The organism is Haliea sp. E17 (assembly GCF_048323675.1).
Taxonomy (GTDB): Bacteria; Pseudomonadota; Gammaproteobacteria; order Pseudomonadales; family Halieaceae; genus Mangrovimicrobium.
Map to the genome: position 1 here is coordinate 57,023 of NZ_JBLWFK010000002.1, position 55,252 is coordinate 112,274.

A 55,252-nucleotide genomic window follows, 5' to 3' on the forward strand; every position below is an offset into this window, starting at 1 on the left:
AGATTCCCGATGACCTGATGTGGTAGGAGGCGGGCTCAGCCGGCCTGGTTGCGCTGCATCTCGCGGAAACTGCCGACGAAACCGCCGTCAACCTTGAGGTCGATGCCGGAAACGTAGGACGCCGCCGGCGACACCAGGAACAGTGCCGCGCTGGCGATCTCCTCCGGCTCGCCGTGGCGTCCCATGGCGATCAGGGTCTCCATCCAGGTGTACATGTCCTTGCCCGCAGCTTCTTCCTGCTTGCCCATGCCGGTGTCGATCAGGCCGGGGGAGATGGTCGCCAGGCGCTTGCCTTCCCTGCCCCACTCGCCGGCGCGGGCTTCCACGTAATTGATCAGGGCCTTCTTGCTGTAGGGGTAGGCGGCCGAGGCATTGTCCAGCGGCGTCCCGGGCAGCGCGGCCAGTTTCTCCAGCAGGTCCGGCGCCTGTGAGTCGGCGAGCAGCGCCTCGATTTCCGCATTCGGCGGCACCATGTGGGCGCTCATCGAGGAGATGCAGACAGCGCAGCCGCCGGCATTCAGGCTGGGGCGCAGGGCCTCGAGGGTGGCGATGAATCCGATCAGGTCGACTTCCACGATACGCTTCCCGGCGGCCATGGTCGGCGACAGGCCGACAGTGTGGACGATTCCGTCGATGCCGCCTTCCGCGGCGGCGCTGGCCAGCGCACTCACGCTTGCCGCGTCGGTGACATCGAGCACGCACCAGTCGGCGTTCGCCCCGGCAGCGCTACATTCCGCGGCCAGTGCGGCGAGCTTGTCCCCGTCGAGGTCGGCCAGCAGCAGGTCGTAGCCTTTGGCGATGGCGGCCAGTGAGGTTGCCCTGCCCATGCCGCCGGTAGCCCCGGTGACAAGCAGGCGCGGACGTTTTGAGTCTGTCATGGTCTGGAAATCCTTTTGTTATCAGTTAGCGGGTCAGCCGCTTATGGTGCGAGTGCGCCAGCGGCCTGTCAATGCGCGGCGGCCCTGCGCTGGCGGAATGGCCGGCCTTCGACATCAATGCACCGCCGGCGGCACGCGTTGCACTTTCGAAGGGCGCGGTTACACTCATCGGTTTTCGCCGGAATGCCCCGCATGCCTGACACCGACAGCCTGATACTGCCCCTCGCAGAGGTGCCCGCGACCGCGGACTGGCTGCTGCAGCAGCCGATGCCGGTCATCGCGGTGGGCGCGGGCGCCGTCGCCAATGCCGATGTGGTGGTGGATTCGGCGCGCGCGGCACAGGCGCTGGCCGCGAACATCGCGCGCCAGCCTGCCGCTGCCCTCGCGCTGGTGCAGGTATTGCGCGCGGTTGAACGCTTGCCGCTGGAACTGGCCCTCAATGTCGAGTCCCTCGCCTACGCCACCCTGCAGGGCGGGGCGGGGCACCGGGCGTGGCTGCAGGCGCGGCAAGCGCCACCGGCGCCGGTGGCGGGCGGCGACGGCGCCGCCGTGCAGCTCTCCCGCGAGGGCGACGTTATCTACGCCCGCCTCAACCGGCCGCGGGAACGCAACTCGATGACCGTGGAAATGCGCGACGCCCTGGTGGAACTGCTCGAACTGGTGATTCTCGACACCAGCATCACCCGGGTGGAACTGTCCGCGGCGGGCGCCTGTTTCAGCGTGGGCGGGGAACTGCGCGAGTTCGGGCTTGCCACCGATACCGCCGAAGCGCACCGGATTCGCAGCCTCTGCCTGCCAGGGCGCCTGCTGGCGCGCTGCGCGGACCGGGTGCACTGTTTCGTCCACAGCGCCTGTCTCGGTTCGGGCGCGGAGTTCCCGGCCTTCGCCGGCAGGGTCACCGCCCATCCGAAAAGCTTTTTCCAGCTGCCGGAACTGGAACTCGGCCTGATTCCCGGCGCCGGCGGCTGCGTGTCGATCAGCCGCCGCATCGGCCGTCAGCGCACGGCGTGGATGGTGCTTTCGGGCAAGCGCGTAACCGCTGCCACAGCACTCGGGTGGGGGCTGGTGGATGCAGTGGCCGAGTCAGTCGACCTGCCCGTTTAAGGCATTTTGGCCGTGGATCAATTGCCCGGCCCGCCAGACCGCGCGCACCAGCGTGTGCCGCAGGGTTTCGCGGGCCAGCCCCCAGTTGCGATCGAGCAGGCAGAGGTCCGCCAGCGCGCCGGCCTCCACTTTGCGTACCGAGACGCCCGGAGCGTCCGCGGGGGACAGGAACAGGGCCAGTGCCTGCTCCGGGCTGAGCGCCTCGGTCGCACCGAGCACCCTGCCCGAGGGCGTCCTGCGCTCTACCGCGGCGCGCATGGCAGCCCAAGGGTCGGCCTGGCCGAAGGCGGCGTCAGAGCCCGCCGCCAGGGGAATTCCGGCATTGCGAAAACCCGCACAGCGGTAGAGCCAGGGCTGGTCCCGCGGGTCGACCTCCGCGAGGTACTGGTCGCCGCGCTCGGCGATAAAGTGCGGTTGGGTCACCACCCGCAGGCCCAGCGCGCGAATCTGCGCCAGCTGTTCGTCGGGGGTGACCGAGGCGTGCTCGATGCGGTCGCCGGCGATGCTGCCCACGCTCTCGAAAGCGCCCAGGGTGAAGACCAGTTCAGCCAGGGTGACGCAGTGCACGGCGACGCCGCGGCCGCTGCGGTGGGCGGCCTCGATGGCCCGGCACAGCTCCCCGAACTCCGGTAACTGCGATTCCAGCAGGTGGATTTTCAGTTCCCCGCGCTGTAGCGCGTCCGTTTCCTCGCATCCGGCGATGTCTGTGGTACCCATCATGCGGACCCCTTGCAGCAGCGAGCCGTTGTTTTGCTGTGCGCCGAAGAAGCGCCATTCCTCGACCCCGTTGTGCGGGGTGGTATCGGTCAGGCCGGTGATGCCGTAGGAGGCCAGCAGGTGGCTGGCGACACCGATGTCCGGGATGCGGCTGCGCAGTTGCCGGCGCAGCCAGAGGTCTTCCTCGTAGAGTCGCCCGGTAGCTTCGCCGTCGCGTAGTTCCAGCCCCGGCGGTCGCGCGCCGGTGGCCAGCAGGCCGAGTTCCGCAAGGGCGCGGCTGTTCAACACCCACAGGCGCCCGCCACGGTGCTGGATGCGGCAGGGGCGGTCGGGGATGTGCCGGTCCAGCCAGTGGCGGTCGATGTCACCGGCCACCGCGGGGTGGTAGCCGATGCCGCGCAGCCAGTCGCCGGCCTCCTGGTTGGCCGCGCGCAGGGCGGCGGCCAGCTGTTGGGCGTTGGCCACAGTGGGCGGGCCGCAGGACAGGGATTGCAGGGCCGCAGCCAGGGACACCAGGTGGATGTGGTGGTCGTGCAGGCCGGGCAACAGGGCGGCACCCCTGGCGTCGACAACGCTATCGCCGGGTCCTGCAGGCAGCGCGCTGCCGATACGGTCGATAACCCCGCCCGCGAGGCGCACATCGGCCAGCGTGCCGCTGCCGTAGAGCTCCGCGTTGCGAATCAGTGTTGCCTCAGTCATCGCCGCTATCCGTTTCCATCTGCGCCAGCCAATGCCGGCAGCGGGTGGCATAGTCGCCATCTTCTGGCGCGGTGGCGGTGATGCAGTGGCGTACGACCCCGGCCAGCGCCACGTCCACCAGTTGACCGCCGCCACTGCGCCACGCCTCCCAGCCAGCGAGGGCAGCGTGCAGGCCGGTGAGCGGGTCGGCGATGGCGTCGCCGACCACCAGCCACTGGCCGTTGGCGGCATGCATGACCGCGGAGAGTCCCGCGGCGATCGCCGCGTCGTCGCCGTAGGCGATCCAGTTGGCCTGGGGTTCTGCGCGCCCATAGCCGGTGATGCTGAGCCAGCTGAGGCCCGGTTGTTCGGCGAGGATGTCCTCCGCTACCAGCCCCATCTGGCGCAGGGCCCGGGGCCGCGAGGCCTCCAGCACGATGTCCGCGCTGCGCACCAGTTCGCGCAACTGCGCCTGTCCCGCAGGGGTGTGCAGGGCGAGGTTGAGTTCCTGTTTGGCGCTGTTCATCCGCGCGAAAAACTCCGCGGGCCCGCTGCGCGCGCCGTCGGGCCGCTGCAGGCTCTCCACCTTGATGACCTCCGCGCCCGCAGCCTGCCACAGGCGGCTGCACAGGGGGCCTGCCCACAGGCTCGAGAGGTCGATGACCCGCGGCGGACGCTGAGCATTGGGGGAGGCGTCACGGAAGCGGGTAACGCGGCACCAGGGTTGCTGTTCGCGGGGTATCCGGGTCGCCTCCACCACTGCCAGTCCCAGCAGGCGCGCGCGCTCCAGCAGTAATGCGGCGGGCCGGTGCGCCAGCTGTTCCGCCAGGGCCTCCCAGCCGGCGATGGGGGCCGTTTCCAGCCACGCGGGGAGCAACTCCCAGTCGCTGTCCCGCGGCAGGTTGACGCCCAGCACGGCATCGCTGCAGGCCAGCAGGCGGCAGTCCCCGGACAGCGAGGCGCCGCCGTTGCGCCGGTGCCCGGTAATCCGCGCGCGCTCGACCAGCAGGTCGGCGCCGCGCAGGCCCGGCAATACATTCTTGCCAGTGATGGCGCGAAACGCCGCCAGAGCGCCATCCGCACAGTCGGGCAGCGGTACCGGGCAAAACCCGGGCGGCCCGTCGGGCCTGCCGCACAGGGCTGACAGGCCGCTGCGCTGCCAGGACACGACCGGGTGCATGCCCTCCCCGAAACCGGGCGCGGACTGCTCCAGCGCCGGCGCGAGGAGGCGCGCGTAGGCGTGGGCAATCGGTGACAGGGGGGCGCGCGGGTCAGTGGCGGGCATCGAAATTCACGGTTCCGGTTCTGGCGCCACAGTGTACCGGAGAGAGCGCGCCGGGACACGGCGCGACGGGCCCGGGACGTGGCGGCAAAGACGGAGGACTGCTGCTGCTTCCCAGGTGGACGGCATGGGAGCAGGGCACTGCCTGGAAACCGTCGGCGCTTGCCTCAGCCGGCCTGGTTCCCGGGCATGGCGGGAGAACCCGGGACCGCGGGCACCTGTTCCAGCGCGCTGTCCCAGCCGGCGCGGCTTGCGGTGAAGATGTGCGCGCTGGGGCGCAGGGTCAGGGGGGTGTCCAGGCAGCCCGCGGGCACCATGACCAGCCCCTCTGCCAGCGCCTCGTTGGGCAGCGCGGAGCCGCAGTGGCGGCAGAAGGCGCGCACATGCCGGGTTCCGGGCAGCTGGAAATTGGCGACGCTGTCCGCGCCGCGCAGCCAGCGCAACCGCGCATTGGGCGCGAACAGGTTGGCCGCGTGGGCCGATCCGCTGCCCTTGCGGCAGTGGCTGCAGTGACAGAGAAAGAAATCCTTGAATTCACCTTCGATGGCGAAGGCCACTGCGCCGCACAGGCAGCTGCCGCTTGGTTGGGTCACGCTGTTGTCTCCATTAATGTTCACTGTCCCGCGGTATGTCCGGGGTACTTTCCAGCGCCTGCAGGAAGGCCAGCAGGGCGTCGATTTCCGCCGCCCCGAGGTCCGCTGTGGTCAGCGCCGGTGAGAGGCTCGGGCGTGCAGGGAAAGGGCCGTTGAAGTGCTCCAGCACTGCGCGCAGGGTCGCGATGGAACCATCGTGCATGTAGGGCGCGCGCAGGGTGATATTGCGCAGGCCCGGTGTTTTAAAGGCGTATTTGTCGGCCGCGTCGCGGGAGAAACGGAAACGGCCGAGGTCAGCGCCCGCGGGCAGGCCGATATCGTGAAAGGCGCCGTCGGTGAAGTTCCAGCCGCTGTGGCAGGCCGTGCAGTTCGCCCTGCCGGTAAACAGGGCGAAGCCGCGCCGGGCGTCTTCCGGAACTGCGCCCGGGTCGCCGGCGACCCAGCGGTCGAAGGGGGTGTCGCCGGACAGGTTTTCGCGCTGGTATGTCGCCAGAGCCGCGGACAGGGTTATCAGGCTGATACCGCGATCCGGGAATACTGCCGCGAATGCCGCGGCGTAGTCGGGTATCGCCGCCAGTTCAGCGGTCAGGCGGCCGACATCCTGGGCCATCTCGTCGTGCGCGGTGAGGGCGAACCACACCTGTGATTCCAGGGTCGGCGTGCGTCCGTCCCAGAGCAGCGCGCGGCTCCACGCCAGGTTCTGCACGCTCGGCGTGTGGCGTTCGTTGCGCAATCCGTCGGCGCCGATGGCGGTGGGCCGGCCGTCCTCCCAGCCCCGGGCGGGATCGTGGCAGGTGGCGCAACTGATGTCGTTGTCGCGGGACAGGCGCGGGTCGAAGAACAGTTTCTCGCCCAGCGCGGCTTTCGCCGCGGAGTAGGGGTTGCCCGCCGGGTGGGGGACCGTGTCGGGGCGCTTGAACGCGGCCAGTGCGGCCGGCGAAACGTCGCTACCACTCGCCTGCCCGCTGGCCGCAGCCAGCAGGAAGGTCAGGGCGAGTGTCGCCTGGGTGAAGGTTTTCCACATATCAGGTTAAAGGGGCAACTTCCCGGTGCCTGCATTTTGCCAGTTTTGCCTGGCTTGCTCGACTCCGGCCTGGAGACCGCGGCCTGCCGTCGGGACCAGCCCGTTATCCACACTCCACCACGCTGGCGATCCGGAAGGAACCGCGATCAAACAGGTTTTTTTCATCCTCGATCACTTCATCGGGCATGATGCTGGTCGACAGGTAGGCGAGGGTTCCCCGGAAGGTGGCCTCATCGTCAAACCAAAGTTCGGTAATGACATCGAAGGGAAAGTCATTGCCGGGGCCGGTTTCCGGGTGGGGCTGGGGATCGATGTAGCGGCGCACGTAGCGGGTGATGCCCTGGGCATATTGCATGCACAGGGGCGCGTGGTGGTTTTCGTAGTAATCGCGAAATTCTTCGGTGGAGATATCGCTGCGGCGTTTCATGAACAGCAGAATCTTGAAGGTTTTCTCGCTCATCTTCCTGTCCTTGTCTGGCATTCCCGCGCGGCCTGGATATCCGGGACCCTCAGGCCGCAGTTGTGCAGTGAATTGCGTTCAACCCTTTGCCCACTCGGTGGGGGCTGCCGGCCACCGGAACACCGACCTGGCCGATGCGCCCAATATCCAGCGCTTTTCCTCCGCCGACAATTCCGGGTCGTCGCGCAGGTAATACAGCAGGTCGGCCCAGCTGTGGCCTGGTATCACCGTGTTGTCACTGGCCCAGAGCAGGCGGTTTGCGCCAAACGCGTCAATCGCCCGGCGCAGGACCGGGCGCAGCGGTTCGTAGGGATAGTTCCCCGCGCCAAAGGGATGGTGAATGTGGCTCAGTTTGAGGGCGACATTGGGGAACTCCGCCAGGCGCAGCACCTCGTCGAAATAGGCGGGGCTGTTGGCTGCGGCGGCCTCCGCCGCGGGCCGCCCGGCAGGGATGTTGCTGAAGCCCATGCCGCCGTGGTCCACCACGAACTGCAACCCGGGAAACTGCGCCAGGTAGGGGCGGAGCAGTTCGACGTAGCCTGGAATGAAAAAGCACACGGGCAGGCCGATATCCCGGGCGATCTCCAGGACCGGCGTATAGCCGCCCGCGGCAAATACCCCGACCTCGTCCAGCGTCCACACCGGTTGCAGGCGGAACGCCCGGGCGTGGGGCGAGGAACCCACGGTGCGCATGACGCTCTCCAGTTGCGGGTCATTGCGATCGACGCGCACCAGGTAGGAAAACCGCTCGGGATGCAGCAGGCTGGCTTCCTCGGCGGTGGGCCAGGCCGCGCGCCAGGCGCCGTTTTCCAGCTGGTAACCCGGGTCGATGTGGGTGGGGTGGCTGGGATGCATGCTGCCCCAGAATTCATCGATGACGACGGACTGGATCCCCAGGGCATCCATCGCCGCCAGGGTTGTGGCGATTTTTCCGCGTCCCACGTGCACCTGCGCGTCTACGATATCCATGCTGTCCTCTTGTTATTGGTTTGCGTCGGGAAACTACCCTGTGCGGGCCGCCATAGCCTACACCAGTTTGCGCCAATGTTCGGCACAGGGGCGAGCCCGCGGCTCGCTGTCGGGTGCAACGTGCGCCGGCGGTTGCCGGTTATCCCGTCAGCCGCGGGTTTATTCGAAGGGGAATTCGAACTGCTGCTCGCTGTCCGCCCGTTTTGCCGCCGCGCCGGCCGTGGCAATGCGGCGACGATTGAAGGCTTCGACGCGCAGGGTGGCCCGGATGCCCGCACTGACTTCCCCGGGCACGCCGGCCCGCGCGGCATAGTCGGGCCAGCGTGCCACCGCCTCGCAGACTTCCGCGAGAATGGCCTCTGCCCGGCCGCGTTTCATCGAGGCGGCCCTGGCGCAGGCGCGGAAGTCCTCGAGGGTAAAATCCTCGCGTTTGCCGTTCATCGACATCTGGTGGGTCGCGGTCCAGGTGCCCGCGGGATTGTAGCTGTAGGTCATGTCGAAGGCGGGGGAGAGCGACCACTGCCCGGTCCTGTCCATCAGGAAGGCGATGTTCTTCACGTGGTCGTCCTGGTTGCGGGCGACGATATTGAACGCCATGCGCCGGAACTGCTGCTCGATGGCGGCCATCGGCAACTCCAGTTGGCGCATCACCAGCAGGGCCTGCTCGTAGCTGTAGGCGCCGGCCATGTTGAAGTCGTAGTGGGCCAGCGCGCACAACGACTGCATGTGCAGTTTCTCACCGCCCGGGCGGCGGTCGAAGCGCCGGGTCATGAAGTGCTGGCGGCCGTTTTCCTCGAACAGCCGGCACTCCTCGATGTCGATACCGCAGTCCCGTGCCATCAGGAAGTAGGCGTATTCGATGAGGCCATAGCCCCTGGGATCCTCCAGTTCCTTGTCGCGGTTACCGCTGACGCCGTCGAACTTCAGCAGCCAGTATTCGAAGCCTTCGCCGGCCTCCACCTGGCCCGAGCGCACCTCGTTGGTCTCGGGGTGCCAGGCGATCACCGCCTTGGCCCGCGCGCCGCCGGCGGACGTGCCCACGCGCAGGATGTCGTGCAGGGCATTGGTTTTGTCCGCGTCGGCGAAGGAGGCCTGCAGGGTATTGCGATGGGTGAGGATGTCCGAGGCCAACGCTACCAGCCGGTCGACCTCGATCGCGGTGGCCTGGCCTGGCTGCGGGCCGGTAGCCGGGGCGAATTCCAGCGCGCCCATGCCGCGGGCGCCGGTGTAGCACAGGCGCTCGACGGCATTGAAGGAGTCCGGGCCGCGCCCCTGGGCGGCCAGCCAGGCGTTGATCAGTGCGTTGCCGAACTTGTCCGGCAGGGAATCCGCCAGCAGGCCGGGGAGACCGCGGAATGTCTGGCGGGCCAGTTCCGGGAAGCGGTACACGCGGCGCGACAGGGGCATGGCGACGGGGGATACCTGGATGCCGCTGCGGGAGAATTCCGCCGCGTACTCGAAGGCTGCGACCTCCTCGCCCGCCGCCAGCGAGACCGCGCCGATGGTTCGTCCCCAGAGGCGCACCTCGGCGACCGTGGTCATGTCTCGTCACCCCAGTTCCAGGCCGGTGCCGGCGTTTTTCCCGCGCGCTTGCCGGAGGCGCGCTGGCGCCGCTTTCCCTTGCGCTGCAGGAGATCCATCGGGCGGGGCCCGGCTTCCGGCACCAGGGTTTCCAGTCCCGCCATGGCGTCGAGCACGCGCAGTACACGCACCAGGCTGGACAGTTGGGAGGAGTGGCCGGCCTCGATACGTTCGAGTGTACGCTTGGCTATGCCCGCCTGTTCGGCCACAGCGGCCTGGGTGAGTTGCAGGTCGATTCTGCGGGCGGCGAGGCGCTCGCCGATCTCGCCGAGGATGACATCGTCAGTAAGCAAGGTACTTATCTTCATAATCGTCATTTATTACGAATAATAGTTAAATTCTGAGATAATTCGAAAAATATAGCGAATAAATATTCGAGATGGAAATAACTATAAATCGTAATAAAGTACGATATAAGGTAAAAATGACATAAGTCGTTAAAAAGCACGATTAGTGTATCGTAAAGACCTTCCTGCTAAAGGCGAATCACACGGGCTTCGTTGCCTGGACTGTCACGCTGTTGCGCGGGTTTGCGTGTCGTCTGTGCCGTTCGATGACTGCACTGGCGCCGGGTTGGGTCTGGCGGCACGCTGCAGGAGGCTGGCAGGAGACCACCTGTACCGCAGGGCCTGGCGTTGGTCGAGGAGGGGGGCATTTGCCAGCAAGGTGTCTAACTGTCGTGTTCTTTAATTCGTAAAAAAATACGATAAAATTAATATTATGGACGTATATCGACATTAAAGACGAATAAAAACAGGTCGACTCGGGCTGTTACAGGGCCTTCACCGGCTTACTCAGGGAAGACCGGCGGCCGGCCGGGCGCGGGCGGCAGCTCGGTGAATGGTACTGGCAGCAGGGCCTGTGTCGCGACAATACTTTGCCTGCAAAACATCCGCAGCTTCTCCTTATCGGGTACTGCCAGTGCCTGCGCCGGGCGAACTCGATGAAGTCCCGCAGCCAATAACCTGCAGAACAGGCAAATCTCGCGGAGAATCCGCGTAACGCGCCGCTGTTTTGGCGGTCATATTTCCCGGTGTGGGCTGACACAGGAGAAACCAGCAATGCAAAACAGGAAACTTGGCAGCCAGGGCCTGAGCGTATCGGCCATCGGGCTCGGCTGCATGGGCATGTCGGATTTCTATGGCAGCAGCGAGGAGAAAACCAACCTCGCGGTGCTGGCCGCCGCGCTGGAGCAGGGGGTCACTTTCTGGGATACCGCGGACATGTACGGCCCCTGGACCAACGAGGAACTGCTGGGCCGCTTCTTCCGGCAGCATCCGGGGGCGCGGGACAAGGTCAAGCTGGCCACCAAGTTCGCCAATATGCGCAACGCGGGGGGGGAGTTCCTCGGCGTCAACGGCCGGCCCGACTACGTCAAATCCGCCTGTGACGCCAGCCTGCGGCGCCTGGGTGTGGAGCATATCGACCTGTACTACCAGCACCGGGTTGATCCGCAGGTGCCAATCGAGGAAACCGTCGGCGCCATGGCGGAGCTGGTCGCGGCGGGCAAGGTGCGCTACCTCGGCCTGTCCGAGGCGAGCGCCCGCACCCTGCGGCGGGCCAGTTCGGTGCACCCGATTACCGCGCTGCAGAGCGAGTATTCCCTGTGGTCGCGCAGTGTCGAGGCGGAAATACTGCCCACCTGCCGGGAACTGGGCATCGGCTTCGTGGCCTACAGCCCGCTCGGCAGGGGCTTCCTGACCGGCGCCATTCGCAGCCGGGCGGACCTCGAAGCCAGTGACTGGCGCCTCAACAACCCGCGCTTCGCCGAGGAGAACTTCCAGCTCAACCTGCAACTGGTGGCTCTGGTGGAGCAACTGGCGGCGGCAAGAGGCTGTACGCCGGCCCAGTACGCGCTGGCCTGGCTGCTCTCGCAGGACCAGCGCATAGTGGCTATTCCCGGCACCCGCAGCGAACAGCGCATCGCCGAAAATGCCGGCGCCGCCGCGCTGGTACTGGATGGCGCCGAACTCGAGCGGCTGGACAGCGCCCTCGCCGGGATCGAGGTGCACGGTTCCCGCTACCCGAAGGCCGCCGTTTCGCTGCTGGAGGGGGATACGCCGGAACTGGGGTAGGGGTAACGGCTTAGCGGGGTCTGCGTAATGGCGGCGTAATGGGGTCAGAGCCCTTTTTCTGAATTTTTCAGAAAAAGGGCTCTGACCCCTGTCAGGCTAACCCGACAACAACAACTCCAACTCCATCACATGCTCATCTTCATCTCCCAATTCGCGCAGCGCCGCCGCGAGTTGCAGGAGGTAGTCACGATTGCTGCCGCTGGGACCATGCGATGCGGCGATGTGGCTGGCGATTTCCCCGATGGGAGCGTCGCCGAGAAACGCGGGGTTGTCCGGGGCGGCGATGTAGAACACGCCTTCCACCCGCTCGCCGGGATTGCCGCAGAGCATGTGCGTTGCAATCCGTTGGTAGCCGTTCTTTTCCCGGTGATCCAGGTGGGCAAACACGCGGGGGTCCACCAGGTAGGCGACTCCCCGGCATATCCGCCCAGGCGCGGGGATCAGCGTCACCACTCGTCCCGGTCGTTCCGGGGTGCCGCGGTGATCGTGGGAACCCTGCCAGAAACGCCGCTGCCAGCCGCTGATGCTGGCCACCTCCCGGCGCAGGAAAGGGAAATCGACCTTATAGATCAGCGAGCCGTAACCGAAGACCCAGGTGGGGCCGGCTGCTACTCCTCGCATGGCATTTCCACCCGCAGAGAGTCGCCCACGGCAATGCGCCCACCGGCGAGGATGCGGGCGCACAAACCGCCGTGCCCGAGCATGGCCGCCGCGCCGCCCCTGCCCAGCGCCTCTTCCATGCGCGCGCAGGGGTGGCACAGGGCGGTCGCCTCGAACAGTGCGTCGCCAATCCTGAAATGCTGGTAGCGCAGTGCGCTGAGATTGATGCCACGCACGACCAGGTTGCGGCGCAGCAGCCCGGGCGGGATGGTGTCCCGGCCGGTGAAGTGGGCAATCTGGCCGATATATTCCTCGGAAATCAAAGTCACCTGGCGTGCCGAACCGGGGGTCTTGGTGCAGCGATGGTCCCCTTCGAGCCCGAGACCCTCCAGGGCGAGAGCCGAGGTGACCGCGACCATCGGCTCCCGGCGGGCGGGGCGCAGGCCAATCCACGACAGTGTGCCGGGAGGCAGGTCTGCGGCGTAACGACCAATAAGATTTTGCCTGGCGCTCATGGTTTCCCCTGGAAAAAGTCTGGGGACAGTTTACTTAATTCCCGCGCTGGTAGGGCAGGCGCTCACCTGTCCACCTGAATAAAAACCGGACCGACTCCGGGAGTCTGGCGAACTGCCCCCCCTTACTGAAAGAGTGCACAATGTCGCATTGCGGCTACACTACACCTCTGTATAATTGCCGCCCGCCCAACCCGGCACCACCCACCTGCAGGCCTCCGCCATGTCCCCCGAATCCCATGCGACCAGTTTCGCAGACCTCGCGCTACCCGAAACCCTGCAGCAGGCATTGCGGGACGTCGGCTACGAGACCCCGTCCGCCATCCAGGCGCGCACTATCCCCGTTCTGCTGAGCGGCCAGGACCTGGTCGGCCAGGCCCAGACCGGCACCGGCAAGACTGCGGCCTTCGCGCTGCCGGCGCTGGCGAAACTGGACCTGGAACAGGGCGAACCCCAGGTACTGGTGCTGGCGCCGACCCGTGAGCTGGCCATCCAGGTGGCCGAGGCCTTCCAGAAGTACGCCCGCTACATGCCCGGCTTCCGCATCCTGCCGCTGTACGGCGGCTCCGATTACCGCGGCCAGCTGCGCCAGTTGGAGCGCGGCGTGCAGGTGATCGTCGGTACCCCGGGGCGGGTGATGGACCACATGCGCCGGGGTTCCCTGAAGCTGGACAACCTCAAGCTGCTGGTGCTCGACGAAGCCGACGAGATGCTGCGCATGGGCTTTATCGACGACGTCGAATGGGTGCTCACCCAGACACCGCCGGAGCGCCAGATCGCGCTGTTCTCGGCCACCATGCCGGACGCCATCCGGCGCATCGCGCGCTCGCACCTGAGCGAGCCCGCCGAGGTGACCATCGAGACCAAGACCGTCACCAACGAATCCATCCGCCAGCGGGTGTGGATGATGGCCGGCGTGCACAAGCTGGACGCGCTGACCCGCATCCTCGAGACCGAGGATACCGACGGCGTGATCATCTTCGTGCGCACCCGCCTGGCCACCTCCGAGCTGGCGGACAAGCTGGCGGCTCGCGGCTACGTGGCCGCGGCCCTTAATGGCGACGTGGCGCAGAAACAGCGCGAGAAGACTGTCGACCAGTTGAAGAACGGGCAGCTGGATATTCTCGTCGCCACCGATGTCGCCGCCCGCGGCCTCGACGTGGAGCGCATCAGCCACGTCATCAACTACGACATTCCCTACGACGTGGAAGCCTACGTCCACCGCATCGGCCGCACCGGCCGGGCCGGGCGCAAGGGCGAGGCGATCCTGTTCGCCGCCAACCGCGAGCGCCGCCTGCTGCGCGCCATCGAGAAGGCCACCGGCAAGACCATCGAACCGATGGAACTGCCGACTGCCGCCGAGGTGGCGGACAAGCGCGCCGAGCGTTTCCGCGCGCGGATTACCGAGGTGCTCGCCACCCGCGACATCGACGCCATGCGCGAGCTGATCACCGGCTACCAGCAGGAACACGGCGTGCCGGTGCTGGACGTCGCCGCTGCGCTGGCCCTGTTGGTACAGGGTGAAAAGGCGGTGCCCGGCAAGGCGGACAGGGGCGAGCGCGCCGAACCCGCCCGGGAGAAATTCGAGCGCCCATCCTCCCGCGAGCAGCGTGAACCGCGCGAGTTCCGCGAACGCGAGCCGCGCGATTTTGCGCCGCGGGAAAAACGCAAACTCCGCGAAGACAAGGGGCCGCCGCCGGTCGGCATGGAGCGCTTCCGCATCGAGGTCGGCCACAACCACGGCGTCAAGCCCGGCAACATTGTCGGCGCCATCGCCAACGAGGCGGATATCGACAGCCAGTACATCGGCCAGATCGATATCTTCGACGACTACAGCACCGTAGACCTGCCCGACGGCATGCCCAAGGAATTGTTCCAGCACCTGAAAGGCGTGTGGGTCAGCGGCCAGCGGCTGCAGATCAGCCGCCTGGGCGGCAAGCGCGAGGGCAGCAAGGGCAAGCCCGGTGGGAAGCCCAAAGGCAAGGGCGGGCAAGGACCCGTTCAGAAGAGCAAGAAACGCCTGGCGAACAAGAACAGTCCCCGCTCTTGATCGGGGGTGGGCAAAATGCCCGTTGCGGATAACGCGGAGCGCAGGTAATGGTGCAATTCACCCCCGAGCAGTCCCGCTCAGCGGTCGAAATTACCCAACTGGTCAATCTCTGGGCCAATGAACTCGACCTCAACGATGGTCTCTCCATAGCGCCGCTGATTGCACAAGACTGCGTGTATGTGGTGCGCGCCGAGCCCCGTCGCGGCAGGGATGCAGTCGTGCAGTTCTACCAGCAGCGAATGGCGGAACTGCAGGCGAGTCCCTCCGGCCCGCCTTTCCAGCGCCATATCATCTCCAACCTCGTGTTTCAGTTCGGCGATGCCGGTGTCGTCGGCGCAACCTTCCTGCTGACCTACTACGCCGCATTCCAGGCGCCGCCGGTAGCGGGTTTCGCGGGCCCGGTGGCTGTGGCCGACTGCCGAATGCAGTTTTGTCTGGAAGAGGGCGGCTGGAAAATCGCTGAATTCTCCAGCGTACAGAATTTTCACCGCCCCATCAGCTGAAGTACGCCGCTCAGGCAGAATCAGCTTCCACTAACGCGGCAACTTGCAGCAACAGCCGCGCCGTCTCCATGGGCTCCGTCAGCATCAGGTCATGGCCGGTATCCACCTCCCACACGCGTTCGCCCTCGAGGGCGCGCCGACGGGATTCCGCCGGTCTGACCTTCATGCCCCAGGAGGCGTTGATATTGGTAAACGGGATGGCTGTCACGGTAGCCTCGTTTTCCAGCACAAGCGCCTGCTCGTTGCATTTCCATGGGTGGGGCGTCAGGCGCTCCAGTACCCATTGTTGGTCTGCCGGGTCGGTAATCCCCATCAGCTTGACGATTTCCATGCCGGGCCACATGGCGAGTTCCACACCGTCGACGATCCGCGAGGTCTTGCGGGCGTAGTCCATCAGGTCGGGGGAGATATCGCAAAGGGATTCGCCGCCCTTGGGGTGGGCCGCGTCGAGAAAAACCAGGTGCGCGACGCGGTTGGCGGCCCGGTCGGCGACACCGGTAATCACCATGCCGCCATAACTGTGGCCGACGACAATGGCGTCATGAATGTCTTCGTAGTGCAACAGCTGGATGATATCGGTGATGTGGGTGTCCAGATCGGTATCCGGTCCCACCAGGTGGGCTCGTTCACCCAGGCCGGTCAGGGTTGGCGTATAGACCTCGTGGCCCGCGCCGCGCAGCAGGCGCGCGACGCGCTGGTAGCACCAGCCGCCGTGGCCGCCGCCGTGAATCAGTATGTAGGTCGCCATGTTATTTTTCTTATCCGTGTATTGTGTGCCAGCAACGCAGTGTATGTTTGTAACTGGTAGCACTGCAACATCACCGGCAGTGCAATAACCGTGACCGAATGCGCGTCGCGCGAAGAGTGGCTGTACCCTTGAGCGCTTTGCTGATCGCTGTGTCAGCCACTGTCCGAAGCGGTGCGTGTTGCTCAGCCCTCGATAAAGATCTTGCCCAGTATCCCCAGCAGGAAGCCCGCCACCGCTCCCAGCGGCGGCGCCCAGTGCTTTTTCAGGGTGGATTGCGGCGCGATGTCCTGGAACACCACGTAGAGAATTCCCCCGGCGGCGAATAGCGATATCCCCGAGACCAGTTGGGGAAACCCGGAGAGCAAGAAATACCCGGTCAGACCCGCCGCCGGACCGAGCAGGGTCATCAGGGTAAAAGCGCCGACCACGTGCGACGTGCGGTAGTGGGTCGAGGCGGTCAGTTCGCGGCAGGCGTTGAAACCCTCCGGCAGGTTCTGCAGGGCGATGATGCAGGCGAGCAGGATACCGGCGTCGCGGAAGACGACAAAAGTGGCGCCCAGCGCCAGCGCCTCGGGAATGTAGTCCGATAACATCGCCATCAACTGGCTCGCCGGGGTGCCGCGCGCCGCCAGGTGTGCATCCAGCAGCATGAAACAGACGCCGCCACCCATAAAGCACAGGACAATCCACAGCGGCGGCAGGTTGCGGATACCCTCGGGCACCAGCACCAGGGCGATCGCGGCGAGCAGTGCGCCGCCGCCGAAGGCGATGACGCTGTGCCGCACCTCGTTCTCCAGCCAGCGCGGGCGGATGTGCTCTGCGCCGGCGATGGCCGCGCCAATGGGCATGGCGATACCCGCGAACAGGGTGAGGAGGGTGATTTGTATCCAGTCGCTCAAGGTGTGTCGGCTTCCCCGGTGAGGCGGTGGGTTGGCGTGGCCGCGCTATCAGGGTTAGTCGGTTTTCTCCAGGCCGCGCTGCTTGCGCGCATCATCGATGCCGCCGGCGTTGACGACATTGGTGTAGCCGGCCTCATCCAGTTGCGCCTTGGCGATGCCCGCCCGGCGCCCGCTGCCGCAGTAGAGGTGGATCTCGGTGGACTTGTCCGGGAAGGCCTCGGTGACCGCGGGCAGGATATCTTCGTAGGGAACCAGCTTGTCCCCCGCGATATGGTCCTCGGCAAACTCCTCGGGGGTACGGACATCGATCCATACGGCATCGGCGAGGGCCGGTGCGGCGAGCAGAATCGACAGCAACAGAACAGAAATCTTGCGCATGCTAAACGTTCCTCCGGTCATTGGTTAGTGAGCCCTGCGGTTAAGATTGCGGCAATTTCCCCGCAGTGGGCAAGGGCATGATGCCAGAGGCAGCTCCCGGTTGGTGAGCAAAAATTCGGATGTCAGTGCGCCGAAGATCACGAGCCTTCACTGAAGGTAACCTTGTCGTGGCTCAAGTCTCGCACGACCACTGTGCCGGCAATCATGTCGTGAAAGCCGCGTTTGCGGGTGTCTATCCCCACCCAGAGGAAACCCAGGCACAGCGGGATGGTGGAGACAAAGTAGCCGAGGTAGCGCAGGACGGACTGTTGCACCGAGGGCGGCCGGCCGGTTTTCGCGTCGAGGATCTTCAGCCGCAAGGCCATTTTTCCCGGCGTACCGGCGAAGCGGTGCCAGAACCAGATAGTGGCGATGATCGGCAGGAAGTAATTAAGGAGTATATCCCAGGTGCCGTGGACCATCTGTTCCCCCAGCCAGTAGCTTTTTCCATAAATCAGGGTGAGGGGAATACTGAGCACCAGCAGCAGGACAAGCGTGTCGATCAGGACGGCAACCAGGCGAATCCAGAAACCCGCATACGTATAGTCTTCCATGTCTCCTCCGTCTGGATATCCTGCGATGTGTCATTATGCTGCGGCATTGCTCGAAGATGCCAGCTTGAGAGCCAGCGCCGCGAACACCGTGCCGGCAACCCGGTTCAGGTAGACGGATACCGGCTTGCGCATGTAGTGTAGCCGGGATTGACGCCCGGCAGCGTACTGCCAGACACTTTGTACGAGCACGGACAGGAAGGATAAGCAAGCATGTCACTTCTGATGGACGAGCGGCGCAAGGCAACCCCCTGGCACCTCTGGCTGGTGGGCGTGCTGGCGCTGCTCTGGAACGCGGTGGGCGCGATAGATTACGTGATGACCCAGACCCGCAACGAACAGTACATGAGTGCGTTCAGCGAGGAGCAGCTGGCCTTTTTCTACGGCCTGCCCGCCTGGGTGGTGGCCTGCTGGGCGACAGCGGTGTGGGGCGGGGTTGTCGGGTCGCTGTTATTGCTGGCCCGGCGCCGGTTGGCCGTGCCGGTGTTCCTGCTTTCACTGCTGACCATGGTGGCGACATCGGTGCACAACTACCTCCTGTCGAATGGCCTGGAAGTCATGAACGATCCCTTTGCGCTGTGGTTCTCCGGCGCGATATTCGTGATCGCCGTACTCCTGTTCGCCTATGCCGCCTGGCTCAGTCGCCGCAACGTTTTGCGTTGAGGGCCGGCCTCCCGGCTTGTTACGATCTGAGGCGGGTTTTCCGATTTCGCCAGCGACAACAGGTGACACCATCCGCCAACACAATCTGCTACTGATCCACGGCGCCTGGGCCGGCGCCTGGGTCTGGGAGACGATCACACCCCTGCTGTACGAGCAGGGTTTCGAGGTAAAGACCATCGACCTGCCGGGAAACGGCTGTGACGATACGCCGGCGGAGGCAGTCGATATCGGCTGCTACCTGTGCTTCCTGCTCGCAACCATCGCAACGATTGACGGCCCGCTGACGGTGGTGGCCCATTCCGGTGCCGGCGTGCTGGCCACCGCACTCGCGGAAGCCCTGCCGGAGAGGCTCGATGGCGTCGTTATCATTGCCGGTATGCTGTTGCCCTCCGGGGTGGGCTTTGGCGAACTGGTCGACGGCATGATCGATGCCCATCCGGAAGCTGCCGGTATCAATCCCTACCTGAACTGGGATGCGCGGAATGTCAGCACGGTGCCCGCCGATGCCGCCAGGGAAATATTCTTCCAGGACCTCGACCCGGAGACTGCAGCGCAGGCGGCGCAGCGCTTGTGCCCGCAACCGCTGGGCGGCCTGGCGCTGGTGGCGCAGTGGACCGCGGAGCGTGCCGGCAGCGTCCCGCGACTGTATATTGAAGCTACCGAGGATCGCTCGGTGACCCTGGCCGTCCAGCGCCGGATGCAGGCCCTGGTGCCCGGTTCCACGGTCGTGTCCCTGCGGGCCGGCCACGCGCCCCAGGTCAGTCAGCCGGAGGCCGTGGCCGCGGCGATCGGCAGGTTTGTGGGTAAACTGGCCTGACGAAAAATTTTCCAGTCAGGATTTGCGCAGCAGCCGGGAAATTGGTGAACTGTTCCCGTAATTCAATAAGGAGCCACGCCATGACGACAACCTGGCCCCGCTACGGCGCTATCGACGGACCCCTCGTGATGATCGGGTTCGGCTCGATCGGCCGCGGCACCCTGCCGCTGATCGAGCGTCACTTCGATTTCGACAGCAGTCGCTTTGTCGTCATTTCGCCCGATGATGCCGACCGCGGCCTGCTCGACGAGCGCGGAATCCACTACCTGCAACTCGGCCTGACCCCGGACAACTACCGGGAACTGCTCACACCGCTACTGACCGCCGGCGAGGGGCGGGGCTTTTGTATCAACCTGTCCGTCGACGTCGGTTCGCTGGACATGATGAAACTGTGCCGGGAGCTCGGTGTGCTCTACATCGACACCGTGGTCGAACCCTGGGCCGGTTTCTACTTCGATGCGGGCGCCGATCCCTCCGCGCGTACCAACTATGCCCTGCGCGAGACCGTGCGGCAGGAGAAAGCGCGCAATCCCGGCGGGACGACGGCGGTGTCCTGCTGCGGGGCCAACCCGGGGATGGTCTCCTGGTTCGTCAAGGCGGCGCTGCTGGACATCGCGGCCGACTCCGGCCTGGATACCCCCGTGCCGGCGACCCGCGAAGCCTGGGGCCAGTTGATGCGGGACCTCGGCGTCAAGGGCCTGCACATTGCCGAGCGCGATACCCAGCGCAGCCGCGAACCGCGGCCGCTGAACGAGTTCTGGAATACCTGGTCGGTGGAGGGTTTCATTGCCGAGGGCCTGCAGCCGGCGGAACTCGGTTGGGGTACCCACGAAACCTGGATGCCGGAAAACGCCCGCGGTTTCGATACGGGACCGCAGGCGGCGATCTACCTGCTGCAGCCCGGCGCCAACACCCGGGTGCGCAGCTGGACGCCGACGGCCGGGCCGCAGTACGGCTTCCTGGTGACCCACAACGAGTCGGTCTCAATCGCCGACTACTTCACCCTGCGCGCGGCGGATGGCGCGGTGAGCTACCGCCCCACCTGCCACTATGCCTACCACCCCGCCGACGTGGCGGTGCTGAGCCTGGACGAGATGTTCGGGCGCGGCGGCAAGGCACAGGCGACCTTTCATATCCTCGACGAGCACGAGATCGTCGACGGTATCGATGAACTGGGCGTGCTGCTCTACGGCCACGGCAAAAACGCCTACTGGTACGGGTCGCAGCTCTCCATCGAGGAGACCCGTAAACTCGCCCCCTACCAGAACGCCACCGGCCTGCAGGTCACCTCAGCGGTGCTCGCCGGCATGGTCTGGGCGCTGGAAAACCCCGAGGCCGGTATTGTCGAGACGGACGAGATGGACCACCAGCGCTGCCTGGAAGTGCAGCGTCCCTACCTGGGGCCGGTGGTGGGTGTCTATACGGACTGGACGCCGCTCAGCGACCGCGACAGCTTCTTTCCCGAGGATGTCGATACCGCCGATCCCTGGCAGTTTCGCAACGTGCTGGTGCGCTGAGCGACAACCTCAGTCGTCGATGACACAGTCGATGTAGTACTCGGTCTTGCCGTCGACTTCCTCGACGGTCAGGCCGTGGATGTCCGCGTCGAAGCCGGGGAAGCGGCCGTGCAGGTCGCGGGCGAAACGCAGGTAGCGCACGATGGCGCTGTTGAAGCGCTCGCCGGGAATCAGCAGCGGAATGCCGGGCGGGTAGGGCGTCAGCAGGATGGCAGTGATGCGGCCCTCCAACTCGTCGATGGGCACGCGCTCCACCTTGCCGTGCACCAGTGCGGTGTAGGCGTCGATCGGGCGCATCGCCGGGGCCAGGTCGGAGAGGTACATCTCGGTGGTTACCCGGGCGATGTCGTTGGCCTTGTAGATCTCGTGCAGGCCCTGGCAGAGGTCGCGCAGGCCCACGTTCTCGTACCCCGGGTATTCCTCCACCAGGTCGGGCATGATCTTCCACAGCAGATGGTTCTGGTCGTAGGCATCCTTGAACTGCTGCAGTTCGGTGACCAGTGAGTTCCAGCGGCCCTTGGTAATGCCGATGGTGAACATGATGAAGAATGAGTACAGGCCGGTCTTCTCCACGTAGATGCCGTGCTCGCCGAGGTAGTTGGTGACCACCGCGGCGGGGATGCCCACGTCGTCGAAATTGCCGTCGACGTCGAGGCCCGGATTGAGGATGGTCGCCTTGATCGGGTCGAGCATGTTGAAGCCCTCGGCGACATCGCCGAAGCCGTGCCAGCGCTCGTTGGCCTTCAGCGCCCAGTCGGCAGCTTCGCCGATGCCTTCCTCCGCCAGGTAGTCCGGCCCCCAGATCCTGAACCACCAGGCATCGCTGCCGAATTCCTCACCGGCGCGACGCATGGCGCGGCGGAAGTCCATGGACTCGAGGATGGACTCCTCGACCAGCGCGGTGCCGCCGGGGGGCTCCATCATGGCCGCGCTGACGTCGCAACTGGCGATGATGGAGTACTGCGGCGAGGTCGAGGTGTGCATCAGGTAGGCCTCGTCGAAGCGGCCCACGTCCAGCGTCCGGGTTTCGGAGTTCTGCACCAGAATCTGCGAGGCCTGCGACAGTCCCGCCAGCAGCTTGTGGGTCGACTGGGTGGAGAACACCAGCGCGTCGCGGGAGCGCGCCCGGTCCTGGCCGATGGCGTGCATGCCGTGGTAGATGGGGTGGAAGTTGGCGTGCGGCAGCCAGGCCTCGTCGAAGTGCAGGGCGTCTATCTCGGTGTCGAGGGCGTCCTTGATCATGTCGCAGTTATAGACGATGCCGTCATAGGTGGACTGGGTCAGCGCCAGGATGCGCGGCCTGGCCGACTTGTCGTCGATAAAGGGGTTGGCGGCGATCTTGCGGCGGATGGTCTCGATGGAGAATTCCCTGCGCGGGATGGGCCCGATGATGCCGTAGTGGTTGCGGGTTGGCATGAGGAAGACCGGGATCGCCCCGGTCAGGGTGATCGAGTGCAGCACCGACTTGTGGCAGTTGCGGTCGACCACCACCACGTCACCCGGGGCGACGATGGAGTTCCAGACGATCTTGTTCGAGGTCGAGGTGCCGTTGGTGACGAAGAACAGGTGGTCGGTGTTGAAGATACGCGCCGCGTTGCGCTCGCTGGCGGCCACCGGGCCGGTGTGGTCGAGCAGGGAGCCAATCTCGTCCACCGAGTTGCAGATGTCCGCGCGCAGCATGTTCTCGCCGAAGAACTGGTGGAACATCTGCCCGGCGGGAGACTTCAGGAAGGCGACCCCGCCGGAGTGCCCCGGGCAGTGCCAGGAGTAGGAACCGTCCTGGGCGTATTTCACCAGTTCGCGGAAGAACGGCGGCGCCACGCCTTTCAGGTAGTCCTTGGCCTCGCGGATGATGTAGCGGGCGACAAACTCCGGGGTGTCCTCGGACATGTGGATGAAGCCGTGCAGCTCGCGCAGGATGTCGTTGGTGACGTGGCGGGAGGTACGCGTCTCGCTGTAGAGGAAGAGCGGCACGTCGGCGTTCTTGAAGCGGACTTCCTGGACGAAGGTGCGCAGGCGGAGCAGGGCGGCCTCTTCATCCTCGGGGGTGGAGAATTCTTCGTCGTCGATCGACAGGATGAAGGCGGAGGCGCGGGCGCTCTGCTGGGCCAGGCTCGCGGTGTCTGCGGGGTTAGTGACCCCGAGCACTTCCATGCCGGCGTTCTCGATGGCCTCGGCCAGGGCGCGAACCCCCAGGCCGCTGGAATTCTCCGAGCGAAAATCTTCATCGATGATGACAATGGGGAAGCGAAACTTCATCTGCGGGCGTCCTCTGTGTGATCGTGGCCAGTTTGCTGGAGGCCGCCCCGGGCAGTCTGGGACGACAGTCTTTGCACCCCATTATAGTTGGCTGTTGGGCCAGTTTTCTCAACACCCATTCCGGTATTAATCGCGAAATTTGGCCCCGGTGTCTTCCCGCTCCGGTTTCATTGTCAGCCTTCATGCTGCCGGGGCGCCGAAATATCGCGACCGGCGGCCAGGAAGGTGGGTGGTGCCCACCAGTGCCTGACTATACGGGCAGGGTTGTGGTCTTCTTCCGGGATTGTAAAATGCACTTTCATGACATGCACAGGAGCATTCAGGGATGAGGCTTACTTCCGGGTTTATCGTTTTATCGGCCATGGCCGGCCCCGCGCTGGCGCAAACCGCCACCGGCTCACTGAGCTATGTGCCAAGCCTCGCGGACGCCGCCGCGGCAGCGCCGGTGCCGATACCCGCGCTGCTTTTGCTACCGCTTGCCGTTGGCCTGGCCCTTCTGGGAATTCGAACCCTGCGCAATCAATCCGGCGGGCGCCTGCTTGGCGCGCTGCTGGTGGTTTCCGGGCTCGGTGCAGGTATTGCTGCCGGCCTGCAAATTCCCTCTGTCACCGCAGCGGACACCGAGTGGATCAACCTCGACAAGCCGACCGGCGGCACCGTCGATATTCCCCAGATCGATGCGATTTACACCAATACTTCCGGTGTCCCCCTGACCATCGGTACAGTGGTGGCGCCGCCATACTGCACCAGCTCGTCGCCTGCGGACGAGTGTGTGGCGGGTCTGGTGCTCGCCATTGGCGCCAGTTGTTCGACAGCGTACAGCTGCGCAGTGTTTGGTGTTGGTGGAGTTGGGGGTGCTGGCGGTGATGCTGGTGCTGGTGGCGTTGGTGGTGCCGGTGGTGATGGCGGTGCTGGTGGTGCTGGTGGTGATGGCGGTGCTGGTGGAGTTGGCGGCACTGGCGGGGCCGGCGCCACTGGTGGCACTGGTGGCGCTGGTGGCACTGGTGGCACTGGTGGCATTGGCGGGACTGGCGGGACTGGCGGTGCCGCCGGGTAAATTAGCAATGACGGCGCTGGCGGGGCTGGTTGAGCTTCGGGGAATGTTCGCCTGAACGCCGACTGGATTGGCCCGCCCGCCGCTCCCGCTACCGGAGTCGGCTAAACTGTCCCCGAAACCAAGCTGATAGACGTCCATGCACCACGATTTGCGCCAGTGCTACTGGTTCGACAGCCTCACCAACGGTGCAGGCGCAAGGCCTTCCCTGCAGCAGGACATCGACGTTGACATCGCCATCGTCGGCGCAGGCTATACCGGGCTCTGGACGGCCTACCACCTGAAGCAACTCAAGCCCGAATTATCCATCGTGATACTGGAAGCGGAGCACGTGGGTTTCGGCGCATCCGGCCGCAACGGCGGCTGGCTGATGGGCGAGATCGCGGGGCTGGACAGCTATCTTGCGGCCCGTAATGAAGACCTGCGCACGCTCGCTTACCGCGAAGTTCACAGCATTCCCGCGCGGGCTGGCGAAGTATTGCAGCGCGAGGGGATCGATTGCGATTTTGCCCATGGCGGCGCGATCTATGCCGCGGCCCGCTACCCCGGGCAACTGGCCATGGCCCGCGCGCACCTCGCTGCGCTGCGCGCCGCGGGGCATAGCGAGGCGGATTACCGCTGGCTGGACGCGGATGAACTTCGCCAGCTTGCGCGCGTTGCCGGTGGCCGCGGGGCGATCTTCACTCCACATGTCGCCGCCGTGCAGCCCGCGAAACTGGTGACGGGACTGGCTAGTGTGGTGGAGCGCCATGGCGTGCGCATCCACGAGGGCAGCAGGGTGATCGCATCGTCTGCCGGCGAATTGCACACCGCGACCAGTCGCGTGCGCGCCCCCGTCGTGATCTCGGCTCTGGAGGGTTACGGGGCCGGCGCCGATAGCGCCACGAAATCCGGGCGGCCATTTATCCTGCCATTCCAGAGCGGCATGGTGATAAGCGAACCGCTGTCCGCTGCCATCTGGGACGAGATCGGCCTCGCCGGCCGGCAGGTGCTGTCCGATTACAGCAGGCTGGCCACTTACGTGCAGCGAACGCAGGATGACCGGCTGGTGTTCGGTGCCCGGGGCGGCTATCGCTTTGGGGGCAAGCCGATCAGTTCGTTCTCCGGGGACGATCCCGCCTTCGAGACCCGCCGCCGACTCGCCCGCAGCTTTTTCCCGGTGCTGGAACAGGCAGCGTTTACCCATGCCTGGGGCGGAACGCTCGGTATTGCCCGCCGGTTTGCACCGCATGTGGTCTACGACAGGGCCCGTGGGGAGGGCACGGCGGGCGGCTATACGGGGGAGGGTGTGGGCGCGTCCTTCCTGTTCGGGCTGACCCTTGCCGAGCTTGTCCTTGACCAGGACAGCGTGCGCACCTGCCTGCCCTGGGTATTCCGGGGTAATAGCGCGGATGTACTGCGGCGCTGGGAGCCGGAACCGCTGCGCTGGTTGGGGTTCAAGGCAGCATGGGGTGTGTACGGGTGGGAGGAATCGGTACTCAGCAGGGGCAGTGCGGGGCGCTGGCACAAGCGCCTGGCCGGCATGGCCGGGGCAGCGGTCGCCCGGCTGTTGTCACCGTGAAAAGTTTTAGGGGTCAGAGCCCTTTTTGGCCGATTTTGATGGGGTCCCGGGCTGGCAGTGGGCGCGAGGGTCATTGCCTCAGCCGGCCATGACCGCCCGCAACTGCTCCCGCAGCCAATGGTGGGCCGGGTCTCTGTGGTAGCGCCGCGCCCATACCAGGTAAACGGCCAGGGGAGGTGCGGGGATCGGCAGTTCATGCACAACCAACGATTCGCGCGCCGCGAAGAAGCTGGCGAGGGCATGGGGCATGATGCACAGTTGATCGGTATGCAGGATGACCGGGATCATGGCGCTGAACTGGGTTACCCGGGCTCCCGGCCTGCGTTCTACTCGGTTGTTGCCCATGAAACTCTCGAAATGCCCCGTGCCGCTGGGTGTGGGCAGCAGGGTAACGTGCTGTTCTGCGCAAAATGTTGCAGTTGTAAGGCGGGTTGCCGCGCGTGGATGATCGCTGCGACAGACCACGGCCAGCCGGTCTTCCAGTACCCGTGTCGATTCCAGCCCGCGGTCCGCCGGTATGGCGTAGTGCACGGCGACGTCGATTTCTCCGTTCAGTAAGGGGCGGGCGTAATCGCCTGGCATCAGCGGGGTAATCTCGGTGGTAATGCCCGGCGCCTCCCTGGCCAGCAGGGCAACCAGCGGGCCGTGGTGCAACAGTTCCACGTAATCGCCGCCCATGATGGTGAAATGCCGCGCGCAGTTGGCTGGTTCGAAGGCTCGGGATTGCTCAAATTCGCTGCGCAGCATTTCCAGCGCCTGCGAGGTGGTGGCGTAGATTTCACTCGCCCGGGGCGTCGGCGACATGCCGTAGCGGGTACGCACAAACAGCTCGTCGCCCAGTGTGTCGCGCAGGCGCTGCAGTGCCGCGCTTACCGCGGGCTGGCTCATACCCAGTTTTTCACCGGCCTGTGACAGTTGGCCGGTTTCCATGATCGCATCGAACACGGGCAGTAGATTCAGGTCTACCGACCTCAGGTTCATTTTCATTGGCGCGAGCCCGCTCCCTGCGCTCCAGATCAAACCTCAGTGTAAGCGAAGATTCGATTTGTTCAATTGCGCCGCGAGGCAGAGTGGCGGGCCGCGCCGGTATTACGGGACTCTTGTCAGGCTTTCGGTGGACTTCCGGTTGAGGGATGTCAGGGATTCATAGGATTTCTTGATCTGTTTTACCACGGCCTTCTGCCTGGTCTCCAGTGAGAGAATCAGTTCCTTGCTGGCACCGATTTTCGCATCTTTCAGCTGGCTTTCGAACGTCGACGCACGCCTCCACGTTTCACCCAGGTCGGTCTCCGCCTCGCTGAGAGCCTTGTCGATATTTGGCGAGTCTTCGGGAGATCGGGTCCTGGCATTGACGCTGAACTTCGTCGCTTCCTCTAGTTCGGCTTGCAGGATCGCGATGTCCTGCTTGTTGAGTTTGTTGTCGACATCATAGGATTTCAGCACTGCTGTCTTGACCTCGGGGTCATCCAGGTAGCCTTTCTTGTCCAGTTTCCCGGTTTTCACGTCCAGGGGCCTGCCCTTGTCGTCGTCCTTGATGGTCTTGCTGAGATCCTTCACGCGCACTTCGGCAGCTTTCGCGTCCTTCTCTTCCTCGTAGCCGTTCTTCTCGGCCTCTTTCTTGTTTTCGTCAAATTGCGCATCGTACCCTTCATAGGTTGCTTTCTTCTCGTTCAGCTCTTCGTTCCTGCGATCATCCAGTTCTCCAAGGTCCTCTTCAAAATCGTCGTTGGGGCCGTAGGGTTCAAGGGCTTTCCTCAGTTCGTCCTGGGCCTCGCTTTCCCTGTCGATCTCATCCTCGATAACGGCAACCGGCGAGGCGTTGACCAGCATTACCCGGCGACCGGTTTCCAGCGCGAGGTTCAGTTGCGGCGAACTGCCGGGCCCTTTGGCGCTCCAGCTGTCGAGCAGGAAGGGCGGGTCGTAGACGAATTCCTCATCCTGGCCGACTGAAATCACCGTCGGGTTGTCCAGTTCGTCGAACTCTATGGTGAGAGCGCCACCCGGCCCCCTCAAAACTTCCGCGACATTGAGCGCGGCACCGTCCGAGAATCCGGGAAACCACCGGTTGCGCATCGTCGATTGCCCGGATAGCACCGTATACTGGTCCGCGGGTCCGGCGGTTTCGATGAGGGTGAACGGCATTTCCTCATCGGGTTCCAGCTCGTCGGCGGGGTTGGGATCGGCGATGCTGAAGGTCACCCTGGCCCACTCGGCCCCGGCGCCGTCAGTGGCTTCATTCGCATCGTGGATGATAAACAGGGCAAGGGCGAGGTCGCTCGCCTCTACCAGGAAGAATCGGGAACCGGAGGCCACGTCGCTGGGGAAGGGTGGATTCAGCAAGTCGCCGTTATAGGAGCCGTCAATGAAGTTATAGACATCCGCGGCTTCGCGGTTGTGGGCGTCGAATGCGGTCAGTTTGCCCACGTAGTTGAAAATAAAGTCGTTAGCGCCCGCTGCACTCTCCTGGTACACGCGAACGCTGTACCTGCCAAGGTTGCCTTCCCCCTGGGCGGCGGCACCTGATGCGCCGACCAGGCCTGCCAGTACTGCCACGGTCAATCGTTTCATTTCCCGCTCCTCCCACTTCCATTGTTGAAGTTACAACCACAGCGGATGCTGTGGCTGGTGTCACGCGGATCGGGAATCAGCATGGTCCAGCGTGCTGGCCAGGACCAAGCAATAATTGATATGTGAGAAATTTACAGGGCTGATATCAGGGGGAGGGCGGGAAATAAGGGCCTTTTATGGTGCATTTTTAGCCTGGCGGTGCAGAAGGGCCAGGCGTTATCCGGGGAGCGCGCAGGATTCAGAGCCAGTAACCGGCAACGCACTTGCCATCGCGGGGCAGGTCTTCGAAGTTAACAAGCCCCTCGAAGTGCCATTTCACCTTGCTGCAGCGGCAGGAACCTTCCAGCGTCTCGATATTGCTCCACTGTTTTTCCCGTGCAGCTTTTCACCAGCGCTGGAGTGGCCTATAACTACTTCCGACATTTACAACAATAGTGGATGGAGCCATGGATAACGAGAATAACCGTCCAACCCTGGAGGCGGTTGCCGTGGGCGTGAAGGCCGGTGTCGCCGGCAAGCTCGGCAACGTCTGGTGGTTTCTGGTGCTGCGTGGAGTGCTGGCGGTGCTGCTGGGCGTTTTCGCGCTTTTCTGGCCGGACCAGAACCTGCGATTGCTCCTGCTGGCGGTAGGTGTCTACTGTCTTGCCGACGGCGCGACCACGCTGGTTGGCGCACTGCGGCATTCGACGCTGCACGAACAATTCGCCCAGGCCATCCTGGTGCTTGCGATCGGCGTGGTTCTGGTCTTCTGGCCGGGTGCCACCTTGCGCACACTGCTGATCACTCTCGGCGCCGCGGTCTTTTTTGTCGGCTTCGGCCAGATCACCACCGCGCGGCAACTGCCCGTGGACGACCCGACCAGGGAAACCACCCGGCGAATCGGGCTCGGCATGGCGGCTGTGGGGTTCGTGCTTGCATTCTGGCCGGGCTCCGGTGTCGCCGTCATCTCCTGGGTCATCGGGATTGCCGCGCTCCTCATTGGCGCGTTGCTGCTCTTCCTCGGTACGCGCTTCAAACGGCTGCAGCACCGGGTTGACGCCGCCCGGATACAGTGAGCGGAGAATAGCAATAGAGCGGCCAGGGCCCTTCTGGTAGTTGACCTGAACAGGGCCAATGAAAAAGGGCGTTGTCCCTGAATAGGAAGAAAGAGATGTATACGATCCTTGAAAGTAGCAAGTCGTTTGAGGACACATCCCGTGACCTGGACGCCGCCGTGAAGCGCAACGGGTTTGGCGTCCTGCATGTTCACGACCTGGGCAATACGCTCAGGAGCAAGGGGATCGATTACGCCGAAGAATGCAGGGTTTTCGAGGTCTGCAATCCGCTGCAGGCTTCGAAAGTCCTGGCAATCGATGTGCGATTGAATATGGCCCTGCCCTGTAGAATCTCTGTGTACACAGAACAGGGGCAGGTGAAAATCGGCTATATCCAGCCGGCGGACATGTTAAGTGGCTTATCCAGCAATCCGGCACTTGCTGAAATTGCCGGCGAGGTTGAAACCTCCATGGCCAGCATTGTGAATGAAGCCATACAGTAGGGAACCAGGGGCGGTTACCTGCTCGCCCGTGATAGAGTTGTAATCGCATCAACGTGACTGGAGTAGCCTGGTGTCCACAGGGAAAATTTGGTTCAAGGGAATCCACAAACGCCTGTGGATTCCCGTCTCGCTCGAGGGCTGGGCAGTCACACTGCTGTTTTTTGTCGGCGTCGGGGTGATCCACAGCATCAACGATGTACCTGCGGGTGCCAATTTGACGTTGGGACAGGTCGGGATAGTGGCGCTCGAGTTTCTGGTCCTGATCGGTGTGCTCTATGGGTTGACGAGGGGGCGAGTGGACAAGCATTACTGAAGCATGCTGCTTTCCAGTGCCTGTAACCAGCCCCGGAGTTTAACGCCTGTTTCTTCGGCTTCCTGATATACCAGAACCCACTGGCCAACAGGCCGAGAACCGCTAAGGGTAGCCCCAACAGGTTGACCGGTACCGGAGGGAACGGTTCGCCTGGCGTCTTAACGTCCAGGTCGGCCAATTGCAGGAGAGCGCAATCCCGGATTGCAGGAGGCTGTCAGCCAAACTGGCGCCTGTATTGGAAAAGTTTCTCGCCGCTTGCCGGAACTTGGCTAAACTGACCGGGTAGTTCATCTCGATAGCCAGGAGAAATGGACTCGACTGCTTGCCACATTCAGGCCACAGCAAACAATAACGAGGCAACCCGGATGGCAGACCTGCAAAAATACGGCCCATGGGCACTGGTGATAGGCGGCTCGGAGGGTGTGGGTGCAGCCTTCGCCCGCCTGCTGGCGGCGGATGGATTCAAGCTGGTGCTGGTGGCGCGCAAGCCTGAGCCACTGGAAACGCTGGCCGCTGAATTGCGTGAACTGGGCGCCGAGGTGCGGGTCCTGTCGGCAGATTTGAGCCAGCCCGCTGTGCTCTCGCAGGTGCGTGCGGTGACCGATGATATCGAGGTCGGCCTGCTGGTCTATAACGCCGGTGCGAATAACACCCGCGGGCTGTTCGTCGAGCTGCCGGAAGAGGTGACGCAATCGGTGATTGCAATCAATGTGCTCGGCCAGGCGAATTTCGCACGGCACTACGGGGCGCTGATGGCCGCTCGGGGACGCGGCGGGATAATCCTCGGCGGCTCCCTCAGCAGTTACCTCGGTTCCCCCACTCTTGCCGCCTATACCGGTTCCAAGGCTTTCAGCCGCATCTTTTCCGAATCCCTGTGGGCTGAAATGGCGCCGCTCGGCGTCGATGTCCTGCATCTTAATATCGGTTTTACCGCCACCCCGGCCATGGCCCGGCTCGGTATGCCCGTGGAACTGGCCGAACCGCCGGAGACCGTGGCGCGCGAAGGCCTGGAGAATATCGCCAACGGTCCGGTCTGGATCGTGAGTACGCCGGGCAATATCGAGCGTGCCCGGCTGATCAGCACCGTCGACAACCGCGCCCAGACCGTGCGCACCCATGCTATCGCGCCGCGCGATAAAACCGCAGAAGCGGCGCGGGCGCAGCAGAAGCTGGCGGGAGAATCCTCGAAGTAAAGGGGCAGGGGGGATGCGCCCCGCGTCGACCGGGCGTGTGATGGTTACGCCGCAGGCGTGCAAACATGTCCTGGCTCCTTGTAGGGTGTAGCGGGGGAGTTAAGGTAAACTGTACCCATAACCAGATAACGATGGAGGAAGCAGCAATGCGCGTGGACCTTCCAGAAGAGTATCGCGAAAACCCGACAGCCAATCTCGGCCGTCGCTATCCCTCGGAAATTCTCGCGGCGGCGCAGAACTACGGCGCCCAGCCCTACCAGCACAGCACGCTGTCGCTGCGCGAGTTGGAAGGCGCGCGCTATCGCACCGCGCTGATCAACGGCTGCAATGTCTGCAAGAACTTCCGCGGTGCGCGCGATTTCCCGGGGCTCTTCGAAGTCTTTGACGGCGACCTGGAGAATTCCGTCTACACACACGGCCCGGCGCCCGACGAGGCCTACTACCAGAATGTCCTCAACTGGCGCGACTACCCCGGCTACAGTACCCGCGAGCGCGTGGCCATCGCCTACGCCGAGGGCATGGGAGAAGCGCCGCAGGCAATTTCCGCAGACGAGGAATTCTGGGCGCTGGCCAAGTCGGTCTTCAGCGACGAGGAAATCGTCGAGATGACCTATTCGATCGCCGCCTGGATGGGCCTGGGCCGCGCGATGCATGTGTTGGGCATGGACACCGTGTGCTCGTTTGCGCCGCTCGAGGCTGAAGTTTAGGGACGGTCTGCCCGGCTATTGCAAGATGGCAGCGGGGAGCCGGGTATATTTACTGCGCACTCGAACGCGGCAACCGGGTGACCTGTCCTCCCTGCTGGCCTAACCCGCTACGGTCCTGGCTATACGCACCCGGGTAAGGTGCGTGGCAGCGATCTTCCAGGCACCATCAACTTTCCGATAGGTTTCATGGTAGTGGCCGAAGCCGTGGGTGATGTCACCATCGCCCGAGTCGATGATATCTTCCATCGCCCAAATGCCCCGCGCTTCACTGTCGCTGACGAGGTCAATTTCCGGCATGTGGCCATGGTGCATGGTTTGCGCCGTCGCAAATACATCCGCCACATAGTCTACGATCGCCTCACGGCCTTCCAGCCTGGGTGCCGGGTTTCCATCCTGGCCGCCGGTAGACACGGCGAGATCAAAGAGCAGGGTGGCGTCTTCTGTGAACACGTCGCGCCAGCCATTCCAGTCCTTGGTGTCCATGCAGCGGAAATAGCGCGCTTTCAGTTTCTTGATATTTTCGATTTCAACGAGTTCCACGATTCAATCCTCGGCGGGGAGAGGGCAATGGCCCCTTATTCGCTGGATGGCATCGAGGCCCTGGCCGCCTGTACTTCCTTTTCAGTGACTACCAGAACCTCGCCGCCCCAACTGTTGGTGATGTAGGCAATGATCGCCACGATTTCGGTATCGGTGAGGAAATTGAGCGGGGGCATCAGGGTTGTATCCTTGTCCGCAGCGCCTTCCAGGTGCCCTTTACGGCCGTTGAGGATGGTCTGGATGAGCAGCGACCGGTCGTGCAACAGGGCGGGATTGTGGAGTGAGGGATAGAGGGCTCCCTCGCCCTCGCCGTTGTCCTGGTGGCACTTCGCGCAGATCTCCGCAAAGACCTGTGAGCCGAGCGCAATATCGTCGCGAATTTCCTGTTCCGAAGCGGGCGCCGCCAGTGAGAGGAGCAACAGGCTAGAGGCTAATGCTGGGGCTATGCGGAAGCTGGGCAAGGATGAATCCTCTGAATGCGGTCACTGTATGCATCGAGTATAGAATAAAATCGCCCGCCGCCGCCCCCCTTTATAGGCGTCGTCTTGCCTGATCCGCGCGGGATACCTCGCGCAAAAATAACGCTGGCCTGGCTTGCCCCGGCGGCCATCAGATGTGTCCGAAAAGGGCTCTGACCCCTTTTTTGTTGTCCTATACTCTAGCTGCCACATCGAATTCGGTGACTACAGGAGTCGCTAGTATGCTCTCGTCCACACCCCTTGCCTGGCACCCCGTCAACCGCTGGTTACACTGGATCATCGCCCTGCTCATTGCTGCACAGGCAGTACTCGGGTGGGTAGGGCACGAGATGGCGCGCTCGCCCGCCAAGGTCGACATGATGGTGGCGCACAAATCGCTCGGCGTGACCCTGGTGTTGTTGGTAGTGCTGCGCCTGGTCTGGCGCGTGACTCACCCCGTGCCACCACCGCCTGCGGGCAGCAAGGGTTGGGAGATACGGCTGGCACAACTTACCCATATCGCCCTCTATCTCGCGATCATCGGCCTGCCGTTGTCTGGCTGGATGGTGGCTGATACCTCGGCGGCGCCGTGGAAACTCTGGTGGGTGATTCCGCTGCCTTCGTTCATCGAGCCCGACCGGCAACTACACAGAATCGGCGAGGAACTGCACGAGTTACTGGTGACGGTGTTGATCGTTCTCCTTGTCGTCCACACCGCAGCGGCGCTCTACCACCATTTCGTCAAGCGCGATGATGTGCTGTTGCGCATGTTGGGGCGCGATTGATGCGTGCTGTTCACTGCATTCTCGCGGTCTGCCTGGCAGCCCTGTCGCGCGAAGCGACCGCGGCCTGCCGCTGGCAGGCTGTGCAGGATGGCAGTGAGCTCAGCTTTACCGCGACCTATGCGGGGCAGGCTATGACCGGGCGTTTCTCCTCGTTCGATGTCGCTATCGATTGCGATCCCGGTGGTCGTCCCACCGCCCTGTTGGTAAGTGTGGACACCGGATCAGCGGACATGCAGGACGACGAGGCCAACGCGGAGTTGCAGCAGCCGGACTGGTTCGACGTGAGCAAATTTCCACGGGCCAGTTACCGCAGCGAGCATATCGCACCTGCAGGCGCCGCGTACCTCGCTACCGGCCATCTCACCCTGAAGGGCTTGCAGGTTGAACTCCAGTTGCCCTTCGACTGGCAGGTGGACGGCGATGCCGCGGTTCTGGAAGGCGAAGTGGAGCTCTCGCGAACCCGCTGGCATGTCGGCAGTGGTGAGTGGGCCACGGACACGGACCTCGCGGATGCCGTCGCAGTGCGCTACCGCGTGCAGCTGGTGCGTGGCGAATAGCCCGGTGGCTGGCGGACTTTCCCGGGCGCTTTCGCTGATCGGCCTGGTGTTGTTCCTCCCTGCCTGCCAGCCAGTCCGTGAGCCCCAAACCACCAGCACCGCCCCGGCTGCTGGATGGCCGGCATTTGACTATGCGGCTGTCGAGGGGCCCGAGTCTGCTGTCTATACACTCGATGCGTCGCGCTCGCGCGTCGAAGTGGTGGTACACCCGGATGGGCCGTTGGCGAAGTTCGGGCACGATCATGTCGTGGTGCTGAGCGCACCGCGTGGCTTTCTCTGGCACCCCGCGGACCTGTCACAGGCGCGCGCTGACCTGCGCTTTGCGGTTGCCGGGATGCAGGTAGACCCGCCCGATGCGCGCGCCCGCCATGCACTGGATACCCCGCTCGATGCAGCGACGGTAGCAGGCACCCGCGACAACCTCATGTTGCACGTCCTCGATCCGCAGCAGTGGCCGTGGATCGACGTCAGTCTCACCCATTTCCGCAGGGAGGGAGAGCAACTGAGTGCGCTCGTGGCTATCAGCGTCAACGGACAGCACTCGCAGCAGCGTCACAGTTTCGCGCTGGAGGAACGCGATGGCGCAGTCAAGGTGACGGGCAATCTCGTGTTGCAACAAGCGGAGTTGGGCCTGCAGCCATTCTCAGTGCTGGGTGGCGGCTTGCGTGTGGCGCAGGACATGGAGGTTTATTTTGATTTAAGGGGTCAGAGCCCATTTTGAACGGCTTTGATGGGGTGCCGGCGGTACGGAATCAGGCTGGTTTATCGAGCGGTGCACTGCAGATTTGCCGGTGCGGACGGTAAATTGTGCTCAAATCAAAGTGACCAAAAAGGGCTCTGCTTGGATTCAAGTTGCAGGTGCAACAGCGTAAGGCAGCATGAATCTAAGCTGATCCCTTCAAGGGAAAAAATTCTCCAGGGCGGCGGTGACCAGTGCAGGTTGCTCGATGGATGCCGAATGTCCGGCGCCAGGGATGACAGCAAGTGTCGATCCCGCGATGGCGGCATGAATCCGCTCTGCCTTCGCCGGCACCGTGGCTACGTCCTCATCGCCCACCATGACCAGTGTCCGCAGGGTAATACTGCCCAACTGCGAGTAGACGCCGTCGCGGTCGATGACGCCGTGCGCGGCCCTGGCCGTGCCCCTGCGATTGAGATTGAGCAGGTGCTTCTTCCAGAATTGGCGGGTTTCCTCCTGCTCCGGATCATTGAGAAAACTATGGCCGAAGAGGATTCCCATGAGCGGGGTGACTACCGCGCGGAAACCGAACCAGCGGCCGATGAACGCCAGCCTCCGGTAGGGTTTTACGTTCACCTCCGGGTCCGCGGAGGTTTCCATCAACACCAGGGAGCGCAGTAACTGCGGATGGCGAAAGGCCAGACGCATACCGACGAAGCCGCCCATGGACAGGCCGACAAAGTGACAGGGCGCGGCGTCCAGCGCCTTGATCAGCGCGACGGCGTCGTCGGTCAGTGTGTCCATATCGTAGCCGGATTTTGCGACCGCGCTGCGCGCCTGGCCGCGGTGATCGTAACAGATACAGCGGTAGCGTTGGCTGAGAGCCTCGACCTGGGCGTCGAACATCCGCCCGCTCATCAACAAGCCGTGGGAGAATACGATGGTTTCCGGACCGGAGCCGCGTTCCTCGTAGTACAACTCTGTGCCGTTGACGATTTTGGTGGGCATTATGACGCCTCCAACACGGGCGAAAAGGGTCCTGGCCCCTTTATCGCCGACGGGCGCGCACGGCGCCGCAGATTGCCGATATCGCGACCAGCCAGCCCAGTGCCCACAGTGGCAGGGTGGGTACAGCCCTCGCTCCCAGGGGCGCCGCGGCTCCCACCGGGTCGACGATGGTGCCGTTGACCATGCCGTCTGCGTCATTGGGGCCACCGTCCGTCACGCTGTAGGTGATGGTGCTGCCCGAGACCCTTGCCCCTGCTATTCGCCGCCACGGGTCGGATTTCCAGACGGTGCTTCCCGGCGCCAGTGTAATCCCGTAGTCCAGCGTGACCTGGATTTCAGCGCCCTCGGCGCAGTTATCGACGGTAAATGAGGCTACGCCATGGGGGAGTGAATAACCCTCGGGCGCTGAATCCGGTGTCAGGAACACGGGTACGCCATTTAAACCGCAATCGGGGTCCGAGGTGTCGAAGCGGACTGTCCCCGTGCCGCCACCCGGCAGCGGGGCACTCAGTGACCTGACGAGGCGCAGCACCAGGTGCAGGGTCGATTCCTTCTGGACATTGTAGTCCTGCAGGGATCTGCCTTCCTCGAGTTGTTTGCCCGCAAAGATCAGCCGCTGTTGGGCCGGGGGAATACCCTCCTTGTCCTGGATTTTCTGTTTGACGTTGTCGATGGTGTCGTTTGGTTCCACCTCCAGCACGATGTTTTTGCCGGTCATGGTCCTGACGAAGATCTGCATGGCCGCAGCCTGGCTGGAAATCATTCCCAGCAGGATGCAGATGAAAGGGCGGTACAAGACGGCCGTTTTCAGCTTTTTCATTGAGTTCTTTCCCTGTCCCCGGAGAGCGCCCGTCGTGTCTTGTCTGGTAATGAGCCCCGGTTGAATATGAGCGCGACGAGCGGGGTTCATCGTAGGCCAGTGGCGATGGAAACGGAATAGGGGGGAAAAGGGGTCCGAGCCCTTTTTGATTGGATTTGATTGAGCAGTACGATCGGGGGCCAGGCACTGAAAAGAGTCCTGCCCCCTTTAGTCGGTAATCTGAAATGGCCAAAAAGGGCTCTGACCCCTTTTTTTCTTACGCGGCCTTCGATTCAGCCCTGGCCTTGTGTTCGAGGTACTCGTCGTAGGTGCCCTGGAAATCCACCAGGGCCTGGTCCTTGATCTCCACCACCCGGGTGGCCAGTGAGGAGACGAACTGGCGGTCGTGGCTGACGAAAATCAGTGTGCCGTCGTAGTTGGCCAGCGCCTTGTTCAGGGCCTCGATGGATTCCATATCCATGTGGTTGGTGGGCTCGTCCATGATCAGGACATTGGTGTCCATCATCATCAGCTTGCCAAACAACAGGCGGTTCTTTTCCCCGCCGGAACAGACGCTGGCCTTCTTGTTGGCATCGTCCGCGGTGAACAGCAGGCGGCCGAGCATGCCGCGCACAGCAAGGTCGTCGTGCTTCGGGGTGCGCCACTGGCTCATCCACTCGAAGATGGTGAGGTCGCCGCTGAAGTCCGCGCTGCTGTCCTGGGGGCAGTAACCGATGGCAGCGTTCTCCGACCACTTGATCACACCGCCGTCCGCCTGGAGCTCATCGACGAGGCAGCGCAGGAAGGTGGTCTTGCCGGCGCCGTTTTCACCGATCACCGCCAGGCGGGTGCCGGCTTCCACCAGCATTTCTCCGCCCTTGAACAGTTGTACCCCGTCGAAGCCGTGGGCGAGACCTTCCAGGGTCAGCGCCTGGCGGTGCAGCTTTTTACACTGGTTGAACGTAATGTAGGGGGAAACCCGGCTGGACGGCTTGATCTCATCCAGTTTGATTTTCTCCATTTTCTTCGCCCGTGAGCTGGCCTGCTTGGCCTTGGAGGCATTGGCGGAGAAGCGGTTGACGAAGCTCTGCAGTTCCTCGAGTTCCGCGGCCTTCTTGGCGTTGCCCGCGTGCAGCTGTTCCTGGATCAGGGTGGACGCCGCGACAAAGGCCTCATAGTTGCCAGGGAAGATGCGCAACTCGCCGTAGTCGATATCCGCCATGTGGGTGCATACCGAGTTGAGGAAGTGGCGATCGTGGGAAATGATGATCATGGTGCTTTTGCGCTGGTTCAGCATTTCCGCCAGCCAGTGGATGGTGTGGATATCCAGGTTGTTGGTGGGCTCGTCCAGCAGCAGGATGTCCGGGTCCCCGAAGAGCGCCTGGGCCAGCAGCACCCGCAGCTTCCAGCCGGGGGCGACCTGCTTCATCAGGCCGAAGTGGAAGGATTCCTCGATGCCCGCTTCCAGCAGGATCTCGCCGGCGCGGCTCTCCGCGCTGTAGCCGTCCATTTCCGCGAACAGGACCTCGAGCTCCGCCACCCGCATGCCGTCTTCCTCGCTCATTTCTGGCAGGGCATAGATGCGCTCGCGTTCCTGCTTGACCTTCCACAGTTCCGCGTCGCCCATGATCACGGTATCGATCACGCTGAATTCCTCGAACGCGAACTGGTCCTGGCTGAGGATGCCCAGGGTGCAGCCCGGCGCGATGGATACATTGCCCGCGGTGGGGGCCAGTGCGCCGCTGAGGATTTTCATGAAGGTCGACTTGCCACAGCCATTGGCCCCGATCAGCCCGTAGCGGTTGCCGTTGCCAAACTTGGCGGAGATGTTTTCAAACAGCGGCTGGGCGCCGAACTGCATGGTGATGTTCGCGGTGGTGATCAAGAGTCTATTCCTGCGGGTTTGCAACCAGGGATATTGGCGATTGGGTATCGCTGTTGCGGGGACGCTCAGCGGGGGCGGGCACTATACGGACTTAATGTGGGAGTGTCGAGGGATTGTTCAATAATTGAACAGGCAGGTGGCTGTGTACGGCTTTCGGTGTCGGTCGATCAACGAACCTCTCCATAGCGTTTTCCTGGTCAATTCACCTGCCTGCCTCCAGGCTATTTTTCAACCGGGATATCGTCTGTGTCCCACGTGTGCTTTGAATCGGGCGAGAGACCGCTCCGCGCCAGTGAAGCTGGCGAGGTGACGGGAGGTAACGCCTGCAGGCGGGTAGCGAATGCCAGAGCGAAAAGGGCTCTGACCCCTTTGCTTAGCCGAACAGCACCTCGTGGGCGAGGTGGGTGTCGCAGTACTCGTAGAGTTCGCTGATCCGGTCGCCGCTGAACCGCATACGCCAGCAATAGTTGTTGTTGTAGGGCTGGCCCTTGAGGGAAACCGCATTGGAATGACCAAACACCACGATGTAGTCGCCGTCGGCGAGTATCAATTCCTCGGTAAAGTGCATTCCGTCGCGGGTGATTTGTTTGGCTACCGGCACGCCGTAGGCGAGGTAATTCTCCTTGTCGAGGGCCGCGGACATCTCCTCCCCGTCTGCGGACCAGGAGTCGGCTTGCTGCATGAAACGGAACTGGAAATCGTCATTGATCAGTTCGCGCACGGCGTCGGCATCGCCGCGCGCGGATGCGTGCAGCATTTTTACGGCATTTTGCTTACGTTGCTCGATGGTCATGGCAGCTGTTCTCCGGGGCCTGGGTGCGGGGGTCGGGTGGCGGACCGCCGCCGAAGGCAATATATGAAATTATGCTTCCTATTATAGCAGGAACTACCTAAACTGGACCCCCTGTTTCGCCACCGTTACTCACAGGTGCGCAGGAATCTTATCCCTCACTATAAATACAGCCCACAAGGGCAGGGGAGAAGGCGTATGCAATCAATAACACCGCGCCCGTTGCAGGATGATCTTCCGTTCGGCGCGAGAATTCCGGGCGTCACACTGGAAATGCTGAACGATGCGGAGACGCGCCGGCAACTCAATGCGATATTTGAACAGCAGGGCATGATCGTTTTCGAAGACGTCGAGCCCAGCAGCGAATTCCAGATTGCCCTCAGCAACGTGTTCGGCCCGCTCAAGGAGCACCCGGTGAAAACCGTGTCCCGGGTGGACCAGGACTCCATGCCGGGTGTCATTGCCATCAGCAATACCGATGTCGGCGGGATAGTCGAAATCGACGGGCGCACCCTGATGAGCTGGCAGCCCTGGCACTTCGATCATTCCTACAACAATGAGCTCAACCGAGCCGGGGTCTTGCGCTCGGTGATCGTGCCGCCCGAAGGCGGACTGACCGGCTTCGCCGACGGCATCCAGATTTACCACGCGCTACCGGCTTCGATCCGCGAGCGGATCGAGCCGCTCAATGTCATCTACTCGCTCAACCTGTATTTCAAACACCAGCGCTTCGGCCTGCCGAAGAACTTTCGCGTGCTCAAGCCCAAGGGGCCGGAGTTGATGGAAGTCGCGAAATCCATGCCGCGCTCCATCCATCCCGCGGTGTGGACCCGGCCCGACGGTGAGAAGGTGCTGCACATGTCGCCCTACGGCGCACTGGGGTTCGAAGGTATGGAGACCGAGGAGGGGGATGCGCTGTTTGAGGAGGCCTGGTCTGCGGTGGTGCAAGCCATGCGTCCCTACCACCACGAATGGAAGGAGACCGACATGCTCATCTGGGACAACTGGCGCATGCTGCACGAGGCCCCGGGCTGCTCGCCGGAGTTTGAGAGGATCATGCACCGCACCACCATCAAGGGCGACTACGGGCTGGGCCGTTTCGAGGCCGAGGCCGCCGGGGAGCGCGTCTTCCACACCCGCTGGCCGGAGGCAACCGCATGACGCACCCCACGTATCCGAAAGTGTTCAGCCCCATCCGGTTGGGACCGGTGGCACTCGACAACCGCTTTTACGCCTCCCCGCACCTGGTCCCCTACAGCGTGGGTGGCAGCCCCACGCCCGCCTATGTGGACTATGTCCGGGCTCGGGTCGAGGGCGGCTGCGGCCTGGTCGTGGCCAGCATGGCCGGCTACCACCGCACGGCGGCGCCGGTCGCCTGCCCGCAACCCGGGGACAATATCCCGGGTTTTGCCGCCCTGGCTGACGCGGTGCACGATGCCGGCGGCAAAATTTTCGGCCAACCCTGGTACCACTGGGGACAGCCGGGCTGGTGGCAGCCCATGAGCCCGCGTGTCCCGGCGCTGTCCCCCTCGGTCTCCCAGTACGATTTTTCCGGATTCCGGGCCTCCACCCGGGCGATGAGCACGGCGGATATCGACCGGGTGATCCGGAGCTTCGCCGAGTCCACCGCCAACCTGCGCCGTGCGGGCTTCGATGGCGTGATGATGCACGCTTCCCACGGCACGGTGATGGAGCAGTTCCTCTCACCCTATTTCAACCGCCGCGAGGACGCCTACGGCGGCTCCTTCGACGGCCGCCTCCGTTTCGTGATGGAAACCCTGGAGGCGGTGCGCGAAGCCGCGGGCGGGAACATGGCGGTAGGCATACGCCTCAACTGCGACGAACTGCTGCAGGGCGGTTACGGTACCGAGGAGGCCCGCGCCTACCTGGCGCATATCGCGGCCTCGGGACTGATCGACTATGTCGACCTTGATGTCGCCGTGGAACCGGACCAGCTGTGGATGGGGATGCCTCCGGTACTGCTGGAAAAGCACCCCTACAAACCCTATGTCGAGGCGGTGCGCGACGCCGCGGGCGATGTCCCTGTGCTCAGCGTGCTCGGCCGCCTGACCACGATAGGTGAGGCCGAGGCGGCACTGGAGTCCGGGCTCTGTGACATGGTCGGGGCCGCGCGCGCCCTGATTGCCGAGCCGGACCTGGTGCGCAACGCGCGCGAAGGCAGGGAGGAGCGCAGTCGTACCTGTATCGCCTGCAACTGGTGTATCGGTGGCATGCACGAGGGCACCCAGTCCTGCCCGGTCAACCCGGCGGCCTGGCGCGAATCCGCCCTGAATCCGAACAGCTACCCTGCGGCGCCGAAGGCCTGCAAGGTCATTGTCGTCGGCGCCGGCCCAGGGGGGCTGGAAGCAGCCCGCGTGGCAGCGTTGCGCGGCCACCACGTCCAGCTGTGGGAGGCCCGGGAAACCCTGGGCGGCGCGCTGGCGTTGTGGGCCTCGCTGCCTGGCCGCGAGTTCTTCGCCAAAAGTATCGAGTGGTGGGAAAGCGAACTGCAGCGCCTGGCGGTGGACGTACGCACCGGGGTACAGGCGACCGCGACGGATATCCTCGCGGAGAGTCCGGACGCCGTGGTGCTCGCCACTGGCGCCCTGCACAACCGGCAGGGCCAGAGCAACTTCCGGGACAACCCGATTCCGGGCTGCGAGCAACCCTTCGTGTGCCTCCCCGAGGACATACTCCTCGGCGCGGTGGAACCTGTCGGGCGGGTCGTGGTGCTCGATGCCGAGGGGACCAATGCCGGAGTCGGCGTGGCGGAAGTCCTCGGCAGGCGCGGCTGTGAGGTCACCTTGCTGACGCCGGCCTTCGCGCCGGTGTCCTCCCGGGTGCAGGTCGCGGAGGAGACCCGGTTTATCATGCAGCGCCTGTACGAGGCCGGTGTGGCTATTCGCCCCAGGACGTACATCAAGGCCATCGGACAGCACCGGCTGGACCTGTTCGATGCATACACCGGGGAGGCGTCATCGATGGACGCAGTGGATACCGTGGTACTGGCGACCGGCCGTTCTCCGGTGAGCGACCTGGAATCGGCACTCGACGGCCGTGTGCCCCAGCTATTCCCGGTGGGCGACGCCGCGGCCGCGCGGCACTGGTCGGCTGCAAGCTATGAAGGTCATATCTTCGCCCGCCTGATCGGTGAGCCGGGGGCCCCGGGTTCCTTGTCGGAGGCGTATTTCATGCCCCGGGAGTGGCAGCCCTGAGCCCTTCGGTTTGCAGGTTAGAATTTGAAGTCTGCTCCGCACTCGATGAGCAATTGCCCCGCGAGGCCGGCGGCGCGATGTTGCTGTGCCCGCTGGTATTCCTCGTTCCGCAACATGTCCAGCATGACCTGGGTTGAGGGGTACTGGATAATCGCCACCGCATCCCAGAGGTCGTCTCCCGTGCCGATCAACAGGCCGCGGACGTCGCCTGAGAAGAGGACCTTCGCGCCCTGTGGAGCCATGATTTTCTCGAATGCCTCTCCGTAAAGCCTGTAGGCTTCGCGCCCGGACAGGTCTGTTGCCCTGCCGTCCTCGTAGGCCGCCTTGTCCTTGAACTTGAGGAGGTTCAGCATGGCGATGGGTTCACCGGTCTGGCGGTCCCTGAAAGCCCTGACCTGGTCGCCGGTCGGTTGTAGTACATTTTGCATATCCGGTCTCTCCCGCTGATGAAGCCGCGCCTGGTGAATGTCCTGGGAAAATAACGTTCCATGGAAGCTACATCAGCGGAAGGATTTAAACCATCCTCGTAAAACGGCCCTGACCCATTTATTTCCCCATTAAAACGATTGCGCAATCGTCAAAAATGGCCAAAAAGGGCTCTGACCCCTTTATAAATTTGCACCCGGTGACCCATTTGTCCCGTTAATTGCCCCACCATTGCCCCCGTTGCCCCCGTTACCGCCATTGCCGAGGCCTGACCCCAGGTACAGGTTGCCACCGTTGCCTCCGTCGCCACCGACAATAGCGCCGTTCCCACCGTTACCGCCATTGCCGCCTGCGGGGCTGCCAGTGGCGGCCGTGGCAGTGACATCGCCGCCGTCTCCTCCATTGCCACCGTTTTCGCTGCCGGCGCCGCCGTCGCCACCATTGCCGGCGATAACGCTGGCTGCATCGATACTTCCGGCGATAGACACGTTGCCACCCGAACCGCCGTTGCCGCCATTTACGCCTGGCCCACCGGTGCCACCATCGCCGGAATTGATGAGTGTTGCGTTGTTGAGATCTCCAGACACAGTGATTTGACCTCCAGGGCCGCCGTCACCACCATCGCGCTGGATAACACCCGAAGTAACCAGAGAGCCGGCTGCGTTCAGGGATACAGTACCCGCCGGACCACCCGCGCCACCATGGCCTGCGCTAAGCGTACCCGCATCCCCGTTGCCCGCTACGTCGCCGCCAGCGCCTCCGTTGCCGCCTGACACATTGATCACACCGCTCAACACAACATCGCCAAGTGCGTCGATGTCCACTGCACCTCCGGGGCCACCCACTGCGCCATTACCCGCGGGGTTATCCAGTGACCCGCCGGCGCCAGCGCTGCCATTGGCGCCGCTGAAATCCAGCGTACCCGCAAGCTCGATATTGCCGCTACTGCGAATGAGCAGGGGATTGCTGCCAGTAACGGAAAGGATGACGCCGGGCGCGATGGTAAGGTCGACGACGTTCAACTCCCGCAGCGTGGGATCCCAGCCCGTGGGCATCCCCGGTGACTGGCCCGCCAGTGTGAGCAAGCCCGTGTCAGTGTCGAAACTGTGGGTACCGCTTGAAAAAATCAGGCTGAGGGTTTGGGTACAGGTGTAAACGGTGGCGCAGCTGGCTCCGTCTTCAAGGAGCAGGCCTGCTATACACTCGTCGGCAGGCGCACGGGTCGCACAGAACGGGGGTGGTACGACGGTGCCTATTTCCAGTGTCACGCCCGAGGTGTTGGTATAGACGGCGTCCGCTACCGGAATATCGACAGTGCCACCTGCGGGCTGGTTCAGCTCGATCATGACTGCAGCGATGGCATCCTGAATGTGGAGGCTGCTGAAAATCCCCATACCCACACCGGTAGAGAGTGTGAGGGCTCCGAGCAGTTGTCGGCGATACGGGGTCTTGCGCAGCGCACGAAAGCCCACCAGCACGAGCGCGATACTCAGGGGCAGCAGCAGCGAAAGAATTGGCACCGGCATCGGTGCCGTAGAGGTCGGGGCGGGTCCATAGCCAAGGGTCCCGGTCGACTGGGCAAAAGAGATGGCAGGTACGCAGAGCCCCAGGATACCGGGCAAAAATCGATGGAAGGTCATGACCAACACTCCTTTGTTCAAGTCTCCAGATTCCTGCGCGGTTGAATCTGGGGTTGCTCCTGCAAACGCTGATTGCCCCACTGCACGTTGCAGGGTTGGATTCTCAGCCCGTCATGCTTGCATGCGTCTACGTGATTTTATTCCGGGGAGGATAATAAGGCCAGCCGGAGGAAAAGGGCTGTGCCCCCTGGATTCATCACTTAGATACTGACTGTCACAGTGGCGCTATCAGTCCCCACCCCATTGTCGATCAGGTACTGGAAGGTGAAACTGCCATTGAGGGCGGGTGAGTCAATGCTCAGGCTGCCGTCTGCATTTACCGTCAAGGCACCACCGAACCCAGGAATGCCAACGGTAGCGCCGGCAGCGTTATCGGTAACCGCGCCGCCCAGGCTGCCGCCGCCAAAGGAGGTGATCGTGGCTGTTGGCGCGCCGAGATAATCCGCGCCTGCGCCATTGTTGTTGAACAAGGTAGCCGCGGCATAGTTGGTGACAACCGAAACGACGGCAGTCAACGCGTCATCCTCCGCAACAGGGGGATCGTTGACATAAATTTCGACAGAACCCTGGCTGCTTCCCACACTGTTCCCGATGATGTAGTTGAAGGTAAATACGCCCGGGACAGTGGGATTCACCAGGTCCATGGCGCCATCCGCGTAAACGGTCATGGTGCCACCAGCCAGGGGGCGGGAAGTACCCGGGTTTCGATCCACTCCAGCAGATGCATCACCACCGCCCCATTGGGTCAAAACCGCGGCAGGGCTGCCCAGTGTGTCGTTATTGAGCAGCCCGGTACCGGCGCCGATGTTCAGTGTTACCCCGACGTCAGTCGAGAATTCGTTGCCCGCTCCCAGTGTGGCAAGCGTATCTGCCACAGCGGTGGGTAAATCGCCGAATGTGACTAGCACCTGGGCCGTATCATCGCCAGCAATCACCGTGCTGCTCATCGAATAGAACAGCGTTACACTCCCCGCGCCGGTGGTCCCGTTGGCGGTGACGGACAGGTTGCCGCTGGCATTCAAACTGACATCCAGCGTGCCGCCGCCGGGAGCGGGAAAGGCGCCAAGGGTGACGCCATCCGCCGGAAACACACCCACATTCGCCAGGGAGTCGCCAAAGCTGATAGCCTGCAGGGGCGGCTCGCCGCTGTCGTTGGCAAGCACATCGATGGCGGCATTTCCGCCGTTGGTCAGCGCAATCGCGTCATCGTTTGCGGCGGTTACCAGGGATGCACAGCTGAAATCCGTGCTGCAACTCGCCTGGTCCGCCAGTTCCATTCCGGCGCGGCATTCATCGGCCGGTCCGTTGGAACTGCACTCCGGCAGCGCTGCGACTGAAGTGATCGTCAACGCTATGCCAGAGGTGTTCCTGTACTCCGCAGGGCCCGACGGAAGATCTAATGTAGCGCCGCCAGGATTATTCAGCTCGATCAGCAGCCCGGCGGCGATCGCCTGCTGCACATACATCACGCCGGGAATCATTGCGCTGGTAGCGCCCAGCATCAGCAGAGCGCCCAGTAACTGGCGCGTGCCACGCTTGTGGATAACCCGCAAGCCAAGCACCATGAGCGCAAAACCCAGTGGTATTAACACCACGCCCGGAAGGGGTACCGCTGCGGCGGATGGCGCTGCGCTGGGTGCGTAACTGAGCGTACCCGCTGCCTGGGCGAATGCCTCGCCGGGTAATATGAAAAGCGTGGCAAATACGCTAGCGGCACGCGTGAAAAGCCGCCGATTCCGCAGTGCAGCATGCATCGTGGTGATGAACGCGGGTGTGGGCATTCAGCAATCCTTATTGGCGTTGGGGGAAATTGACAGGACGGATGGTACGTTCATTTGAAGGACTGCTCCACCGCTGATCGCCGAATAGTGGCGTCAGCGGCTTCCTGCAAAAAGGGCTCTGACCCCATTATTCGGGCAGGCCTGTCGGGAATCGTGTAAGCTGGTCACCGAACATCAATTCGTTTTGTCACTTCTCCCCGATAGCTGGCCGAGCGCTCACGCACGAGGCAGGCCAATGACAAAACTCAGATTCCGCTACCAGACAATCGAGTTCGGTCGAACCGATATCCACCTCTGCACCTTGAGGAATACCCAGGAGTTCCTGGATCCCGACGGCGTGGCCGAGAGCCTGGGCATATCCTCCGCATCCTGGCCCTTGTTTGGCGTCATCTGGCCTTCGAGCCTGGTGCTCGCCCATTTCATCGCGGACCACGACATAGGTGCGCGCCGCGTTCTGGAGGTGGGCTGTGGCATGGCGCTGTCAAGTTTGCTGCTGAACAAGCGCGAGGTAGACGTTACCGCCACAGATTACCATCCGGAGGCCGAGAAATTCCTGCAGCGTAACACGTCGCTGAACGGTGACAGCCCGATTGCATTTGAATTGGCAAACTGGTCTGGCAGCGGCGATACACTCGGCTTATTCGATCTCATAATCGGCAGCGACCTGCTGTATGAGGACGAGCATGTTGAACTGCTCGCCGGTTTTATCCAGAAGCACGCAGAAGCCGACTGTGAGGTTATCGTTGTCGACCCCGGGCGAGGGCGGAAGAGCAGGCTGAATGCCCGAATGAAAGAATTCGGATTTCATTGTGAACTGCTCAAACCACAGGCAACACCTTACCTGGAGCAGGAGTTCAAGGGGCATATCCTGCGGTATTCCCGGGGAGGGCGAAAAAGGGGTCAGAGCCCTTTTTGAACGGATTTGATGAGTAGCGAAACGGTGTGCCTAGATGCCTTTTTCAGGCCGCCCGCGCGAGACCTGTCCCGCTCGAACACCCAAGCTGGTCTCGATCTGGTACCGAAAGCGCTGGTTCCCCAGTGGGGTACCAGACTGGGTATGCAGGCGAATTTCCTCCAGTTCGCCCTCGTCGTCTTGCGCTTCGAAAAGCCGCCGGTAATTTTGTGCGCGTTTTTTCGCCGTAGCACCCAGTGACAGGTAGTTTGCATGTGGAGTGACCAGGCTGTCTTCCCTGGCGAATGCATTGCAGGCATGGCTGCTCCACTGATAGCTCCCCGGGTGGGTCACCATGCCCGCTCTTACCGGATTCATCTCAATATAGCGATAGCACGCAAGCAGGTATTCGTCGCTATCGATAATGCTGGCCTTGAAGCGCCCCTCCCATAGTGTCCCGGTTCGCCCCAACTTGTTATTGACGTAAGGTACATAGTGGCGGCCGGTATATTGCAGGCTCCGGCTGACAGCGTCGTGGTTGAGAGGTGTCATGAGCAGATGTACATGATTTGTCATAAGTACGTAGGCGTGTATGTAGCAGCCATATCGGTCAATCGCCTCAGCGATAAATGACAAGTAGACGAGGTAGTCTTCCTGCTCGAAAAATATTGCCTGGCGATTGTTGCCTCTCTGTACAACATGTACAGGCAGGCCGGGAATGAACATGCGTGGTTTGCGGGGCATGGCGACACTGGCGCAAAGGCGTTGCCAGCTATGCTAATAGTTTCTCTGGGAATGAGAACAGCAATACTGCCCATATGGTCATCAGATGCAGCCGAAAAGGGCTCTGACCCCTTTAAGCCCTTGCCGATCAAAAGACCGCGGACATCGCCTGAAAAAAGCACCTTCGCGCCCGGTGGAGCCATGATTTTCTCGGTCGAGGGAGTGGGCCCCGCGTGTTTTCTGGTCAATTCAAAAATGTGATGAACAGATTGATGACACCAGCGTTCAGCAGGTCTATAAAAAATGCCCCGACCAGGGGAATAACGATAAGGGCCTTTGGCGAAGGACCAAAGTGCTCGGTTACAGCTTCCACGTTGGCAAGGGCGACCGGGGTGGCACCCAGTCCGAGTCCGGTAAACCCGGCGGCCAGCACCGCGGCGTCGTAGTCCGACCCCATGAGCCTGAACACCACGAAGCTGGCGAAGAGCGTCATGGCGACGATCTGCAGCGCGAGCAGTAAAAACACGGCTAGCAGCATGGAAGACATATGCCACAACTGCATTGTCATCATACTCATGACCAGGAAGATATGCAGGCTGACGCCGCCGAAGGCATTCAGCGTTTGTAGGTCTGCCGGGCGCCCTGCGAGGTCGAGGAGGTTGGTCAGCAGGATACCCACAAACATGGATGCCAGGAATCCCGGCAGACGCAGCCCAGTCTCGGCAAGGTATCGATTGATTACGTCTCCAAGGCTTACGCAAACAGCAAGTACCAGCAGGCCGCGCAGGACAGGGTACAGCGGGTAGTCAGCAAAAATTGCAGGTACTTTCGCCTGCGTAACATGGACCTCGGTCGCCGCAGTGGTGTCGTGCCCCGGTGTGCTCAGCTGATTGCGTGATATCAGGAAGCGCGCGATCGGCCCGCCCAGCAGGCCCCCGCTGATGAGGCCGAAGGTGGCGAACAGCATGCCCACTTCACCGGCGTGGCTGAGTCCCGCGGCCTGTGCCTCGACCGCCCATGCGGCGGCAGTGCCGTGCCCGCCGGCCAGCGAAACACTGCCCGCCATAAGGCCGTAGCCGAGTGGAGCGCCCGCCAGGTAAGCGAAGCCGACCCCGATGATGTTCTGCATCAGCAGAAATACCGCTGCAACAAACACAAGGATCACCAGGGCCTTGCCGCCACGGGCCAACTGGGACAATCGGGACGAGAGGCCGACGGTACTGAAGAAAACCAGCAGAAGCAGATCCCTGAAGCGCATATCGAATTCAAACTGAATGTCCGCTAGCAGGTAAAACGCAGTGGTGATCACGCTGAAGAGCAGCCCGCCGCTTACTGCAGGCGGGATGTAGTTGCGTTTCAGTATCTGCAGGCGGCTATTCAGGAACATGCCGACGAACAGGACGAGAATGCTGATGGTGAGCATGTCCATGGGCTTGACCTGCCAGACGGTAATTCCCGGGTCGACCACGCTCGCTCCCCTGCGATGTCCTGTTGTTAAGGACTTTAATGAACGTCCCGGAATTGATCAAATTTGCTCTTGAAGGAACTCTGGCCCCTTTATGATCGAGAGACCGGACGATGGATCAAAGCCGGCAAAATTTGTTGTCCGGCCGCAGGTAATCACAGGCCTGGCCGAGACGGTGTCGACTATACTCCTTTGAAGCATGGTAATCAGCGAAGCGGGAGGCGGGTATGTTGCTGAGACAACGTTCCACCGGCCATATCTTGGCGGTGGTAGATCTGGAAGACCTGTTCAATGTGTTTCGTGATGAGGTGCTTGCCCGAGACCAGGTGGGGGAGGAGGAGCAGGAACCCGAGCCTGTGACCAAGAACGATCTTAAGTTCCTGTCCGGTGAGCCCTTGCCGCTATGCTGGACCGATCCTGACTACCGTAAAAGGAGTCAGAGCCCTTTTTGAACAGTTTTGATGGGGCACTGGCCGGTGCGCGACGCAGGGGATCAGAGCCAGTTTTACGCCTATCCTGTCCTACAAGAGGGGCTGCCATATGGCATACCTGACATCAGATGTGACTGAAAAGGGCTCTGACCCCTTTAATCCGCACTGGCGATTTCGGCAGGACTCAGGAATTCCCGGCACCTTGCCAGAGTGTCAGCATCCGTGGTCGCGGCGGCACAGTGCCTTTCCATGTCCGCGCGCAGTGCGGCGATAACCTCACCACGGCCGGGCTCGCCCTCTGACCACGCGAGCATTTTCTCGCTGACACGGCCCAGGCTGCGCGAGTAGATCTCCAGGGCGTAGGGTTGGGCCAGCAGTTCTTCCAGCCATTGCGCCGAGGCGCGCTCGATTTCGGCGTCCTCATCGGGCGCGAGCTCCAGCAGTTTCAGGATGTAGCCGCGGCCCCAACTGGCGCGATGTGCAGGCTCGGACGTGGCCTCCCAGGCCTTGCGGTACCAGGCCAGGGCGGCCGCGGTATTGTTGGCTTTGAGATCGATATAGGCCATGCCGTTCATGAAGTAATACGGCGCCTTCGACTCGGCGATACCCCGTGCCAGGGTGGCGCGGGCTTCGGGCTCCAGACCTGCCCGGTAGTAGACTCCCCACAGGCTGTAGACACCGGCGTGTACCTCGTAGGGCGACAGCGCGGCCATCATCTGGTCCGCGGCCGCCTTCGCCCAGGCCACCTGCTCCCCGGGCTGGGTGTCGTCTTCGGCCTGCAGTGCGGTGGCCACCCGGCTCCAGCCCGACAGGACCGACGCCCGGCGCAATATGTTCAGGCTCTCATCGTCCACCGCGGCAGCAAGTTGCTCCAGCAGCGTTGCCTGCAGTTCTGCCTGCTCTTCGCCAGTAGCCAGTTCTGTCAATACGTCAGGCCCGAGTTCCGCCAGGCTGACGATGTTGGCGCGTCGCAGGCCGGGATCCGCAAGAATTGCGGTGAAGTCGCGCAGGCGTGCCGTGCCGGTGGCCGCGTCCCGATCTTCTTCCTCAGCCTCCAGCCAGGCGTAAATTGCCGACAGATCCAGCCGGCTGCAGGCGAGTGCGAGCCGCGGCGGGCAATCCGCCGCCAGCTGGGCCAGGACCAGCGAGGGCTTTTGCTCGCCGAGCACGCTGCCGCGGTCGAGGTCCCAGGAATAGTGGCCGAGCAGGCGCCAGTCGTCATCCTCTAGCGTAGCGCCTGCCTGGGCTGCCGCGAGCAGTGCCGACACCGGGCGCAGCGTGTTCAGGGTCAGCTCCAGCACCGCGGCGTACTGCTCCAGGTCCATGCCGCCGGGAATGCGGGTCAACTCGGTGCCGTCGGGAGCGAAGACAATCACGGTCGGCAGGCCGATGATTTTGAAGCGGTCACTCTGGCGAATGGTCTCGGAGTCACCATTACTCATATCGAGGGCAATGAACTGCCGCGACATCCGGATGAACTCCTCGCGTACGAAGATGGTCGCCTGTAGCTGCTTGCAATAGGGGCACCATTCGGCGCCCCAGTAGATGAAGAGGGGCCGATTCCGGGTTTTGGCCGCTGCGAAGGCCTGCTCGATGCTGCCGTCGAACCAGGCGACTGCCTGAAGCTGTTCGTCAGGGACCGGGATTGCAGGGGAGGGCGCTGCGGTCGATGGCGTCGAAGCGGGGCTTTGCTCCCTGGCGCATGCGGTGAGCAAGATCAGGGGCAATAACAGGATTGCAATTGAATGCCTGGGCATGGCGCTCTCCTTGTCTGGTTATGCGGCTAAGGCGCGGACGCCGCGGGTTCAGGGGGCGATGTCCGGCCTGTTTCGGTGATCGTTGCATATCTGGAGCGGTTGCGAAGTGCACCAGTAGCCGTACGGCAGGCTGCCTGAGGTTCAACTATAGCAGCGAGTGCCAGATAAAGCCGCCGTGTGCTTGTGGCGCGCTCGGGGGTGTTCCCCGCCTGGATAGGCTACGGCCTGGCGCTTTGTCGGCTGTGTGCGGGAACACCTGCGCGGTGCGGTGTGGAGAGGAGCGTATCCGGAGGCTTGAGAAAAAGGGTTCTGACTCCTTTGATCCGCATTGCGATCGCCGGGGACTTAAGGCCGGGCTATCCAGGATAGCGCGGATGCGCGCAGCGGGTCGGTCTGCCCGTGCCATCTTCACTTCCGGCAGATTGCTGACATGGGCTACCGGGATTGCGGCACTGGAGAATTCCCAGCCTTGGCCTATAGTTTTCGGGTACCTGAATCCAAGGAGAATAATCATGCAATATTCAATGCCAGGTAGCGAAGACGCCTTGTTCAACTTCAAAAGCCGCTACGAGAATTTCATCGGCGGCGAGTGGGTAGCCCCCCTGGAAGGAAACTATTTCCAGAATATTACCCCCGTCACAGGGGAGGCGTTCTGCGAGGTGCCACGCTCCACTCCCGCAGATCTCAACAAGGCCCTGGATGCAGCCCATGCCGCCGCGGACAGCTGGGGCAAAACCTCCGCTGCTGAGCGCTCCAACCTGCTGCTCAAGGTAGCAGACCGTATCGAAGCCAATCTGGAAACCCTGGCCTACGTGGAAACCTGGGACAACGGCAAGGGCATCCGCGAAACCCTGAACGCGGACATCCCGCTGCTCGTCGACCACTTCCGCTATTTCGCCGGCTGTCTCCGGGCACAGGAAGGCAGCGCCGCGGACATCGACGCCACTACTGTGAGCTACCACTTCCACGAACCCCTGGGCGTGGTCGGCCAGATCATTCCCTGGAACTTCCCCCTGTTGATGGCGGGCTGGAAACTGGCACCCGCCCTGGCGGCGGGCAACTGCGTGATACTCAAACCCGCCGAACAGACACCCACCTCGATCCTGGTAATGATGGAGATGATCGCCGACCTGCTGCCCGCCGGCGTCGTGAACATCCTCAACGGCTATGGCGAGGAAATCGGTCAGGCCCTGGCGAGTTCCGACCGCATCGCCAAGATCGCCTTCACCGGTTCCACGGCAGTGGGCCACATCATCCTGGCCAACGCGGCCAAAAACCTGATCCCCTCCACGGTGGAACTCGGCGGCAAGTCGCCTAACATCTACTTCGCGGATGTTATGTGCCAGGAGGACGAGTTCATCAGCAAGTGCGTGGAGGGCATGCTGCTGGGCTTCTTCAACCAGGGCGAGGTGTGCACCTGCCCCTCCCGGGCACTGGTGCAGGAAAACATCTACGGCGAGTTTATGGAACGGGTGCTGGAACGGGCGAAGAAGATCAAGCAGGGTAACCCCCTGGATACGGACACCATGGTCGGTGCCCAGGCTTCACTGGAGCAGTTCGAAAAGATCATGAGCTATATGGAGGTGGCGCGGCAGGACGGCGCCGAGTTCCTCATGGGCGGGAGCAAGGCGACCGTAGGTAGCGACATCTCCGGCGGTTACTACGTGCAACCGACCCTGTTGAAAGGCACCAACGACATGCGTGTGTTCCAGGAGGAGATCTTTGGCCCCACCCTCGGGGTGACTACTTTCAAGGATGAGGCTGAGGCCCTGGCGATTGCCAACGCCACTGTGTATGGGCTGGGCGCTGGCGTGTGGACCCGGGACGTGAACCTGGCGTTTCGCATGGGGCGCGGGATCAAGGCGGGGCGGGTTTGGATGAACTGTTACCACGCGTATCCGGCGCATGCTGCGTTTGGGGGGTACAAGAAGTCAGGGATTGGGCGGGAGACGCACAAGGTGGCGTTGGAGCATTATCAGCAGACCAAGAATTTGCTGGTGAGTCACGACATCAACCCACTTGGTTTCTTTTAACGAAAAAGGCGAAAAAGGGGTCAGAGCCCTTTTTGCCTGGTTTTTATGTGTGGATTGGTCGGGCGCACAAGCCATGTAGGCGAACGACAATTTTGACCTGGAATCTATCAGATTTGGCCGAAAAGGGCTCTGACCCCTTTGTTGCTTTGTTTTTATCGACGCTTGAGCGGTGCCGAGGCGAACGCGACGCCGCTCCAGCCAAATTCGATTAAGTTGCGGATATTGCCGTGGTCGTTGCCATCTGGTGTGTTCAGGACATCCTGGTAGTAGCGTCCGAAGCAGCGCAGTGTTTCCTCTTCGCTCAGGTTCATCAACTGGCCGAAGGCCAGAATCTTGCAGGAACCCGCGTTCTGGCCAGCATCGTTATTCTGCTGCCCGTTTTTAAAGGCGCTCGCGGTGTAGTCAAAATGTTCGTCGATCACCGCCATGGTGTCTTCGAATGCTACGGACTGCCTGGTTTTCAGTGCGTCGACCAGTTGTTCAGGTGTCATCGCTTGATCCTTATCGGTCAGTTTGTCATTGGGGAGGCGGGGCGCATTTTCGCAGGAATGAGGATTCGTTCAACAGGAAAAGGGCGCTGATCTGTCGACACAGGAGGGTGAACAGGTCTACGCAATGCGGTTTCGCTGACCAGGATCAATTTTCTTCTGGCCTAATGCGTTAGGCTTGGACCATATTCATGGCCACGATGACCAGGCATGCAGTCCACCGTCCCGTTCAATGCCGCGTTGCTGAACAAGTATGATACGTTCGGCCCGCGTTATACCTCCTACCCGACAGCCCTGCAGTTCTCTCCGGCGTTTACCAGGGATGATTACCTGGCGGCGCTGGCGCGCAGCAACGCAGGCGGCAAGCCCCTGTCCCTGTACTTTCACATCCCGTACTGCGAGTCGCTGTGCTTCTACTGCGCGTGTAACAAGATTATTACCCACACGCGGGAGCGTGCGCGGCCCTACCTCGAGAACCTGTACCGGGAAGTGGGCTTGCAGGCTGAGCGGGTAGCGGGGCGAGAGGTACGCCAGTTACATTTTGGCGGTGGTTCGCCCACGTTCCTGGATGACGAGCAGTTAAACGGCTTGTTGCAGCACGCCGAAGGGCATTTCAATTTTGCCCCTTTCACCGAGCGCGAATTCTCGATCGAGATCGATCCGCGGACCGTGGGCGATAATACGATTGCACTGTTGCGCGATTACGGCTTCAACCGCCTGAGCCTGGGCGTGCAGGATTTCAACCAGGAGGTACAGCGAGCGGTCAATCGCCTGCAGTCCGTCGAGCAGGTGCAGGCGGTGCTGGATGCGGCGGCGCGGGCCGGCTATCAATCGGTGAGCATGGACCTGATCTACGGCTTGCCGCATCAGACCCTGGACAGTTTCAGCCAGACGCTGGAAACCGTTATCGGTATGCGCCCGCAGCGTTTGGCGGTCTACAGTTACGCCCACATGCCCCAGAAGGTGAAGGCGCAAAAGCTGATCGTGAGCGAGACGTTACCCGATGCCGTAACCAAGCTGGGCTTGTTGGAGCTCAGCATCCAACGCCTGCAGGAAGCCGGCTATGTCTA

Annotated in this window: 55 protein-coding genes and 1 pseudogene (2 of these 56 cut by a window edge); 25 read left to right on the forward strand and 31 right to left on the reverse strand. The window is 62.8% G+C overall.

Annotated elements, in window-relative coordinates:
- Nucleotides 1-26: the end of a DUF2058 domain-containing protein gene (locus ACNKU3_RS03380; protein ID WP_418258009.1), read on the forward strand. 523 nt of this gene lie to the left of the window's left edge; the window shows 26 of its 549 coding nt (coding positions 524-549); the start codon falls outside the window, past its left edge; its stop codon occupies nt 24-26.
- A 9-nt stretch (nt 27-35) separates the two neighbouring features.
- Here the strand turns inward: ACNKU3_RS03380 and ACNKU3_RS03385 are convergent, their stop codons facing one another.
- A complete protein-coding gene (locus tag ACNKU3_RS03385) occupies nt 36-878 on the reverse strand; it encodes an SDR family oxidoreductase (protein ID WP_418258010.1) in 843 nt (280 codons plus the stop codon).
- A gap of 192 nt (nt 879-1,070) precedes the next feature.
- Here ACNKU3_RS03385 and ACNKU3_RS03390 point away from each other — a divergent pair, with 192 nt between their 5' ends.
- Nucleotides 1,071-1,982, forward strand: a complete 912-nt coding sequence (locus tag ACNKU3_RS03390; RefSeq protein ID WP_418258011.1) for an enoyl-CoA hydratase/isomerase family protein — start codon at nt 1,071-1,073, stop codon at nt 1,980-1,982.
- On the opposite strand, the gene ACNKU3_RS03395 is transcribed toward ACNKU3_RS03390, so the two are convergent.
- The 8 genes from ACNKU3_RS03395 to ACNKU3_RS03430 form a co-directional block, all read right to left on the reverse strand.
- Nucleotides 1,962-3,398 (reverse strand): amidohydrolase family protein, encoded by a 1,437-nt coding sequence (locus ACNKU3_RS03395; RefSeq protein ID WP_418258012.1) that lies wholly within the window; start codon nt 3,396-3,398, stop codon nt 1,962-1,964. The genes ACNKU3_RS03390 and ACNKU3_RS03395 overlap by 21 nt on opposite strands.
- Nucleotides 3,391-4,662, reverse strand: coding sequence for a CoA transferase (locus ACNKU3_RS03400; RefSeq protein WP_418258013.1), 1,272 nt, complete (start codon nt 4,660-4,662; stop codon nt 3,391-3,393). Before ACNKU3_RS03400 ends, ACNKU3_RS03395 begins: the two co-directional genes overlap by 8 nt.
- A gap of 164 nt (nt 4,663-4,826) precedes the next feature.
- On the reverse strand, nt 4,827-5,252 hold the full coding sequence (locus tag ACNKU3_RS03405; RefSeq protein WP_418258014.1) for a GFA family protein: 426 nt from the start codon (nt 5,250-5,252) through the stop codon (nt 4,827-4,829).
- 13 nt (nt 5,253-5,265) lie between these two features.
- Entirely contained in the window at nt 5,266-6,276 is a 1,011-nt protein-coding gene (locus tag ACNKU3_RS03410; protein WP_418258015.1) for a cytochrome-c peroxidase, read from the reverse strand.
- 103 nt (nt 6,277-6,379) lie between these two features.
- A complete protein-coding gene (locus tag ACNKU3_RS03415; protein WP_418258016.1) occupies nt 6,380-6,736 on the reverse strand; it encodes an EthD domain-containing protein in 357 nt (118 codons plus the stop codon).
- A gap of 78 nt (nt 6,737-6,814) precedes the next feature.
- On the reverse strand, nt 6,815-7,705 hold the full coding sequence (locus ACNKU3_RS03420) for an amidohydrolase family protein (RefSeq protein WP_418258017.1): 891 nt from the start codon (nt 7,703-7,705) through the stop codon (nt 6,815-6,817).
- A 159-nt stretch (nt 7,706-7,864) separates the two neighbouring features.
- A complete protein-coding gene (locus ACNKU3_RS03425) occupies nt 7,865-9,247 on the reverse strand; it encodes a type II toxin-antitoxin system HipA family toxin (RefSeq protein WP_418258018.1) in 1,383 nt (460 codons plus the stop codon).
- Entirely contained in the window at nt 9,244-9,579 is a 336-nt protein-coding gene (locus tag ACNKU3_RS03430) for a helix-turn-helix domain-containing protein (protein ID WP_418258019.1), read from the reverse strand. Before ACNKU3_RS03430 ends, ACNKU3_RS03425 begins: the two co-directional genes overlap by 4 nt.
- A gap of 768 nt (nt 9,580-10,347) precedes the next feature.
- Between ACNKU3_RS03430 and ACNKU3_RS03435 the strand changes: the two genes are divergently transcribed.
- Nucleotides 10,348-11,361, forward strand: coding sequence for an aldo/keto reductase (locus ACNKU3_RS03435; protein WP_418258020.1), 1,014 nt, complete (start codon nt 10,348-10,350; stop codon nt 11,359-11,361).
- A gap of 96 nt (nt 11,362-11,457) precedes the next feature.
- Here ACNKU3_RS03435 and ACNKU3_RS03440 read toward each other — a convergent pair whose 3' ends face one another.
- Nucleotides 11,458-11,982 (reverse strand): gamma-glutamylcyclotransferase, encoded by a 525-nt coding sequence (locus tag ACNKU3_RS03440; RefSeq protein ID WP_418258021.1) that lies wholly within the window; start codon nt 11,980-11,982, stop codon nt 11,458-11,460.
- Nucleotides 11,970-12,476: an MOSC domain-containing protein gene (locus ACNKU3_RS03445; RefSeq protein ID WP_418258022.1), complete on the reverse strand. Its 507-nt coding sequence runs from the start codon at nt 12,474-12,476 to the stop codon at nt 11,970-11,972. Before ACNKU3_RS03445 ends, ACNKU3_RS03440 begins: the two co-directional genes overlap by 13 nt.
- A 220-nt stretch (nt 12,477-12,696) precedes the next feature.
- On the opposite strand from ACNKU3_RS03445, the gene ACNKU3_RS03450 reads away from it, so the two are divergent.
- The gene (locus tag ACNKU3_RS03450; protein ID WP_418258023.1) at nt 12,697-14,523 is read left to right on the forward strand and encodes a DEAD/DEAH box helicase; all 1,827 of its coding nucleotides are present in this window, start codon (nt 12,697-12,699) and stop codon (nt 14,521-14,523) included.
- Nucleotides 14,524-14,570: 47 nt separating this feature from the next.
- Entirely contained in the window at nt 14,571-15,026 is a 456-nt protein-coding gene (locus ACNKU3_RS03455; protein ID WP_418258024.1) for a nuclear transport factor 2 family protein, read from the forward strand.
- A gap of 10 nt (nt 15,027-15,036) precedes the next feature.
- On the opposite strand, the gene ACNKU3_RS03460 is transcribed toward ACNKU3_RS03455, so the two are convergent.
- The 4 genes from ACNKU3_RS03460 to ACNKU3_RS03475 form a co-directional block, all read right to left on the reverse strand.
- Nucleotides 15,037-15,774, reverse strand: coding sequence for an alpha/beta fold hydrolase (locus ACNKU3_RS03460; RefSeq protein ID WP_418258025.1), 738 nt, complete (start codon nt 15,772-15,774; stop codon nt 15,037-15,039).
- Between the two features lie 182 nt (nt 15,775-15,956).
- Nucleotides 15,957-16,673, reverse strand: coding sequence for a ZIP family metal transporter (locus ACNKU3_RS03465; RefSeq protein WP_418258026.1), 717 nt, complete (start codon nt 16,671-16,673; stop codon nt 15,957-15,959).
- A 54-nt stretch (nt 16,674-16,727) separates the two neighbouring features.
- On the reverse strand, nt 16,728-17,051 hold the full coding sequence (locus tag ACNKU3_RS03470; RefSeq protein ID WP_418258027.1) for a rhodanese-like domain-containing protein: 324 nt from the start codon (nt 17,049-17,051) through the stop codon (nt 16,728-16,730).
- A 137-nt stretch (nt 17,052-17,188) separates the two neighbouring features.
- Nucleotides 17,189-17,644, reverse strand: a complete 456-nt coding sequence (locus tag ACNKU3_RS03475) for an RDD family protein (protein WP_418258028.1) — start codon at nt 17,642-17,644, stop codon at nt 17,189-17,191.
- 210 nt (nt 17,645-17,854) lie between these two features.
- Here ACNKU3_RS03475 and ACNKU3_RS03480 point away from each other — a divergent pair, with 210 nt between their 5' ends.
- The 3 genes from ACNKU3_RS03480 (at nt 17,855) to ACNKU3_RS03490 (ending at nt 20,638) form a co-directional block, all read left to right on the forward strand.
- Nucleotides 17,855-18,304, forward strand: a complete 450-nt coding sequence (locus tag ACNKU3_RS03480; protein WP_418258029.1) for a hypothetical protein — start codon at nt 17,855-17,857, stop codon at nt 18,302-18,304.
- 16 nt (nt 18,305-18,320) lie between these two features.
- Entirely contained in the window at nt 18,321-19,121 is an 801-nt protein-coding gene (locus ACNKU3_RS03485) for an alpha/beta fold hydrolase (RefSeq protein WP_418258030.1), read from the forward strand.
- An 80-nt stretch (nt 19,122-19,201) separates the two neighbouring features.
- Complete coding sequence (locus ACNKU3_RS03490; RefSeq protein ID WP_418258031.1) at nt 19,202-20,638, forward strand: homospermidine synthase; 1,437 nt, start codon at nt 19,202-19,204, stop codon at nt 20,636-20,638.
- A gap of 9 nt (nt 20,639-20,647) precedes the next feature.
- Here ACNKU3_RS03490 and ACNKU3_RS03495 read toward each other — a convergent pair whose 3' ends face one another.
- Entirely contained in the window at nt 20,648-22,897 is a 2,250-nt protein-coding gene (locus tag ACNKU3_RS03495) for an Orn/Lys/Arg decarboxylase N-terminal domain-containing protein (protein ID WP_418258032.1), read from the reverse strand.
- A 325-nt stretch (nt 22,898-23,222) separates the two neighbouring features.
- Between ACNKU3_RS03495 and ACNKU3_RS03500 the strand changes: the two are divergent.
- The 3 genes and pseudogenes from ACNKU3_RS03500 to ACNKU3_RS03510 all read left to right on the forward strand — a co-directional run.
- Nucleotides 23,223-23,705 (forward strand): annotated as a pseudogene (locus ACNKU3_RS03500) (midcut-by-XrtH protein); the annotation flags it as partial.
- 28 nt (nt 23,706-23,733) lie between these two features.
- Nucleotides 23,734-24,009: a hypothetical protein gene (locus ACNKU3_RS03505; protein WP_418259043.1), complete on the forward strand. Its 276-nt coding sequence runs from the start codon at nt 23,734-23,736 to the stop codon at nt 24,007-24,009.
- An 81-nt stretch (nt 24,010-24,090) separates the two neighbouring features.
- Nucleotides 24,091-25,512, forward strand: a complete 1,422-nt coding sequence (locus tag ACNKU3_RS03510) for an NAD(P)/FAD-dependent oxidoreductase (RefSeq protein ID WP_418258033.1) — start codon at nt 24,091-24,093, stop codon at nt 25,510-25,512.
- Between the two features lie 78 nt (nt 25,513-25,590).
- On the opposite strand, the gene ACNKU3_RS03515 is transcribed toward ACNKU3_RS03510, so the two are convergent.
- Nucleotides 25,591-26,499, reverse strand: coding sequence for a LysR family transcriptional regulator (locus ACNKU3_RS03515; RefSeq protein WP_418258034.1), 909 nt, complete (start codon nt 26,497-26,499; stop codon nt 25,591-25,593).
- Between the two features lie 102 nt (nt 26,500-26,601).
- Nucleotides 26,602-28,080 carry a hypothetical protein gene (locus ACNKU3_RS03520; RefSeq protein WP_418258035.1) on the reverse strand — a complete coding sequence of 493 codons (1,479 nt, stop codon included), beginning with the start codon at nt 28,078-28,080 and terminating at the stop codon, nt 26,602-26,604.
- Between the two features lie 446 nt (nt 28,081-28,526).
- Between ACNKU3_RS03520 and ACNKU3_RS03525 the strand changes: the two genes are divergently transcribed.
- The 5 genes from ACNKU3_RS03525 (at nt 28,527) to ACNKU3_RS03545 (ending at nt 31,830) form a co-directional block, all read left to right on the forward strand.
- Nucleotides 28,527-29,135: an HdeD family acid-resistance protein gene (locus ACNKU3_RS03525; RefSeq protein WP_418258036.1), complete on the forward strand. Its 609-nt coding sequence runs from the start codon at nt 28,527-28,529 to the stop codon at nt 29,133-29,135.
- 95 nt (nt 29,136-29,230) lie between these two features.
- Nucleotides 29,231-29,617 (forward strand): DUF302 domain-containing protein, encoded by a 387-nt coding sequence (locus tag ACNKU3_RS03530; protein WP_418258037.1) that lies wholly within the window; start codon nt 29,231-29,233, stop codon nt 29,615-29,617.
- Between the two features lie 70 nt (nt 29,618-29,687).
- On the forward strand, nt 29,688-29,930 hold the full coding sequence (locus ACNKU3_RS03535; RefSeq protein ID WP_418258038.1) for a hypothetical protein: 243 nt from the start codon (nt 29,688-29,690) through the stop codon (nt 29,928-29,930).
- A gap of 365 nt (nt 29,931-30,295) precedes the next feature.
- Nucleotides 30,296-31,123 (forward strand): SDR family NAD(P)-dependent oxidoreductase, encoded by an 828-nt coding sequence (locus ACNKU3_RS03540; protein WP_418258039.1) that lies wholly within the window; start codon nt 30,296-30,298, stop codon nt 31,121-31,123.
- Nucleotides 31,124-31,269: 146 nt separating this feature from the next.
- Nucleotides 31,270-31,830: a carboxymuconolactone decarboxylase family protein gene (locus ACNKU3_RS03545; RefSeq protein ID WP_418258040.1), complete on the forward strand. Its 561-nt coding sequence runs from the start codon at nt 31,270-31,272 to the stop codon at nt 31,828-31,830.
- A gap of 99 nt (nt 31,831-31,929) precedes the next feature.
- Here the strand turns inward: ACNKU3_RS03545 and ACNKU3_RS03550 are convergent, their stop codons facing one another.
- Complete coding sequence (locus ACNKU3_RS03550) at nt 31,930-32,370, reverse strand: nuclear transport factor 2 family protein (RefSeq protein WP_418258041.1); 441 nt, start codon at nt 32,368-32,370, stop codon at nt 31,930-31,932.
- A gap of 35 nt (nt 32,371-32,405) precedes the next feature.
- The gene (locus ACNKU3_RS03555) at nt 32,406-32,789 is read right to left on the reverse strand and encodes a c-type cytochrome (protein WP_418258042.1); all 384 of its coding nucleotides are present in this window, start codon (nt 32,787-32,789) and stop codon (nt 32,406-32,408) included.
- Nucleotides 32,790-33,070: 281 nt separating this feature from the next.
- Here ACNKU3_RS03555 and ACNKU3_RS03560 point away from each other — a divergent pair, with 281 nt between their 5' ends.
- The 3 genes from ACNKU3_RS03560 to ACNKU3_RS03570 are packed head-to-tail and all read left to right on the forward strand — an operon-like array spanning nt 33,071 to nt 34,891.
- Nucleotides 33,071-33,613 (forward strand): cytochrome b, encoded by a 543-nt coding sequence (locus ACNKU3_RS03560; protein ID WP_418258043.1) that lies wholly within the window; start codon nt 33,071-33,073, stop codon nt 33,611-33,613.
- On the forward strand, nt 33,613-34,170 hold the full coding sequence (locus ACNKU3_RS03565) for a YceI family protein (RefSeq protein WP_418258044.1): 558 nt from the start codon (nt 33,613-33,615) through the stop codon (nt 34,168-34,170). The genes ACNKU3_RS03560 and ACNKU3_RS03565 overlap by 1 nt, the downstream gene beginning before the upstream one ends.
- Nucleotides 34,160-34,891 (forward strand): hypothetical protein, encoded by a 732-nt coding sequence (locus ACNKU3_RS03570; RefSeq protein ID WP_418258045.1) that lies wholly within the window; start codon nt 34,160-34,162, stop codon nt 34,889-34,891. The genes ACNKU3_RS03565 and ACNKU3_RS03570 overlap by 11 nt, the downstream gene beginning before the upstream one ends.
- A 177-nt stretch (nt 34,892-35,068) precedes the next feature.
- On the opposite strand, the gene ACNKU3_RS03575 is transcribed toward ACNKU3_RS03570, so the two are convergent.
- The 4 genes from ACNKU3_RS03575 to ACNKU3_RS03590 form a co-directional block, all read right to left on the reverse strand.
- Nucleotides 35,069-35,857, reverse strand: a complete 789-nt coding sequence (locus tag ACNKU3_RS03575) for an alpha/beta fold hydrolase (RefSeq protein WP_418258046.1) — start codon at nt 35,855-35,857, stop codon at nt 35,069-35,071.
- A gap of 40 nt (nt 35,858-35,897) precedes the next feature.
- Nucleotides 35,898-36,677 carry a ubiquitin-like protein gene (locus tag ACNKU3_RS03580; protein ID WP_418258047.1) on the reverse strand — a complete coding sequence of 260 codons (780 nt, stop codon included), beginning with the start codon at nt 36,675-36,677 and terminating at the stop codon, nt 35,898-35,900.
- A 256-nt stretch (nt 36,678-36,933) separates the two neighbouring features.
- The gene (locus ACNKU3_RS03585; protein WP_418258048.1) at nt 36,934-38,541 is read right to left on the reverse strand and encodes an ABC-F family ATPase; all 1,608 of its coding nucleotides are present in this window, start codon (nt 38,539-38,541) and stop codon (nt 36,934-36,936) included.
- 373 nt (nt 38,542-38,914) lie between these two features.
- Entirely contained in the window at nt 38,915-39,334 is a 420-nt protein-coding gene (locus tag ACNKU3_RS03590; RefSeq protein WP_418258049.1) for a nuclear transport factor 2 family protein, read from the reverse strand.
- Between the two features lie 195 nt (nt 39,335-39,529).
- Here ACNKU3_RS03590 and ACNKU3_RS03595 point away from each other — a divergent pair, with 195 nt between their 5' ends.
- Nucleotides 39,530-40,492, forward strand: a complete 963-nt coding sequence (locus ACNKU3_RS03595; protein WP_418258050.1) for a TauD/TfdA dioxygenase family protein — start codon at nt 39,530-39,532, stop codon at nt 40,490-40,492.
- Nucleotides 40,489-42,546, forward strand: a complete 2,058-nt coding sequence (locus tag ACNKU3_RS03600; protein ID WP_418258051.1) for an FAD-dependent oxidoreductase — start codon at nt 40,489-40,491, stop codon at nt 42,544-42,546. Before ACNKU3_RS03595 ends, ACNKU3_RS03600 begins: the two co-directional genes overlap by 4 nt.
- Nucleotides 42,547-42,563: 17 nt before the next feature.
- On the opposite strand, the gene ACNKU3_RS03605 is transcribed toward ACNKU3_RS03600, so the two are convergent.
- The 3 genes from ACNKU3_RS03605 to ACNKU3_RS03615 form a co-directional block, all read right to left on the reverse strand.
- Complete coding sequence (locus ACNKU3_RS03605; protein ID WP_418258052.1) at nt 42,564-42,974, reverse strand: DUF1330 domain-containing protein; 411 nt, start codon at nt 42,972-42,974, stop codon at nt 42,564-42,566.
- A 180-nt stretch (nt 42,975-43,154) separates the two neighbouring features.
- Nucleotides 43,155-44,633: a midcut-by-XrtH protein gene (locus tag ACNKU3_RS03610; RefSeq protein ID WP_418258053.1), complete on the reverse strand. Its 1,479-nt coding sequence runs from the start codon at nt 44,631-44,633 to the stop codon at nt 43,155-43,157.
- Nucleotides 44,634-44,812: 179 nt separating this feature from the next.
- A complete protein-coding gene (locus tag ACNKU3_RS03615) occupies nt 44,813-46,393 on the reverse strand; it encodes a midcut-by-XrtH protein (protein WP_418258054.1) in 1,581 nt (526 codons plus the stop codon).
- Between the two features lie 235 nt (nt 46,394-46,628).
- Here ACNKU3_RS03615 and ACNKU3_RS03620 point away from each other — a divergent pair, with 235 nt between their 5' ends.
- Nucleotides 46,629-47,309 carry a class I SAM-dependent methyltransferase gene (locus ACNKU3_RS03620; RefSeq protein WP_418258055.1) on the forward strand — a complete coding sequence of 227 codons (681 nt, stop codon included), beginning with the start codon at nt 46,629-46,631 and terminating at the stop codon, nt 47,307-47,309.
- Nucleotides 47,310-47,339: 30 nt separating this feature from the next.
- On the opposite strand, the gene ACNKU3_RS03625 is transcribed toward ACNKU3_RS03620, so the two are convergent.
- A complete protein-coding gene (locus tag ACNKU3_RS03625; RefSeq protein ID WP_418258056.1) occupies nt 47,340-48,011 on the reverse strand; it encodes a transposase in 672 nt (223 codons plus the stop codon).
- Nucleotides 48,012-48,252: 241 nt separating this feature from the next.
- Complete coding sequence (gltS, locus tag ACNKU3_RS03630; protein ID WP_418258057.1) at nt 48,253-49,476, reverse strand: sodium/glutamate symporter; 1,224 nt, start codon at nt 49,474-49,476, stop codon at nt 48,253-48,255.
- Nucleotides 49,477-49,700: 224 nt separating this feature from the next.
- Here gltS and ACNKU3_RS03635 point away from each other — a divergent pair, with 224 nt between their 5' ends.
- Nucleotides 49,701-49,925 carry an acetyltransferase gene (locus ACNKU3_RS03635; RefSeq protein WP_418258058.1) on the forward strand — a complete coding sequence of 75 codons (225 nt, stop codon included), beginning with the start codon at nt 49,701-49,703 and terminating at the stop codon, nt 49,923-49,925.
- Between the two features lie 134 nt (nt 49,926-50,059).
- Here the strand turns inward: ACNKU3_RS03635 and ACNKU3_RS03640 are convergent, their stop codons facing one another.
- Entirely contained in the window at nt 50,060-51,661 is a 1,602-nt protein-coding gene (locus ACNKU3_RS03640; RefSeq protein ID WP_418258059.1) for a thioredoxin fold domain-containing protein, read from the reverse strand.
- 512 nt (nt 51,662-52,173) lie between these two features.
- Between ACNKU3_RS03640 and ACNKU3_RS03645 the strand changes: the two genes are divergently transcribed.
- Nucleotides 52,174-53,694, forward strand: coding sequence for an aldehyde dehydrogenase family protein (locus ACNKU3_RS03645; RefSeq protein WP_418258060.1), 1,521 nt, complete (start codon nt 52,174-52,176; stop codon nt 53,692-53,694).
- A 152-nt stretch (nt 53,695-53,846) separates the two neighbouring features.
- Here the strand turns inward: ACNKU3_RS03645 and ACNKU3_RS03650 are convergent, their stop codons facing one another.
- Entirely contained in the window at nt 53,847-54,185 is a 339-nt protein-coding gene (locus ACNKU3_RS03650) for a HopJ type III effector protein (RefSeq protein WP_418258061.1), read from the reverse strand.
- Between the two features lie 207 nt (nt 54,186-54,392).
- Between ACNKU3_RS03650 and hemN the strand changes: the two genes are divergently transcribed.
- Nucleotides 54,393-55,252, forward strand: the 5' portion of a protein-coding gene (gene hemN / locus ACNKU3_RS03655; RefSeq protein WP_418258062.1) for an oxygen-independent coproporphyrinogen III oxidase. Its footprint extends 520 nt past the window's final position; the window shows 860 of its 1,380 coding nt (coding positions 1-860); the start codon lies at nt 54,393-54,395; its stop codon lies beyond the right edge, outside the window.

What these genes read in the sequence shown, in the direction of transcription:
- ACNKU3_RS03445 (WP_418258022.1), bottom strand. Translation starts at nt 12,476, where the DNA reads ATGAGCGCCAGGCAAAATCTTATTGGTCGTTACGCCGCAGACCTGCCT.
- ACNKU3_RS03645 (WP_418258060.1), top strand. Translation starts at nt 52,174, where the DNA reads ATGCAATATTCAATGCCAGGTAGCGAAGACGCCTTGTTCAACTTCAAA.
- ACNKU3_RS03435 (WP_418258020.1), top strand. Translation starts at nt 10,348, where the DNA reads ATGCAAAACAGGAAACTTGGCAGCCAGGGCCTGAGCGTATCGGCCATC.
- ACNKU3_RS03580 (WP_418258047.1), bottom strand. Translation starts at nt 36,677, where the DNA reads ATGAAAAAGCTGAAAACGGCCGTCTTGTACCGCCCTTTCATCTGCATC.
- ACNKU3_RS03425 (WP_418258018.1), bottom strand. Translation starts at nt 9,247, where the DNA reads ATGACCACGGTCGCCGAGGTGCGCCTCTGGGGACGAACCATCGGCGCG.
- ACNKU3_RS03545 (WP_418258040.1), top strand. Translation starts at nt 31,270, where the DNA reads ATGCGCGTGGACCTTCCAGAAGAGTATCGCGAAAACCCGACAGCCAAT.
- ACNKU3_RS03650 (WP_418258061.1), bottom strand. Translation starts at nt 54,185, where the DNA reads ATGACACCTGAACAACTGGTCGACGCACTGAAAACCAGGCAGTCCGTA.
- ACNKU3_RS03420 (WP_418258017.1), bottom strand. Translation starts at nt 7,705, where the DNA reads ATGGATATCGTAGACGCGCAGGTGCACGTGGGACGCGGAAAAATCGCC.
- ACNKU3_RS03605 (WP_418258052.1), bottom strand. Translation starts at nt 42,974, where the DNA reads ATGCAAAATGTACTACAACCGACCGGCGACCAGGTCAGGGCTTTCAGG.
- ACNKU3_RS03590 (WP_418258049.1), bottom strand. Translation starts at nt 39,334, where the DNA reads ATGACCATCGAGCAACGTAAGCAAAATGCCGTAAAAATGCTGCACGCA.
- ACNKU3_RS03495 (WP_418258032.1), bottom strand. Translation starts at nt 22,897, where the DNA reads ATGAAGTTTCGCTTCCCCATTGTCATCATCGATGAAGATTTTCGCTCG.
- ACNKU3_RS03640 (WP_418258059.1), bottom strand. Translation starts at nt 51,661, where the DNA reads ATGCCCAGGCATTCAATTGCAATCCTGTTATTGCCCCTGATCTTGCTC.
- ACNKU3_RS03540 (WP_418258039.1), top strand. Translation starts at nt 30,296, where the DNA reads ATGGCAGACCTGCAAAAATACGGCCCATGGGCACTGGTGATAGGCGGC.
- ACNKU3_RS03520 (WP_418258035.1), bottom strand. Translation starts at nt 28,080, where the DNA reads ATGAAACGATTGACCGTGGCAGTACTGGCAGGCCTGGTCGGCGCATCA.
- ACNKU3_RS03565 (WP_418258044.1), top strand. Translation starts at nt 33,613, where the DNA reads ATGCGTGCTGTTCACTGCATTCTCGCGGTCTGCCTGGCAGCCCTGTCG.
- ACNKU3_RS03480 (WP_418258029.1), top strand. Translation starts at nt 17,855, where the DNA reads ATGTCACTTCTGATGGACGAGCGGCGCAAGGCAACCCCCTGGCACCTC.
- ACNKU3_RS03385 (WP_418258010.1), bottom strand. Translation starts at nt 878, where the DNA reads ATGACAGACTCAAAACGTCCGCGCCTGCTTGTCACCGGGGCTACCGGC.
- ACNKU3_RS03560 (WP_418258043.1), top strand. Translation starts at nt 33,071, where the DNA reads ATGCTCTCGTCCACACCCCTTGCCTGGCACCCCGTCAACCGCTGGTTA.
- ACNKU3_RS03415 (WP_418258016.1), bottom strand. Translation starts at nt 6,736, where the DNA reads ATGAGCGAGAAAACCTTCAAGATTCTGCTGTTCATGAAACGCCGCAGC.
- ACNKU3_RS03635 (WP_418258058.1), top strand. Translation starts at nt 49,701, where the DNA reads ATGTTGCTGAGACAACGTTCCACCGGCCATATCTTGGCGGTGGTAGAT.
- ACNKU3_RS03450 (WP_418258023.1), top strand. Translation starts at nt 12,697, where the DNA reads ATGTCCCCCGAATCCCATGCGACCAGTTTCGCAGACCTCGCGCTACCC.
- ACNKU3_RS03625 (WP_418258056.1), bottom strand. Translation starts at nt 48,011, where the DNA reads ATGTTCATTCCCGGCCTGCCTGTACATGTTGTACAGAGAGGCAACAAT.
- ACNKU3_RS03470 (WP_418258027.1), bottom strand. Translation starts at nt 17,051, where the DNA reads ATGCGCAAGATTTCTGTTCTGTTGCTGTCGATTCTGCTCGCCGCACCG.
- ACNKU3_RS03490 (WP_418258031.1), top strand. Translation starts at nt 19,202, where the DNA reads ATGACGACAACCTGGCCCCGCTACGGCGCTATCGACGGACCCCTCGTG.
- ACNKU3_RS03440 (WP_418258021.1), bottom strand. Translation starts at nt 11,982, where the DNA reads ATGCGAGGAGTAGCAGCCGGCCCCACCTGGGTCTTCGGTTACGGCTCG.
- ACNKU3_RS03615 (WP_418258054.1), bottom strand. Translation starts at nt 46,393, where the DNA reads ATGCCCACACCCGCGTTCATCACCACGATGCATGCTGCACTGCGGAAT.
- ACNKU3_RS03475 (WP_418258028.1), bottom strand. Translation starts at nt 17,644, where the DNA reads ATGGAAGACTATACGTATGCGGGTTTCTGGATTCGCCTGGTTGCCGTC.
- ACNKU3_RS03620 (WP_418258055.1), top strand. Translation starts at nt 46,629, where the DNA reads ATGACAAAACTCAGATTCCGCTACCAGACAATCGAGTTCGGTCGAACC.
- ACNKU3_RS03575 (WP_418258046.1), bottom strand. Translation starts at nt 35,857, where the DNA reads ATGCCCACCAAAATCGTCAACGGCACAGAGTTGTACTACGAGGAACGC.
- ACNKU3_RS03455 (WP_418258024.1), top strand. Translation starts at nt 14,571, where the DNA reads ATGGTGCAATTCACCCCCGAGCAGTCCCGCTCAGCGGTCGAAATTACC.
- ACNKU3_RS03395 (WP_418258012.1), bottom strand. Translation starts at nt 3,398, where the DNA reads ATGACTGAGGCAACACTGATTCGCAACGCGGAGCTCTACGGCAGCGGC.
- ACNKU3_RS03600 (WP_418258051.1), top strand. Translation starts at nt 40,489, where the DNA reads ATGACGCACCCCACGTATCCGAAAGTGTTCAGCCCCATCCGGTTGGGA.
- ACNKU3_RS03400 (WP_418258013.1), bottom strand. Translation starts at nt 4,662, where the DNA reads ATGCCCGCCACTGACCCGCGCGCCCCCCTGTCACCGATTGCCCACGCC.
- ACNKU3_RS03595 (WP_418258050.1), top strand. Translation starts at nt 39,530, where the DNA reads ATGCAATCAATAACACCGCGCCCGTTGCAGGATGATCTTCCGTTCGGC.
- ACNKU3_RS03530 (WP_418258037.1), top strand. Translation starts at nt 29,231, where the DNA reads ATGTATACGATCCTTGAAAGTAGCAAGTCGTTTGAGGACACATCCCGT.
- ACNKU3_RS03410 (WP_418258015.1), bottom strand. Translation starts at nt 6,276, where the DNA reads ATGTGGAAAACCTTCACCCAGGCGACACTCGCCCTGACCTTCCTGCTG.
- ACNKU3_RS03460 (WP_418258025.1), bottom strand. Translation starts at nt 15,774, where the DNA reads ATGGCGACCTACATACTGATTCACGGCGGCGGCCACGGCGGCTGGTGC.
- ACNKU3_RS03510 (WP_418258033.1), top strand. Translation starts at nt 24,091, where the DNA reads ATGCACCACGATTTGCGCCAGTGCTACTGGTTCGACAGCCTCACCAAC.
- ACNKU3_RS03390 (WP_418258011.1), top strand. Translation starts at nt 1,071, where the DNA reads ATGCCTGACACCGACAGCCTGATACTGCCCCTCGCAGAGGTGCCCGCG.
- ACNKU3_RS03525 (WP_418258036.1), top strand. Translation starts at nt 28,527, where the DNA reads ATGGATAACGAGAATAACCGTCCAACCCTGGAGGCGGTTGCCGTGGGC.
- ACNKU3_RS03515 (WP_418258034.1), bottom strand. Translation starts at nt 26,499, where the DNA reads ATGAAAATGAACCTGAGGTCGGTAGACCTGAATCTACTGCCCGTGTTC.